General features: G+C 71.7%; 52 protein-coding genes and 1 pseudogene (1 of these 53 cut by a window edge). 25 read left to right on the top strand and 28 right to left on the bottom strand.

The features are described 5' to 3' along the window. Positions 1-117, bottom strand: partial view of a hypothetical protein gene (locus tag ACI2K4_RS16035; RefSeq protein ID WP_404511978.1) — the 5' portion only. 360 nt of this gene lie to the left of the window's left edge; the window shows 117 of its 477 coding nt (coding positions 1-117); the start codon lies at positions 115-117; its stop codon lies off the left edge, out of view. Between the two features lie 883 nt (positions 118-1,000). Between ACI2K4_RS16035 and ACI2K4_RS16030 the strand changes: the two genes are divergently transcribed. The 3 genes from ACI2K4_RS16030 to ACI2K4_RS16020 all read left to right on the top strand — a co-directional run bounded on the left by ACI2K4_RS16030 (position 1,001) and on the right by ACI2K4_RS16020 (position 5,473). Next, positions 1,001-1,504 (top strand): MarR family winged helix-turn-helix transcriptional regulator, encoded by a 504-nt coding sequence (locus ACI2K4_RS16030; protein WP_404511976.1) that lies wholly within the window; start codon positions 1,001-1,003, stop codon positions 1,502-1,504. A gap of 485 nt (positions 1,505-1,989) precedes the next feature. Further along, positions 1,990-5,019, top strand: coding sequence for a glycosyl hydrolase (locus ACI2K4_RS16025; protein WP_404511974.1), 3,030 nt, complete (start codon positions 1,990-1,992; stop codon positions 5,017-5,019). A gap of 121 nt (positions 5,020-5,140) precedes the next feature. Beyond that, positions 5,141-5,473, top strand: a complete 333-nt coding sequence (locus tag ACI2K4_RS16020; protein ID WP_404511972.1) for a YnfA family protein — start codon at positions 5,141-5,143, stop codon at positions 5,471-5,473. 161 nt (positions 5,474-5,634) lie between these two features. Here the strand turns inward: ACI2K4_RS16020 and ACI2K4_RS16015 are convergent, their stop codons facing one another. Together ACI2K4_RS16015 and ACI2K4_RS16010 are read right to left on the bottom strand one after the other, a co-directional pair. Next, on the bottom strand, positions 5,635-6,459 hold the full coding sequence (locus ACI2K4_RS16015) for a GNAT family N-acetyltransferase (RefSeq protein WP_404511970.1): 825 nt from the start codon (positions 6,457-6,459) through the stop codon (positions 5,635-5,637). 142 nt (positions 6,460-6,601) lie between these two features. Then, on the bottom strand, positions 6,602-7,048 hold the full coding sequence (locus tag ACI2K4_RS16010) for an SRPBCC family protein (protein ID WP_404511968.1): 447 nt from the start codon (positions 7,046-7,048) through the stop codon (positions 6,602-6,604). Positions 7,049-7,201: 153 nt separating this feature from the next. On the opposite strand from ACI2K4_RS16010, the gene ACI2K4_RS16005 reads away from it, so the two are divergent. Both ACI2K4_RS16005 and surE read left to right on the top strand, forming a co-directional pair. Further along, on the top strand, positions 7,202-8,179 hold the full coding sequence (locus tag ACI2K4_RS16005) for a 1-phosphofructokinase family hexose kinase (protein ID WP_404511967.1): 978 nt from the start codon (positions 7,202-7,204) through the stop codon (positions 8,177-8,179). Then, positions 8,176-9,003, top strand: a complete 828-nt coding sequence (gene surE / locus ACI2K4_RS16000) for a 5'/3'-nucleotidase SurE (protein ID WP_404511965.1) — start codon at positions 8,176-8,178, stop codon at positions 9,001-9,003. Before ACI2K4_RS16005 ends, surE begins: the two co-directional genes overlap by 4 nt. 200 nt (positions 9,004-9,203) lie before the next feature. On the opposite strand, the gene ACI2K4_RS15995 is transcribed toward surE, so the two are convergent. Then, positions 9,204-9,572, bottom strand: a complete 369-nt coding sequence (locus ACI2K4_RS15995; RefSeq protein WP_404511963.1) for an STAS domain-containing protein — start codon at positions 9,570-9,572, stop codon at positions 9,204-9,206. A 420-nt stretch (positions 9,573-9,992) separates the two neighbouring features. Between ACI2K4_RS15995 and ACI2K4_RS15990 the strand changes: the two genes are divergently transcribed. Next, positions 9,993-10,136, top strand: a complete 144-nt coding sequence (locus ACI2K4_RS15990) for a hypothetical protein (protein ID WP_404511961.1) — start codon at positions 9,993-9,995, stop codon at positions 10,134-10,136. 169 nt (positions 10,137-10,305) lie between these two features. After that, positions 10,306-10,812 (top strand): hypothetical protein, encoded by a 507-nt coding sequence (locus ACI2K4_RS15985; RefSeq protein ID WP_404511959.1) that lies wholly within the window; start codon positions 10,306-10,308, stop codon positions 10,810-10,812. Positions 10,813-10,948: 136 nt separating this feature from the next. Here ACI2K4_RS15985 and ACI2K4_RS15980 read toward each other — a convergent pair whose 3' ends face one another. From ACI2K4_RS15980 to ACI2K4_RS15970, 3 genes are all read right to left on the bottom strand, one after another. Next, positions 10,949-13,687 (bottom strand): cellulose binding domain-containing protein, encoded by a 2,739-nt coding sequence (locus ACI2K4_RS15980; protein WP_404511957.1) that lies wholly within the window; start codon positions 13,685-13,687, stop codon positions 10,949-10,951. A 328-nt stretch (positions 13,688-14,015) separates the two neighbouring features. Further along, positions 14,016-14,420 (bottom strand): hypothetical protein, encoded by a 405-nt coding sequence (locus ACI2K4_RS15975; protein ID WP_404511955.1) that lies wholly within the window; start codon positions 14,418-14,420, stop codon positions 14,016-14,018. Positions 14,421-14,442: 22 nt separating this feature from the next. Continuing rightward, complete coding sequence (locus tag ACI2K4_RS15970) at positions 14,443-16,551, bottom strand: hypothetical protein (protein WP_404511953.1); 2,109 nt, start codon at positions 16,549-16,551, stop codon at positions 14,443-14,445. A gap of 215 nt (positions 16,552-16,766) precedes the next feature. Between ACI2K4_RS15970 and ACI2K4_RS15965 the strand changes: the two genes are divergently transcribed. From ACI2K4_RS15965 to ACI2K4_RS15955, 3 genes are all read left to right on the top strand, one after another. Next, entirely contained in the window at positions 16,767-17,447 is a 681-nt protein-coding gene (locus ACI2K4_RS15965) for a BON domain-containing protein (RefSeq protein WP_404511951.1), read from the top strand. A 91-nt stretch (positions 17,448-17,538) separates the two neighbouring features. After that, positions 17,539-18,030 (top strand): redoxin domain-containing protein, encoded by a 492-nt coding sequence (locus ACI2K4_RS15960; RefSeq protein ID WP_404511949.1) that lies wholly within the window; start codon positions 17,539-17,541, stop codon positions 18,028-18,030. Positions 18,031-18,164: 134 nt separating this feature from the next. Further along, complete coding sequence (locus tag ACI2K4_RS15955) at positions 18,165-18,716, top strand: DsbA family protein (protein WP_404511947.1); 552 nt, start codon at positions 18,165-18,167, stop codon at positions 18,714-18,716. Between the two features lie 18 nt (positions 18,717-18,734). Here ACI2K4_RS15955 and ACI2K4_RS15950 read toward each other — a convergent pair whose 3' ends face one another. The 3 genes from ACI2K4_RS15950 to ACI2K4_RS15940 form a co-directional block, all read right to left on the bottom strand. Next, the gene (locus ACI2K4_RS15950) at positions 18,735-21,623 is read right to left on the bottom strand and encodes a LuxR C-terminal-related transcriptional regulator (RefSeq protein WP_404511945.1); all 2,889 of its coding nucleotides are present in this window, start codon (positions 21,621-21,623) and stop codon (positions 18,735-18,737) included. A gap of 113 nt (positions 21,624-21,736) precedes the next feature. Continuing rightward, a complete protein-coding gene (locus ACI2K4_RS15945) occupies positions 21,737-21,859 on the bottom strand; it encodes a hypothetical protein (RefSeq protein WP_404511943.1) in 123 nt (40 codons plus the stop codon). A 284-nt stretch (positions 21,860-22,143) separates the two neighbouring features. Beyond that, a complete protein-coding gene (locus tag ACI2K4_RS15940; RefSeq protein WP_404511941.1) occupies positions 22,144-22,923 on the bottom strand; it encodes a S1 family peptidase in 780 nt (259 codons plus the stop codon). Between the two features lie 268 nt (positions 22,924-23,191). Between ACI2K4_RS15940 and ACI2K4_RS15935 the strand changes: the two genes are divergently transcribed. Further along, positions 23,192-24,076: a hypothetical protein gene (locus ACI2K4_RS15935; RefSeq protein WP_404511939.1), complete on the top strand. Its 885-nt coding sequence runs from the start codon at positions 23,192-23,194 to the stop codon at positions 24,074-24,076. A 135-nt stretch (positions 24,077-24,211) separates the two neighbouring features. After that, positions 24,212-25,309, top strand: a complete 1,098-nt coding sequence (locus tag ACI2K4_RS15930) for a MerR family transcriptional regulator (protein ID WP_404511937.1) — start codon at positions 24,212-24,214, stop codon at positions 25,307-25,309. Here the strand turns inward: ACI2K4_RS15930 and ACI2K4_RS15925 are convergent. The 3 genes from ACI2K4_RS15925 to ACI2K4_RS15915 all read right to left on the bottom strand — a co-directional run bounded on the left by ACI2K4_RS15925 (position 25,306) and on the right by ACI2K4_RS15915 (position 27,593). After that, positions 25,306-25,899: a hypothetical protein gene (locus ACI2K4_RS15925; RefSeq protein WP_404511935.1), complete on the bottom strand. Its 594-nt coding sequence runs from the start codon at positions 25,897-25,899 to the stop codon at positions 25,306-25,308. The two genes, ACI2K4_RS15930 and ACI2K4_RS15925, sit on opposite strands and share 4 nt — an antisense overlap. A gap of 64 nt (positions 25,900-25,963) precedes the next feature. Beyond that, a complete protein-coding gene (locus tag ACI2K4_RS15920; protein WP_404511933.1) occupies positions 25,964-27,028 on the bottom strand; it encodes a CU044_5270 family protein in 1,065 nt (354 codons plus the stop codon). Beyond that, positions 27,021-27,593, bottom strand: a complete 573-nt coding sequence (locus ACI2K4_RS15915) for an RNA polymerase sigma factor (protein WP_404511931.1) — start codon at positions 27,591-27,593, stop codon at positions 27,021-27,023. Before ACI2K4_RS15915 ends, ACI2K4_RS15920 begins: the two co-directional genes overlap by 8 nt. Before the next feature lie 335 nt (positions 27,594-27,928). Here ACI2K4_RS15915 and ACI2K4_RS15910 point away from each other — a divergent pair, with 335 nt between their 5' ends. Then, positions 27,929-28,465 carry a hypothetical protein gene (locus ACI2K4_RS15910; protein ID WP_404511929.1) on the top strand — a complete coding sequence of 179 codons (537 nt, stop codon included), beginning with the start codon at positions 27,929-27,931 and terminating at the stop codon, positions 28,463-28,465. 65 nt (positions 28,466-28,530) lie between these two features. On the opposite strand, the gene ACI2K4_RS15905 is transcribed toward ACI2K4_RS15910, so the two are convergent. Continuing rightward, on the bottom strand, positions 28,531-29,997 hold the full coding sequence (locus ACI2K4_RS15905) for an NADH-ubiquinone oxidoreductase-F iron-sulfur binding region domain-containing protein (RefSeq protein ID WP_404511927.1): 1,467 nt from the start codon (positions 29,995-29,997) through the stop codon (positions 28,531-28,533). Beyond that, positions 29,994-31,502 (bottom strand): hypothetical protein, encoded by a 1,509-nt coding sequence (locus ACI2K4_RS15900; RefSeq protein WP_404511925.1) that lies wholly within the window; start codon positions 31,500-31,502, stop codon positions 29,994-29,996. The genes ACI2K4_RS15905 and ACI2K4_RS15900 overlap by 4 nt, the downstream gene beginning before the upstream one ends. 318 nt (positions 31,503-31,820) lie before the next feature. Here ACI2K4_RS15900 and ACI2K4_RS15895 point away from each other — a divergent pair, with 318 nt between their 5' ends. Then, on the top strand, positions 31,821-32,729 hold the full coding sequence (locus ACI2K4_RS15895; RefSeq protein ID WP_404511923.1) for a L,D-transpeptidase: 909 nt from the start codon (positions 31,821-31,823) through the stop codon (positions 32,727-32,729). A gap of 6 nt (positions 32,730-32,735) precedes the next feature. Here the strand turns inward: ACI2K4_RS15895 and ACI2K4_RS15890 are convergent, their stop codons facing one another. Further along, positions 32,736-33,248: a hypothetical protein gene (locus ACI2K4_RS15890; protein ID WP_404511921.1), complete on the bottom strand. Its 513-nt coding sequence runs from the start codon at positions 33,246-33,248 to the stop codon at positions 32,736-32,738. Between the two features lie 41 nt (positions 33,249-33,289). Next, positions 33,290-33,613, bottom strand: a complete 324-nt coding sequence (locus ACI2K4_RS15885; protein ID WP_404511919.1) for a hypothetical protein — start codon at positions 33,611-33,613, stop codon at positions 33,290-33,292. A gap of 405 nt (positions 33,614-34,018) precedes the next feature. On the opposite strand from ACI2K4_RS15885, the gene ACI2K4_RS15880 reads away from it, so the two are divergent. Continuing rightward, positions 34,019-34,882, top strand: a complete 864-nt coding sequence (locus ACI2K4_RS15880; protein WP_404511917.1) for a helix-turn-helix domain-containing protein — start codon at positions 34,019-34,021, stop codon at positions 34,880-34,882. Beyond that, the gene (locus tag ACI2K4_RS15875; RefSeq protein ID WP_404511915.1) at positions 34,879-35,091 is read left to right on the top strand and encodes a DUF397 domain-containing protein; all 213 of its coding nucleotides are present in this window, start codon (positions 34,879-34,881) and stop codon (positions 35,089-35,091) included. The genes ACI2K4_RS15880 and ACI2K4_RS15875 overlap by 4 nt, the downstream gene beginning before the upstream one ends. A 78-nt stretch (positions 35,092-35,169) precedes the next feature. On the opposite strand, the gene ACI2K4_RS15870 is transcribed toward ACI2K4_RS15875, so the two are convergent. From ACI2K4_RS15870 to ACI2K4_RS15840, 7 genes and pseudogenes are all read right to left on the bottom strand, one after another. After that, positions 35,170-35,610, bottom strand: a complete 441-nt coding sequence (locus ACI2K4_RS15870) for a hypothetical protein (protein WP_404511913.1) — start codon at positions 35,608-35,610, stop codon at positions 35,170-35,172. Continuing rightward, positions 35,588-35,788, bottom strand: coding sequence for a hypothetical protein (locus ACI2K4_RS15865; RefSeq protein WP_404511911.1), 201 nt, complete (start codon positions 35,786-35,788; stop codon positions 35,588-35,590). Before ACI2K4_RS15865 ends, ACI2K4_RS15870 begins: the two co-directional genes overlap by 23 nt. Positions 35,789-35,925: 137 nt before the next feature. Further along, positions 35,926-36,186, bottom strand: a complete 261-nt coding sequence (locus ACI2K4_RS15860; RefSeq protein WP_404511909.1) for a DUF6244 family protein — start codon at positions 36,184-36,186, stop codon at positions 35,926-35,928. Between the two features lie 105 nt (positions 36,187-36,291). After that, the gene (locus tag ACI2K4_RS15855) at positions 36,292-36,831 is read right to left on the bottom strand and encodes a hypothetical protein (protein WP_404511907.1); all 540 of its coding nucleotides are present in this window, start codon (positions 36,829-36,831) and stop codon (positions 36,292-36,294) included. Positions 36,832-36,969: 138 nt separating this feature from the next. Further along, the gene (locus ACI2K4_RS15850; protein WP_404512948.1) at positions 36,970-37,362 is read right to left on the bottom strand and encodes an ABC transporter permease; all 393 of its coding nucleotides are present in this window, start codon (positions 37,360-37,362) and stop codon (positions 36,970-36,972) included. 1,050 nt (positions 37,363-38,412) lie between these two features. Then, a pseudogene (locus tag ACI2K4_RS15845) lies at positions 38,413-38,754 on the bottom strand (FtsX-like permease family protein); the annotation flags it as partial. A gap of 785 nt (positions 38,755-39,539) precedes the next feature. Continuing rightward, on the bottom strand, positions 39,540-40,316 hold the full coding sequence (locus ACI2K4_RS15840; protein WP_404511905.1) for an ABC transporter ATP-binding protein: 777 nt from the start codon (positions 40,314-40,316) through the stop codon (positions 39,540-39,542). Positions 40,317-40,464: 148 nt separating this feature from the next. Here ACI2K4_RS15840 and ACI2K4_RS15835 point away from each other — a divergent pair, with 148 nt between their 5' ends. The 5 genes from ACI2K4_RS15835 (at position 40,465) to ACI2K4_RS15815 (ending at position 43,746) form a co-directional block, all read left to right on the top strand. Beyond that, positions 40,465-41,664: a sensor histidine kinase gene (locus ACI2K4_RS15835; protein ID WP_404511903.1), complete on the top strand. Its 1,200-nt coding sequence runs from the start codon at positions 40,465-40,467 to the stop codon at positions 41,662-41,664. Beyond that, positions 41,661-42,299 carry a response regulator gene (locus tag ACI2K4_RS15830; protein WP_404511901.1) on the top strand — a complete coding sequence of 213 codons (639 nt, stop codon included), beginning with the start codon at positions 41,661-41,663 and terminating at the stop codon, positions 42,297-42,299. Before ACI2K4_RS15835 ends, ACI2K4_RS15830 begins: the two co-directional genes overlap by 4 nt. 95 nt (positions 42,300-42,394) lie before the next feature. Further along, positions 42,395-42,970, top strand: coding sequence for a hypothetical protein (locus ACI2K4_RS15825; protein WP_404511899.1), 576 nt, complete (start codon positions 42,395-42,397; stop codon positions 42,968-42,970). Next, entirely contained in the window at positions 42,967-43,287 is a 321-nt protein-coding gene (locus tag ACI2K4_RS15820) for a carboxymuconolactone decarboxylase family protein (RefSeq protein WP_404511897.1), read from the top strand. Before ACI2K4_RS15825 ends, ACI2K4_RS15820 begins: the two co-directional genes overlap by 4 nt. Positions 43,288-43,407: 120 nt before the next feature. Continuing rightward, a complete protein-coding gene (locus ACI2K4_RS15815; protein WP_404511895.1) occupies positions 43,408-43,746 on the top strand; it encodes a hypothetical protein in 339 nt (112 codons plus the stop codon). 247 nt (positions 43,747-43,993) lie between these two features. Here ACI2K4_RS15815 and ACI2K4_RS15810 read toward each other — a convergent pair whose 3' ends face one another. From ACI2K4_RS15810 to ACI2K4_RS15795, 4 genes are all read right to left on the bottom strand, one after another. Beyond that, entirely contained in the window at positions 43,994-46,975 is a 2,982-nt protein-coding gene (locus ACI2K4_RS15810) for a glycine--tRNA ligase (RefSeq protein WP_404511894.1), read from the bottom strand. Between the two features lie 61 nt (positions 46,976-47,036). Then, the gene (locus tag ACI2K4_RS15805) at positions 47,037-48,554 is read right to left on the bottom strand and encodes a hypothetical protein (protein WP_404511892.1); all 1,518 of its coding nucleotides are present in this window, start codon (positions 48,552-48,554) and stop codon (positions 47,037-47,039) included. Continuing rightward, a complete protein-coding gene (locus ACI2K4_RS15800; RefSeq protein ID WP_404512947.1) occupies positions 48,551-50,410 on the bottom strand; it encodes a dynamin family protein in 1,860 nt (619 codons plus the stop codon). Before ACI2K4_RS15800 ends, ACI2K4_RS15805 begins: the two co-directional genes overlap by 4 nt. 195 nt (positions 50,411-50,605) lie before the next feature. After that, a complete protein-coding gene (locus tag ACI2K4_RS15795) occupies positions 50,606-51,490 on the bottom strand; it encodes an IniB N-terminal domain-containing protein (protein WP_404511890.1) in 885 nt (294 codons plus the stop codon). A 325-nt stretch (positions 51,491-51,815) separates the two neighbouring features. Here ACI2K4_RS15795 and ACI2K4_RS15790 point away from each other — a divergent pair, with 325 nt between their 5' ends. From ACI2K4_RS15790 to ACI2K4_RS15775, 4 genes are all read left to right on the top strand, one after another. Next, entirely contained in the window at positions 51,816-53,234 is a 1,419-nt protein-coding gene (locus ACI2K4_RS15790; protein WP_404511888.1) for an Hsp70 family protein, read from the top strand. Continuing rightward, the gene (locus ACI2K4_RS15785; protein ID WP_404511886.1) at positions 53,231-55,798 is read left to right on the top strand and encodes a LuxR C-terminal-related transcriptional regulator; all 2,568 of its coding nucleotides are present in this window, start codon (positions 53,231-53,233) and stop codon (positions 55,796-55,798) included. The genes ACI2K4_RS15790 and ACI2K4_RS15785 overlap by 4 nt, the downstream gene beginning before the upstream one ends. Positions 55,799-55,874: 76 nt before the next feature. Then, a complete protein-coding gene (locus ACI2K4_RS15780; RefSeq protein ID WP_404511884.1) occupies positions 55,875-56,291 on the top strand; it encodes a roadblock/LC7 domain-containing protein in 417 nt (138 codons plus the stop codon). A 34-nt stretch (positions 56,292-56,325) separates the two neighbouring features. After that, positions 56,326-57,228, top strand: a complete 903-nt coding sequence (locus ACI2K4_RS15775) for a cellulose binding domain-containing protein (RefSeq protein ID WP_404511882.1) — start codon at positions 56,326-56,328, stop codon at positions 57,226-57,228. Positions 57,229-57,319 lie beyond the last annotated feature (91 nt).

Genomic DNA, 57,319 nt, shown 5'->3' with positions numbered 1-57,319 from the left:
CGCACCGAAGCCCACAACGAGGCAGGTCAGGTGGCAGAAGAGCGCGGCCGTCCGCCAGCCCGGCGAGAGCGTGAGGCTCGGCGCGGCGAGGACCACGACCAGCCATACGACCGTCATCGCCATGATCGAACCGGCGACCGCGTTCCGTCCTGCCGGGCGACGATGACCGCCACGCCAGCCCACCCCGGGGCCGACACCCGGAACGGCCACCTCGGCCGCGCGCGGCGACGAGGTCGGCGCGGTGGTGACGTGAACGGGCACGGGCACAGGCGGACCCGGGGTGGGAAGGGCCGAAGGCCGGGCGGAAGTGGCCGGAGCCAGAGCGAGAGCGGCCGGCCCTGGGGCGGAAGTGACCGCAGCCGGGGCGGAAAGGGTCGAGGGCGGGGCGGGACGGGCCGAGGGCGGGGCGGAAGCGGCCGAAGCTGAGGGCGGTGCGGAGATGGGTGGGGACGGGTGTGGGGCGTGTCCGGCCCCGGCGGATGGCCAGTAGTGGTCGGTGGTGACCGGCGTGATCGAGCGGGCGGCGCGGCCCGCTCGGGTTTCCCGGCGGTTGCCCTCGGCCGACGCACCGTCGACGCTGGCCGGGTCGGCGAAGTCGGCTGGGTCGGCGTAGGACGCACCGTCGACGCTGGCTGGGTCGGCGAAGTCGGTGGGGTACGGACCGCCGGCGTGGCGACCGGTCGTCCGCAGGTCAGACATTCGGCTCGACGAGTCCCGTGCCCGGCATGATGGTTCCTCCGCTCGTCCCGGCCAACGCTGCTGCGGAGTGGGCCGGCGGCCCCTCCTGATCAGGAGACCGCACGAAGGCTCATGGGTAACAGAAACTCACCGCGAAGTTGCTCTCACCTCACCGGACACCCCTTGGCTACCAGCGTGGTGAGGATCGGGCGGAACCGAAACCGGGACCGGAACCCGAGCCCGAGCTCCAGCCGCCTGACCAGCACCAATAGGCGGGTTACCAGAAGATCTGTCTCGGATCGTTCTGGCTATGCTGGGCGGCATGACCGCCATGACACCCGTGCGGACCGAGCCGGACCTCTCCTTCCTGCTGGACCACGCCAGTCACGTGCTGCGGAGCCAGATGGCGGCGGCGCTGGCCGAGATCGGACTCACCCCGCGGATGCACTGCGTGCTGGTGCACGCCCTGGTCGAGGAGCGGACCCAGATCCAACTCGCCGAGATCGGCGACATGGACAAGACGACGATGGTGGTGACGGTCGACGCGCTGGAGAAGGCCGGTCTCGCCGAACGCCGGCCCTCCGCCACCGACCGGCGGGTCCGGATCGTCTCGGTCACGCCGGAGGGGGCCAGGATGGCCGAGCAGAGCCAACGCATCGTCGACCGGGTGCACGAGGAGGCGCTGGGCGCACTGCCGGCCGACGAGCGCCAGCCCTTCCTGCGCACTCTGGGCCACCTGGTCACCGGACACCTGGCCAGCCCGGTCGGACACCCTCAACCCGTACGCCGGGCACGGCAGCACCGCAGCCAGAACTCGGACGGGTAGTCGCCCCCGACACAGCTAACCGCCACGCTCCTCCCAACGCGTACCCGGGTCGCCAGGCAACAGACGGGACGGGCGACGGGCGACGGGCGATCGGATAACGGTTTTCCGTACGCTTTTCCCGGGCAGTTTTTTGCCGTCCGAGAATAGGCGCCACGAATGACGTAAGAGCAGATCGAATGGCGCTCCCCGGACCACCGGAGAACGAATGATCCGTGTGGCACGTCGCAGAGAGCGCTCTTTCGCTAGCTCTCGGTAACCCGGTAGGCGAGGCTCCCCACCTCGCCTACCGGAGTCGTGAGAGCGCTCTCTCAAAGTTAGCCCCCCGTACGGCGCAGTGTCAACAGAGATCCCTCACCGAACCGGCACCGCCGCAAAGAACGCGGCGAGACATTGACAGCAGCCACCATCTCTGATGCTCTGACGCAACGCCCCCTTAATGTGCGCGAAACGTTCGGCGCACCGACCCGTCCCCGACCGGAGGCACCATGAACCTGTCCCTCCGCCACGTCGTACCCGACGACGGCGGCCCACCGGACACCCGGCCGCGACCGGCCCACCCGACCTTCCGCCGCCGCGTGCTGGCGAGCGCCGCGACCGTCGCGCTCGTGGCCGGCGGGCTCACCTTCGCCGTAGCCGGCGGTGCGGGCGCCGACCCGCTCGGCGCCGGCAGCTACGCCACCACCCGGCCCGCCGGGGCCGCTCCGCCCTCCGGCTGCGCCGACCTCTCCACCAACCCCCGCCGGTACGTCACCGCCAACGCCCCGGCCGGCGCGGTGCCGACCAACGACTGGTGGTCCTCGCTGCTGTTCAAGCGCCTCGACTGTGCCTACTCCGAGCCGCTGCACGCGCACCCGGCCTCCTACGACCCGGTTGCCGGCGGGCTCGGCGTCTCCTACACCACCACCGCCGGCATCTCCGGCTCCCCGACCGGGGTCGGCGAGTACCACTACACGTACAGCGCCGACTTCACCCTCGGCGTCACCGGCCTGAACTCCCCTGACGTGAAGGTGGACGGCTGGAGCGACTGGACCGTCACGCCGTACTGGTCGGACGGGGCCAGGACGCTGCGGGCCACCATCGGACACGGCCTGCCCTTCGTCTACGCCCAGGCCACCGGCGGCAACGCCCAGCTCAGCCTGACCAGCGCCCCGACCGTCTGGTCGAACAGCGGGGGCGCGCTCGGATTCACCGTACGGGGACACGACTACGTCGCGTACGCGCCGACCGGGGCGAGTTGGACGGTCAGTGGCAACACCGTCACCTCCACCCTCGCCGGGCGGGGCTACTTCTCCGTCGCCGTCCTGCCGACCACCCCGAGCAGTTCCGCAGCCGAGCGGACCGCACTGCTGACCAGCTACGGCCAGTACGCGCACGCCCACGTCACCGGCACCCGCGTCTCCTGGGGCTTCAACGCCTCGACCAGCATGGTGACCGCCACGTACGCCTTCACCACCACCGCCCGCGAGGGCAGCGCCAGCGGGACCGTGGTCTCGCTCTACCCGCACCAGTGGAAGAACCTGGCCGGCGGCACGCCGATCGGGCAGACGTACGTCTCCCCCCGTGGCCCGATGCGGACCCTGGTCGGGACGCCCTCGTTCAGCACCAACATCCGCTACCAGGGGGTGCTGCCGGAGATCCCCGCCGTCGCCACCTCCAGCGGGGCCGACCTCGCCACCCTCGGCGGTTACCTGGACCAGGTGGCCACCGGCGACCCGCTCGCCGGCTTCGGCAACGACACCTACTGGACCGGCAAGGGCCTCGGCCGGGCCGCCCGGCTCGCCGAGATCGCCGACCAGCTCGGCCGGACCGCCCAGCGGGACCTGCTGCTGAACGCGATCCGGACCCGGCTGACCGACTGGTTCACCGCCAGCCCGGGCAAGACCGCGCGGGTCTTCCACTACGACCGGGCCTGGGGCACGCTGGTCGGCTACCCCGCGTCGTACGGCTCCGACCTGGAGCTGAACGACCACCACTTCCACTACGGCTACTACATCGCCGCCGCCGCGACACTGGCCAAGTTCGACCCGACCTGGGCCACCACCAGCCAGTACGGCGGCATGGTCAACCTGCTGATCCGGGACGCGAACAGCCCCGACCGCAACGACCCGATGTTCCCGTTCCTGCGCGACTTCGACATCTTCGCCGGGCACGACTGGGCCTCCGGGCACGGCTCGTTCATGGCCGGCAACAACCAGGAGTCCTCCTCGGAGGGGATGAACTTCGCCTCCGCCCTGATCCAGTGGGGGCTCGCCACCGGCAACACCGCCGTACGCGACGCCGGGCTGTTCATCTACACCACCCAGGCGCAGGCGATCCAGGAGTACTGGTTCGACTCCGCCGACACGAACTTCCCGGCCGCCTTCGGACACAAGACGGTCGGCATGGTCTGGGGCGACGGCGGCGCGTACGCCACCTGGTTCAGCGGTGAGCCGGAGATGATCCAGGGCATCAACATGCTGCCGATCACCGGTGGCTCGAACTACCTCGGCTACAAGCCCGCGTACGTCACCGCCAACTGGAACGAACTGGTCACCAACAACGGCGGACCACCGACCGTCTGGCAGGACGTACTCTGGTCGTTCCGGGCGATGGCCGAACCCGACGCCGCGCTGGCCAGCTTCCGGTCCAACCCGACGTATGCGATCGAGGAGGGCGAGAGCCGGGCGCACACCTTCCACTGGCTGCGCAACCTCGCCGCCCTCGGCCAGGTCGACACCACCGTCACCGCGAACACCCCGCTCTACGCCGTCTACACCAAGAACGGCGCGCGGACGTACGTCGCGTCGAACATCACCCGCAACCCGATGACGGTGACCTTCTCCGACGGCCGGACGCTGACCGTGGCGGCCGGCAAGACCGCCACCACCGGCGCCCTCACCTGGAGCGGCGGCAACGCCAACGGCGGCATCGGCAACCCCACCGCCACCCCGACCGTCTCACCCACGGCCACTCCGACGGCCACCCCCACCCCGACGCCGACCGTCACGCCGACACCGACGCCGACCGGTCCGGTGGTCCGCTCGAACCTGCTCTACGTCCGCTCCGGCGGGGCGCTCTCCGGTGCCGCCGGCACCGGCGCGGCCACCACCACGGTCAGCGCCGCCAACGGCAACTGGGACGGCACCCCGCACAACCAGGTGGTGCACACCGTGTGCGGGCTGACCGGCACGTACAACTCGGGTGCCACCGCGTTCACCCTGCACGTGGACGCGGGCGGGGCGGTCGGCGCCGGGGTCCAGGCGAGGGTGTCGTACGACTTCACCGGCTCGGGCAACTACAGCCGGGTGGAGACGTACAACTACTTCGCCACCGACCCGGTGACCGGCACCGAGACGTACACCCAGGCCGCCGGAGTCAAGACCGCCACCGGCGGGTTCGCCGCCCTGGCGAACGGCTGCGTCAAGCTGGAGGTCTGGAACGCGATCGGCAACGCGGCGACGACGGTACGGGTCAACGCCACCGCCGCCGAGGGCCGCCAGTCGACCGTCACCGTCCCGTTCACGGTCACCGGCTGATCCGCTTTTCCGGTCCCTGGCTGCCGATCGCCGGGACAGGTGGGGCTCCCCACGAGGCGCTGGTCGCGTCGCGGGGAGCCCCACCGCCGTATCCCGCCCGGTCACGGCAACAATGACGGTCGTGACCGTCGCCCGATCGCTGCTGCTGTTCCTGCTCGCCGCCGTCGCCGAGATCGGTGGCGCCTGGCTGGTCTGGCAGGGCGTACGCGAACACCGTGGCCTGCTCTTCGTCGCCGCGGGAGTGCTGGCACTGGCCGGGTACGGGTTTGTCGCCGCCTTCCAGCCGGACCCGAACTTCGGTCGGGTGCTGGCCGCGTACGGCGGGTTCTTCGTCGCCGGCTCGCTGGCCTGGGGCATCCTCGTCGACAAGTTCCGCCCGGACCGCTACGACCTCACCGGCGCCGCCATCTGCCTCATCGGCGTCGCGATCATCATGTACGCCCCCCGCCCCTAAGGTGTAAGGAAGGGCCCCTTGTTATCGCTTTTTGTATAGGAAGGGCCCCTTCCTAACACCCCTTCTCGGCAGGTGCGCCGCTCGATGAGCGAGGGGTGTCGATGATCCCGAAGAGTTTGGCTCGCCAGGACCGGCCGGAGTCTTCGGGATCATGGGGCCGGTCACGAAGCGTCGGGGACGAGGTAGGTCCAGGTCTCGACGGTACGGAAGCCGAGTGACTCGTACAGGGACTGGGCCTGGGCGCTGGCGTGCAGGAAGGCTACCTGGGCGCCGGAGGCGAACCCGTCGCGCAGCACGGTCTCGCTGACCAGGCGGGCGAAGCCCCGGCGGCGGAACGCCGGCGGCACGGTGATGTTGTAGACGCCAAGATGCTCGCCGAAGCGGGTGCTGAGCCCGGTGCCGGCCGCCACGCCGTCCCACTCGACCAGGTAACCGGTGATGCCGGGGGCCTCCAGCACGGGTGCGGAGGCGAACTCGCCGATCACCGGCCGGGGCAGCCCCAGGGCGGTGGCGATCAGGTTGGCGTAGACCGGACCGTCCGCGCCGGTTGCCGGGCGTACCCGTGCGGTGTCCGACCCGGCGGCACCGACGGCGTCGCCGGCCCGGGTCGGGGCCGGCACCCGGGGCGCCGACCGGCTCATCAGCGGGCTCGGCACCCGGGCGGTCAGGCCGTAGCCGGCGGCGAGTCGGACGAGTTCGGCGTCCGGCTCGCCCCGGACCTGGATCGACCAGGGCAATCCCCTGCCGACCATCTTGTCGGCGAGTGCCGCGACCCGTTGAGGGTCGGGGTTGGTCGCGGTGGTGAAGACACCGTTGCCGGTCGGCATCAGCACACCGGTGACGACCAGGTGGACGCCGTCGCTTCCCCGCTCGAACCGCGCGTCGGGTGTCGCGTCGATCTTCGCCGACAGTGCCACGAACCAGGCTTCGGCCAGCGCTTCGGCGCTGCCCGGATCCCGGCCGGAGCCGGCGTACAAGCTGCTCACACTCCTCATGGTGCGGGTCGCGACGGCAACCGCCGGCCAGCCGCCGCCGGCTGTGCCGCAGCTCACCCCCGAACCCGCCGGCACCGCTCAGGTGTAAGGAAGGGCCCCTTATTAACGCTATGCGTTAATAAGGGGCCCTTCCTTACGTGCGGTCGAGGTGGTCGCGGATGCGGGCGGCCAGGGCCAGGTGTGCGGTACGGGCCTGCCGGAACGCGTACGCAAAAAGTGGCTCCGGCGCGGCCAGGGTGATCTGTACGTCGATGGTGGTCACCCCGTCCGCGTCGGATCGCAGCCGAGCGTGATTGCGGACGGTGGTGTTCGGCCACTGCCGGGCGACCGTCACCACCTCGTCCTCGCTCGCGCTCAGCACGTCCGCCTGGTAGCTCGTGCGGAGCCGGAACGGACCCCAGGCGAGCCGATCCGAGATGGTGAAGCTGTGCAACGCGCCCGCTCGCGGCGGTCGGGGCCGGACCCGGACGATCAGCGGGTGCAGGTCCGCCTGCGCACTCAGGTCGGTGAGCAGCCGTACCGCCTCGTCCCGGCCGCACCTGGCCTGGACCGTGTACTGGAAGACATCCTGCTTCGTCACCGAGTCTCCTCTATGGGCGTCGATGTCTGCCGGACAGTGGAACACGCGAGCGACGCTCGCGACAGCCCACACCGCGGGACCGATTGCCGAACGAATCGAGCGATGTACGCGAATCGGCCACCTGTTGTTCACCGGTTGGGGAAAGTAGAGGTCATGGATGCCCACGTCATGGTCTTCGCGCCCGCTCCACAACTGACGGTGACAATCGATCAGACCGGCGACGAGCCGGAGATCCACCTGCATCCCGGCGGTCAGGGGGTGTGGCAGGCGCGCATGATCACCTGCCTGGGCACCTCCGTGGTGCTCTGCGCCAGCCTCGGCGGTGAGATCGGACAGGTGCTCGAACCGCTGATGGCGAGCGAGGGGGTCGAGCTGAAGGTGGTACGCCGGGACTCCAGCAGCGGTGGCTTTGTCCACGACCACCGGGACGGCCGGCAGGAGGAGGTGGTTGACGTGCCCGGCCACCCGCTCAACCGGCACGAGTTGGACGACCTCTACAACCTGACCCTCGGCGAGGGGTTGCGCTCGGCGGTGAGCGTGCTCAGCGGACCGGGTGACCCGACGCTGGTGCCGTCGGACGTCTACCGCCGGCTCGCCGCCGACCTGGGCGGCAACGGCAGCCGGGTGGTGGCGGACCTGTCCGGCGACTATCTGCGGGCGGTGCTCGACGGCGGCGTCTCCTTCCTCAAGGTCAGCCACGAGGAGCTGCTCCGCGACGGCCTGGCCGGAGAGGACAGCGACGAGGAGTTCACCCGGGTGCTGCACGAGTTGCACGCGAGCGGTGCCGAGTCGGTGGTGGTCAGCCGGGCCGACGAACCGGCACTCGCCCTGGTCGACGGCGAGGTGTACGAGGTGCACATGCCCCGGTTGCGGGCCGCCGACCCGCGCGGTGCCGGCGACTCGATGACCGCCGGGGTGGCTGCCGTACTGGCCGGTGGCGGGGACCTGCGGTTGGCGATCCGTACCGGGGCGGCGGCCGGCGCGCTGAACGTGACCCGGCACGGGCTCGGGACGGGGCGGCCGGACTCGATCGCCGGGCTGGTCGAGCGGGTCCGACTGGTCCCGGTCGGGTCGGAGCGGCAGGACCGGACGACCCCGGACGACCTGGCCGACCGGGCGACCACGGCATGACGGTCCGGGTGCTGGTCACGAACGACGACGGGATCGCCGCGCCGGGCATCCGGTGGCTCGCGCGGGCGGTCGCCGACCGGGGTTACGACGTGGTGGTGGCGGCACCGCAGGAGGAGGCGAGCGGCACCAGCGCGGCGATGATCGCGGTCGAGCGGGAGGGCCGGGTGCTGGTCGAGGAGCACTCGCTGGAGCGGATCGAGGAAATTCCGGCGTACGGGGTGGCCGGCTCACCGGGCTTCATCGCGCTGATCGCGATCCACGGTGCGTTCGGGCCGCCGCCGACGGTGGTCCTCTCCGGGGTGAACCGGGGCGCGAACGTGGGGCGGGCGGTGCTGCACTCTGGCACCGTCGGTGCGGCCTTCACCGCCGCCGCGAACGGGTGCCACGCGCTCGCCGTCTCACTCGACGTGCTCTCCGCGCACGAGGGCACCTCGGCCAGCGGCGGTGCGGCGATCTCCTCGGTCGGGCACCGGGACGAGGAACGGCACTGGGCGACCGCAGCCGCGCTGGCGGTCGAGCTGGTGCCCCGGCTGACCTCGGGTCCGCAGACGACCGTACTGAACGTGAATTCGCCGGACCTGCCGTACGAGCGGCTGCGTGGCGTACGCGTGGGATCGCTGGCCGGGTTCGGTCAGGTGCAGATGACGGTGGCCGAGTCCGGGCGGGGTTTTGTCCGGACCGCGCTGGAGGAATCCGGTGAGCCGGTGCTGCCCGGCACGGACGTGGCCTGGCTCGCGGCCGGCTACGCCTCGGTCAGCGCGGTGCGGGCGATCAGCGAGGTGGATGGGTTGGACCTCTCCGACCTGGGCGGGTCGGGAGCCTAACCGCGTCCGGCGGGCTGGGCGGGTCGGGAGCCTAACCGCGTCCGGCGGGCTGGGCGGGTCGGGAGCCTAACCGCGTCCGGCGGGCTGGGCGGGTCGGGAGCGTAACCGCGTCCGGCGGGCTGGGCGCTCGTGGGTCCGGAAATGATTCCGTCACCGGCCGCGCGTGGTCCCACCACGGCCGGTGACGGAGGGTCTGGCGCTCAGGCGCCGGGAAGCTGTGCTTCCGGCGTTGGCGCCGTCGGGGAGAAGTACGGTTCGGGCGCACCGAAGAGGCCGAGCAGCCCGGTGACCCAGAGTTGCCGGTGTACAAACCGGCTCGGTTCGGTGACGACCAGCTTCACACCACTCACCTCGGCGGTCTGGAAACCGGCGACCATCGCGCTGATTCCGACCGAGTCGATGAAGCTGACCAGACGCATGTTGAGCTCGATCCGAGGCGGACGCCCCTTCGCGAGCAGGCCGACAACAGCTTCGCGCACCTCGTACGCGGTGTCGACGTCGATCTCACCACGCGGGGCGATCTCAACGACTCCACCAGGCAGGATCGACTTGGCGATCGACAGGCTCACGCGAGCACCTCCACTCGCCCAGATCCGGGCGCTTCATCAGTACGCGGGCCGCGACCGAGAGTATTCCTCGGATGGCCTCGGTCGCCACCCCTCAGGCTCGGCAATCTATGCGGCTGGTCCGACAAAACAGTCCTTATCCGGTCATTCGTCAGCATATGTTCTCACAATTCAGGATGCCAGCCGCAGCACCGTCCGGCCATCAGGGTATCCCCCGATCCGGCAGGCGTTGACCCCGCGCGCCCCTCGCGCCGGGTGACTTCTGCCCCAGTGTTCTGTTTCCGGCCCGGCCCCGGCTTCCAGCAGGCGCGACACCTCCTGAAGCAGAACCGGTCGTTCGTTGCCGGGTGTGGTGGACGGCGACACCTAGACTCGGGGCCTCGATTGGCACGCCCCTCGTGCGGCACCAAGAGAGGACTGATCATGCTGAAGCGGTTGCTCGGCCTGGCGGGCGTCGGCGCCCTGCTCGCCCTCGTCCTGGCCTGCGGATTCGGGTCCGGAGACGACGATGACGACGATGACGACGACAATTTCGCCCGTGGTGCGGCAATTGTCCTGATCCGCTAGCCTCCCCTGGGCCGGATTCCGCCACCATGCGGTCTCCGGCCCACTTCGGTCGGTGCTCGCGGGTTTGCCGCCGAACATGTCCGGGCACCTCGGAAGCACAACGGAAACCGCGCCGAACAGATGGCTCTGTCCGAAGTGCCCGCTGCTTTCGGCATCCGAGGAGGTACCAATGTTCGGAACCAACCTGATGGCGCGTCGGAGCAGAACCGAACAGATCGCCGACCAGGCGTGGGAGCACCTACAGTCCGCGTTCGGCTCGGCCGGTGACACCGTCCGACACAGCGTGCGCTCGGCCGGTGACACCGTCCGGGACGCCACCCGGCACACCGTGCACTCGGCCGGTGACACCGTCCGGGACGCCACCCGGCACACCGTGCACTCGGCCCGGCGGGGCACCAGCCACCTGGCCGGGGAGGCCGGTGACCGGGTCGGCGCGATGCGCGACGAGGCGTGGCGGCGGGCTACCGCCGCCTCCGCCGCACTGGCCGGGCGCCGCCCCGGGCTGCCCTGGCTCTGGATCATCGGCGCCGCCGGTGTCGGCGCCGCCCTCGGCTGGGCCGCCGGGTCGGCCGCCCGCGCCATGATCGCCCGCCAGGGCGAGGACCCGGCTACGGCCGAAGCGGTGGAGTTCGTCGAGCTGACTCCCCCGCCGAACACCGTACGGCTGAACAACTGAACCACCGCCCGGTCGAGGCGACCGGGCACCCGATGACCGTGCCGGCGTCGCCCACCAGTACACCTGGTGGGCGACGCCGGCACGATCGGGTCGGGACGAGCGTCAGGAAGACGTCGAGGAAGAGGCCGAGGAAGATTCAGCTCCGGAGACAGCCGACCGGGCTGGGCACCCCGTTGGTGCCGGTGTGGCTGCCCAGGAACCCGAAGGTCGTGGTCGCGTTCGGAGCGAGTACGCCGTTGTAGCCGACGTTGCGGACGGTCACGTTCGCACCGGTCTGGGTGTGCGTACCGCCCCAGATCTGGGTGAGTGTCTGGCCATTCGGGAAGGCCCAGTTCACCGTCCAGCCGGTGGTCGGCGTACCGCCGGTGTTGCGTACCGTCACCTCGCCCTGGAAGCCGCCCTGCCACGAGCCGGTCACCCAGTAGCTGGCCGAGCAGCCGCCGGCCGGTGGGGTGGTCGGCGGAGTGGTCGGCGGGCGGGTGGTGGGCGGAGTGGTGGGCGGGGTGGTCGGCGGACGGGTGGTCGGTGGGGTGGTCGGCGGGTTCGTGGGACCGCCGAGCCGGTCCGCGACCAGGATGCCCCGACCGTTGGTGCCGAGGTAGACCCGGCCGTACACCCGGGGGTCGCCGGTGATCGCCTCGCCCGCGTTGCCGTACTGGTGCTGGTCGTCGTTGATCCGCACCCAGACTCCCCCGGCGTTGTCCGAGCGGTACACGCCGGACTTGCCGTCCAGGGTCGCGAACGCGAACAGCGCCGGGTACGTCTGCCCCGGCGCCGCCCGGCCGAAGCCGACGTTCACCGCCCCGGTGACGTTGGTGAGCTTGGTGAAGCTGGCCCCGGAGTTGGTCGAGTGCCAGATCCCGGTGCCGCCGGTGCTGTCCCCACCGGCCAGCCAGATGTCGCCCTCGACTCCGGGCACCGCCTTGAAGTGCACGTTGCCGCTGCTCGGCAGGCCGGTCGCGGCGGTGGCGGTGAAGCTGGCCCCGCCGTTGACGCTGACGTGGAACCGGCCACCCGCGAAGGCGTAGAACTTGTTCGGGTTGACCCGGTCGGACTCGACCTTCGCGTTCGCCGGTACGCCGCTCGACGCGGTCCACGAGTTGCCGTACCCGACCGAGTAGACCACCTGCTGGCCCGGGTCACCGGGAGCCCAGACGAACCGGCTGCCGTTGGCCGCTGCGGCGACCGTACCGCCGCTGTTGATCCCGCCCGGCTCCTGGGCCTGGAACCAGTTCGCCCCGCCGTCGGTGGAGAAGGCGACATGGCTGTCGTTCGGGCGCTCGGAGTCGGTGAAGTTGCCGGCCCTGACCATGATCGACGGGTTCGACTCGGCGTAGTCGAGGCTGGTGGTGCTGGTCATGGTCGGCTGGGTGAACATCATCGGCGGGACGGCGTCGAGGTTGGTGTGCCGGAAGCCGCCGATGTCGCCGAGCGCGCTCACCAGCGGGGCCCCGGTCGGCGGGCTGACCAGGTCGAGCACGGCGGTCTCCTCCAGCCCCCGGACCATCGGGCGGATGGTGAGCTGGCCGCCGGTGTCCCAGTTCCTGAGGTTGGTGGTGCCGTAGATGGTGGCGCCGGTGCCGTACATCATCCGGTTGCCGTCGAACGGGTCGATCTCCAGCGACTCGTTCATCCAGCCGAGCTTCGGCGACTCCTCCGGCGGCGCCGGGTTGGCGCCGAAGGTCAGCCAGGGGACCGAGCTGATGTCCATGGTGTAGCGCTTGGTCCGGTTGGGATAACTGCCGAAGTCCCAGATCCGGGTCCAGGTCGCGCCCCCGTCGGTGCTCCGCCAGAAGATCGCGTCCGGCCACCAGGAGATCTGGGTGGCGACCATCAGGGTGTTCGGGTTCTGCCGGTCGATGGTCAGTCCGCTGTAACCGAAGTACGCGTCGGCGCTGCTGGAGGGCACCGGACTGATCTGCGTCCAGGCCCCGGTCGCCCGGTTGAACTTCCACACGTCGCCCTTGCCGCCGTCGTACGGGCCACCGGTGTCGCTGGTGGCGATGTAGAGGAACCCGCCGACGTGGTCGACCACGCCCTTGTGCGCCAGGTAACCGGTGGGCTGCCCGGCGATCCGCTCCCACGAGGTCCCGCCGTTGGTGCTGCGGTAGACCGGGTTCTGCTTGTCCGCGACGCCGACGTAGATGGTCTGGGTGGCGTTGCCGGCGGTGCCCGTACTCCGGTCGAAGCTGACCCAGGTGACGCCCTGGTTGCCGTTGAGGTACCCGTTGGGATCGTTCGGGTCCTGGGCGTAGTTGCCGGGGTTCGGGAAGTTGGTCACCCTGGCCCAGGTGGCGCCGTAGTCGGTGCTGCGCCAGAGGCCGTTGCCGCCCTCGGCGCCGTAGTAGAGGGTGCTGTTGCGGTTCGGGTCGACCGCCAGCCGCTCCCCCTGCCCCCGGCCGGGCATGTTGCCGCCGACCTTGAACGGCAGCACGCTCGCCTGCCAGGTCGCGCCCTTGTCGGTGGAGCGGAGGATGGCACCCGGGTTCGGGTCCCAACTGTTGGTGTACATGCCGACGGCGGCGTAGACCCGGTTGGTCTGCACCGGGTCGGTGGCGATGCTGAGCACGCCGTTCCAGCCCCAGCGGTCCCAGCCCACCCAGTCCAGCAGCGGGGTCCAGGACTGGCTGCCCTGCTCCCACCGGTAGGCGCCGCCGATGTCGGTCCGGGCGTAGATCAGGTTACGTTCGGTGGGGTTGAAGACGATGCCAGGAACAAAACCACCGCCGTCGATCCGAACGTTCCTCCAGGAGTACGGCTCCGACGCGGCGGCGACGGCCGGCGAGGCGGACGGGCTGACGGCGACCTGGGCCACCACGGCCACCGCGCTGGCGACGACAACCGCCGCGAGCGCACTGGCGAGACTTCTACGCATGTACGGCTCCCTCTGAGCGCTGACGCTGTACCTGGGGACGGACACGCACCATGCACGTCGGTGGGGGGCGGGAACGGGTCGACGGGCACGAGGCGGAGCGCGTCGATCGCCGCGCCGGGGCGCGTGCACGAGCGAGGACTCACTGGGTGCGGGGCTGCCCTGACTCCCGCACCGGGCACGATCTGGCTCCCGTACCGGTCTCGTGCAGACACTCACACACGACGCCCGACGCTGTCAATAGTTGTGTATTTAAACTAAAGAATGTTCGGGGTGACGATCGGACCAGCTCACCGGGGAGCGGGCGGCAGGAGGCGTGGGCGTACCCGGGTCAGAGGGGTTGACCGGGGGTCGGCTCCGGACTGGGCGTGACCGGCGGCGGCGTGGTCGGGGCCGACGTGGTGGCCGGGGGCGTGGTCGTCGGCGGTGGCGGCACCACCGAACCCGAGGAGGTCGGCGTCGGTACGCCGGACTGGCCGGAGCCGGCCTCGGTACGACTCGGCAGGCGGTTCGGACCGGCCGGCGGCAGCAGTGTCGCGGCCGACGGGTCGGGGGTCGGCAGTTCCGACGGGGAGGTCGCGCTCGGGCTGGAATCCGGGCTCGGCTCGACCGATCCGGTCGGGGTCGGACCCGGCGGGATCGGTTCGGGGCGGAGCAACGTGCCGCCCAACCAGACCGCCGGACCGAGCCCGACCGCGATGATGACGCCGAACAGCGCGGCCACTCGCCGGTCCATCCGTGCTACCTCCCCGGGCCGGTCAACCAAGCCGGAACACCACCGATCCGGCTGTTTCCTCGCGGCTGATCCCGAGCCCCTGCACGTCCCGGTTGAGCACATCCTGCCACGGTGTGCCGTTCAGGTAGTCGGGCAGGACGACAACTGTCCGGATGCCGATCTGCCGCAGGTACGCCACGCTCGCCTGGTCCGGAAAACTCGGCGTGACCGCCCGGATCTGTTGCTGCGTAGGCGGTACGAACGATGCCAGGCCGTTCGCGATCCGTGGGAAGCCGTCGGTGGACCAGAGCATGATGGTGAATTCGAACGTGCCGTCGCTGGGCAGCACCAAGAGCGGGCCGTCGATCCCGCGCAGCGCCGCCGGTTGCGGCGTAACCGGCACGTGCGGGGTGGTGTTGACGCCTTCGAGCACCACCAGCGCGAGTGGCACCAGCGTGAGCAACCGGACCAGCCAACCGGCCGGCGCCACCTCCGCCCGCGCGGTGGCCGTACGCGCGGGCCGGCTCGGCCGGACGGGAGCGCGCGTCGGCCCCTGCTCCGGTACGGCGGAACGGAGCACAGCCGACCGGAGCACCGCACCGGCGACCGCCGGGACCGGCTTGCCGGCACCGTCGCGGGCCGGGACCGTGCCGGTGCCGTCCGTCTCCGCGTCGCCGCCCGGGTCGCCTACCGGGTCACCGGTCGCGTTGCCTTCGACGTCACCGGTCGCGTTGCCTTCGGTGACACCGGTCGCGTTGCCTTCGGGGTCACCGGCCGGCTCGCCTTCGGGATCGGCGGCCGGGGTCGGCTCGCCACGGCCGACCATGCTCAGTGCGCCGGCCGCGAGGATACCGAGCAGCAGCGTGGTCCAGAGCACCAGTCGACCGGAGGTGCGGATGCCGTCCCAGCCCGGCAGGTGCAACACGAGGGTGGCGTAGCCGGGGTCGCCGTCGCCACCGAACCGGGTGCCGGCGGCGAGCGCGACGCTGACCAGCACACCGGCGGCGAGCAGCAGCCGGTGACGTACCCGCCAGGCGGAGAAGAAGAGACCGGCGAAGGCGAGACCGATCAGCACCACGCCCGGCAGCAGGGTCATCTCACCGGCGAACGGCAGCAGTTCCCGGGCGGCGGCGTGCCGGTCGCCCCAGAGCCAGGACTCCGGCGGGGCGGTGAAGAAGCCGCGCAGCGGTGGCGAGAACTGCTCGACGTGGGCGAGCGTACGGCGACCGTCCGGGTTGCGGCTCACCACCTCGAGGTAGGGCAACGCCATCATCAGGGTGACCGAGGCGAAGATCAGACCACCGGCCAGATCGGCGGCGAGCAGCCGGCCACCGAAGACCGGCCGGACCGAGCGGCGCCACCAGGACCAGAGGTAGCAGATACCGACCGCGACGCAGGTCAGCGCCAGTACGTACCCGAACGGCAGGCCGATGCCGAAGCCGAGCGTCATCTGCCAGGCGGCGACCAGCCAGCCGGCCAGGGCCCAGCCGGGACGGCGCCGGTCCGGGCGGTAGCCGTACCGCAACGACCAGCCGTGGCCGCGCGCCAGCATCGCCAGCGCGAGCGCGATCCCGCCGATCGAGAGCACGTGCAGGTGACCGGCCTGGGCCAGCTTCCAGGGTGCGTACCCGAAGGCGACGCCGGCCACAGCCGCGCCGACCCGGTTCGCACCGAGCTGACGGACCAGGGCGTACGCCCCGACGAAGGCGAGCGCGTGCACCAGGACGTACAGAATGTTGTAGCGGACGATCGCCGCGACCGGCCCCTCGCCGATCATGCCGAGGGGTGCGTAACCGAGCAGGGTGTCCGAGTAGGCGTAGGTGTAGCGCTCCGGGAAGAAGGTGTTGGAGTGCCAGACCTGCAACGGGTCGGTGAGCACCGCGTGCCCGCCCCAGGCGATCTGCCACGCCTGCAACACCGGGTCACCGGTGTCCTGCGGGATGGTGGTGGTGATGTCCCGCACCGTCGGCCAGGTGAGCAGGACGGCCAGCAGCAGGCCGCCGAGCGAGGCGAGGGTCCACTCGTGCCGCAGCAGGCGCACCAGGCGCGGCACCAACGCGCGGCCCGGCGGCGGCCCGACCGGCCCGGCGGGCGCCGACGCCGGGGCGGGGACCTCGGTCCGGTCCCCGGCAGTCACCTCGTCGGTTGTCATCCGCTCTCCTCCAGCCCGCTGACCACGGTCATTCGATCGACAGTCGATGATTCCCTACCCGTCCCGGACTGTCACGCGCCGGTCCGGCCGGGCCTCATCATTCCCGGGTGATGGGAAGTCACCCCGGCACGCCGCAGCATCGGCCGTGACAGTGCGGCACGGCGGCCAGCGCCGGCCGGTCGCCGTGCGCAATCTATCCGGTGGGAGGAACGACCATGACCTCGGCGACCACGATCACCCGTACCGACGAGGAGATCCAGCGGGACGTCCTCGACGAGCTGGAGTGGGAGCCCCGGCTCCAGCCCAACGAGATCGGCGTGGCCGTGCAGGAGGGCGTGGTGACGCTCACCGGCTGGGTGGACAACTACGCGAAGAAGTGGGCCGCCGAACGGTCCGCGCACCGGATCAACCGGGTCCGCGCGGTCGCCAACGACATCGAGGTCCGGCTCTCCGGCAGCGCCCAACGGACCGACCCCGACGTTGCCCTGGCGGCCACCCGGGCGCTGGAGTGGGACGCGTTCGTGCCGGTCGACCGTCTGGAGGTGACCGTCTCCAACGGCTGGGTGGTGCTCCGTGGCGCGGTCGAGTGGGAGTACCAGAAGCGCGCGGCCGAGCGTACGATCCGACGCCTTGCCGGGGTGCGCGGGGTGACCAACGGGATCGACGTACGGCCGACCGGCCAGCCGACCACCGACGAGTTGGAGCGGCTCGTGGTGAACGCGCTGGTCCGCAGTGCCGAGACCGACGTCGACCGGATCACGATCGAGGTGCAGGGCGACCTGATCCTGCTCACCGGCAGCGTCGGCTCGTGGCAGGAGCGGGAGGAGGCCGAGCGGGTCGCCTGGTCCGCGCCAGGCGTCGCGGCCGTGGACAACCACATCGCCGTACGTCGGTGACCGTCGCGACGGTCCGCCCACCGGCACCGTCGCGGGAACCACCCGGACCGGGTGAGTCGGGCTCACCCGGTCGACGAAGAGGATGGTTGACATGACTGATCCCCACGGCGCGCTCCGGCCGGGACAGCCGGCGCCGGAGTTCACCCTGCCGGCCGGACCGGACTGGCAGGTCAGCCTCGGCGACTACCGGGGACGACCGACCGTGCTGGCGTTCTACCCGGCGGACTGGAGCCCGGTCTGCGGCGACCAGATGGCCCTCTACCAGGCGGTCAGCTCGGAGTTCGACCGGTACGGCGCGATGGTGCTGGGCATCTCGGTGGACAGCATCTGGTCCCACCGCGCCTTCGCCGAGCAGGAGGGGATCAAGTTTCCCCTGCTCTCCGACTTCGAGCCGAAGGGCGAGGTGGCCCGGCGCTACGGCGTGTACCGCCCCGACGGTTGCACCGAACGGGCCCTCTTCGTGCTCGACGCCGAGGGCAGGGTGGCGTGGAGCCACGTCTCGCCGATGGAGGTGAACCCCGGCGCCGACGGCATTCTCGACGCGCTCGACGAACTCGACAGCCAGCACCGGGTGCACGCATGACCGGACGGGCAGGCGCCGGGCCCGACGGGAACGTCGGACCGGCAGGCGCCTGAGCCGACGGGAACGTCGGACGGGCGGAGCGCGTCGGGCAAGCGGAGAGCCGGAAGCGACACCGAGCACGACAGGGAGGCCGGATGACGACGCCGATGCAGGTCACGTCGAGCAAGCTGCGGGTGCCGGTCGGCGAGGACGACCACATCCGCGGACCGGCCGAGGCGCCGGTGACGCTGGTGGAGTACGGCGACCTCCAGTGCCCGTACTGTGGCCAGGCGTACCACCGGCTGCACGAACTGCTGCGCCAACGGCCGGAGACGGTACGGCTGGTCTTCCGGCACTTCCCGCTGACCAACGTGCACCCGTACGCCGAACTGGCCGCCGAGACGACCGAGGCGGCAGCCGAGCGGGACGAGTTCTGGCCGATGCACGACTGGATCTTCGAGCACCAGGACCAGCTCGACCCGGTGCACCTGTCGATGGGCAGCCAGCAACTCGGGCTGCCGGAGGACACGGTGGCCGAGGAGTCCGAGCGGCACGTACACCTCGACCGGGTCCGGCGGGACTTTGTCGGCGGCATCCGCAGCGGGGTCAACGGCACCCCGACGTTCTTCATCAACGGCGTACGGCACGACGGGTCGTTCGAACTGTCCGAACTGCTGGCCGCCGTCGACCAGGCCGCGAAGGGCTGACACGACCGCCGTACTCACTCAGATCAGGTGCAGCTCGCGGGCGCGCCGGACGGCCTCGCGGCGGCGGGTGGCGTCGAGCTTGCGGTAGATGTTGCGCACGTGCGTCTTGACCGTGTTGACCGAGACCGACAGCTCGCTCGCGATTTCCACGTTGGACAGAATGCTCTGTAGGTAGCGCAGGACGGTGAGTTCCCGGTCGGTCAACGGCTCGCCCAGACCCGGCACCCCGGCGGTGAGCCGCCCCGGCCGTTCCCGCCGCTCGCCGTCCCGGCCGGCAAACGGTTGGCCGGAGCCGGTGCGGCCGAACGGTTGTCCGGAGCCGTTGCGGCCGGCGAACGGTTGGCCGGAGCCGTTGCCGCTTGGCTGGTCCGCGCCGATCGAGACCAGCTCCCGGACCAGCGGCCAGTATGCGGTGCCCGAGTCGAGGTGCGCGGCGAGCAGGTCCCGGGCCGAGGGTTGGGACCGGGTGAAGATCCGGCGGAAGCCCTCCGGCTCGGCGAGGGCGAGCACCTGTTCCAACGTACGGGCCGCCCGGCGGTGGTCGCCGGCCGCGCGTGCGGTCAACGCGTCGAGCAGCCCGGCCTCCAGCCGTAGCGGCAGCAACCACGGCTCGCCCGCCGGCTCGCTCCAGGCCGGCAACGTACGGCTGGCCGAGCCGATGTCCCCGGCGTGCAGATAGGCCCGGGCCAGGGCCACCGCGAGCGGTTCGGCCGCTCCGCTGGCAGCGTCCAGCGGCCCCAGCAGCAGCTCACGGCTGCGGGCCAGGTCGCCGTGCGCGGTGCAGAGGTCCGCCTCGGCGGCGAGCAGCCAGTGCGCGAGCTGGTGGGCCCGGGGCTGGTCGGCCAGGTGCGCCCGACCGGCGAGCAGGAGTTGGTAGCTGCCGGGCAGGTCGCCCCGGTCCCGGGTGAGCTGGGCCCGGACCAGCGCGGCCAGGGCGGCGACCGCCGGTTCACCGGCCTGGTCCACCCGGCTGCCGGCGAGGGTCAGGTTCGCCTCCGCCTCGGACGACCGGTCGCGGTGCAGGGCCACCAGCGCCAACGCCAGGTACGCGTGTCCGTGCTCGGCCGGTGCCGGTGACGCCGGATCGACGGTGGCGACGGCCGAGCGGGCGTCCCGTTCGGCCGCGACCAGGTGTCCGCGTACGGCCCGGACCAGTGCCAGCCGCCCGGTGCAGGCGAGCACCGTACGGGCCAGACCGGCCCGCTGCGCGTCGGCGAGCGCCCCGACCAGCTCGGTCTCGGCCGCGCTCAGGTCCCCCGCGCCGAGTTGGGCCGCCCCGACGGCGGTTCGCGCGATCGCCCGTGCCGCCAGGTCCACCGGCGGACGCCCGGCCGCACCGCCCGGCGGTTGGGCGAGCGCGCGCAACCGGCCCGCCTCGGCGAGCACGTCGGCCGGCTCCCCGGCGACCTGCGCCCGGGCGAGCCGCAGCGCGGCGGCGATCAGGGTGAACCTGTCCCGGCGTGGTCCGGTGAGCGACTGCTGGTGGCGCTCGGCGAGGCGGAGGAAGTCGGCGGCGCCGGCCGGGTCGGTCCGGTCCAGCCGGTCCAGCGCATAGGCGAGGGCGAGCGCCGGGTCGGCGTGGACCGCCTCCGGTGGTGGCGGTGCCGGTGCCGGTACGCCCGGCCGCCCCGGCGCGTACGGCACCAGGTCCGCCCAGCGTTCCGCGAGCACCTCGGTCGCCCGGCTCCAGTCACCGGCGGCGAGGAGGTGCCGCAGTGCCTCGGCCGGTAGGTCCTGTGCCGTGGCCCAGGCCGACGCCCGTCGGTGCAGGTCGACCAGTTCGTCGGTCGGACGTCGGAGTTGCTCGGCCCGGAGCAGGTCGGCGAGGAGTCGGTGACAGCGGTAGGCGGGCGGCCGGGTGCCGAGGGCGAAGACAAATCCGGTGTCCCGTTCCAGCCGGGCCAGGAGCAGGTCACCGTCGGTCCGGCCGGTCAGCGCGTCGACCAGCCCGCCGCGGAGCCGGTCGGCCACCGAGGTCCGCCGCAGCGCGTCCCGCACCTCGTCGTCCAGCCCGGCCAGCACCTCCTCCGACAGGTAGTCGGCGATGTCCTGGTCGTCACCGGCGAACCCGGCGACGTACCGGGCGGGATCGGCCTGCTGCGGCAGGCTCAGCGCGGCCAGCCGCAGGCCCGCCGGCCAGCCCTCGGTGCGTGACCACAGCTCGTCCGCCTGCTCCGCCGGCAGGTTGAGCCCGTGCGCGGCCAGCAACTCGGCGGACTCCTCGGCGGTGAAGGCGAGGTCGGCGGCGCGGATCTCGGTCAGTTCGCCGCTCAGGCGCCACCGGTGCAGCGCCAGCGCCGGGTCGGTCCGCCCGCCGACCACGAGCCGCAACCGGTCGCCGGTGTGCCGCAGCAGGAAGTCCAGCCCGGCCGCCACGTCCGGGTCCTCGACCCGGTGGAAGTCGTCGATCACCAGCGTCACCGGATCCGCCCGCCGGGCGAGTACGGCGGCGAGCCGGTCGAGGTGGTCCCGGTCGCCCGGACCGGCGCGCTCCGCCTCCGCACCGTCGGCGTGCACGGCCGCCCGCAGGTACGCCCAGAGCCGCTCCCCGCCGTCCCCGGGCTCCAGCGTCAGCCAGGCCCGGGACCGGTCCTCGGCCATCGCCCGGTACCAGGAGCTGAGCAGCGTGGTCTTGCCCCAGCCGGCGGGCGCCGAGACCAGGGTGACCGGGCCGGCCGCACCGGTTTCGAGCAGTTCGTGCAGCCGGGGACGGACGATCACCGCATCGGGCAACGGCGCGACCGACAGCTTCGCGGTCAGCAGCGGCGGTACGCCGGTACGGCCGTCACCCCGCCCGTCGGTACGACCACGCGAGACGGCAACGTCAACGGCTGGGACGTCGACGGCTGGGACGGCGACGCCGGCTGGTGGGACGGCGACGCCGGCTGCGATCCGGTTGTCCGGCATTCGTATCCACCCCCGCAGCGGCACGAAGGAGTCACTCGTGTGCCCGGACTCCGGTCCGGGTCCGCCCCGGTTACCCGGCCCACCCCGGTTCACCCCTGGCGGAGGAGCCGGTTTCACCCGGGCGGACCGCCGCCGGCCCCGTCCGCGGCCAGTGCGATCACGATGACCACGAGGACGGCGAGGAGCAGCCCGACCGCGATCCAGACGAGGGCTCTCGTCGACGGGCGTGACGCCATCTCCACCACCTCGGCGACCGGCTACCCGGCACGACGACGAACATGCGTACCCCGCTGTCCGGGTACGGTGCCGTCCGGGGCGACCGACGCGGTCCGTACCGCATCATCCGGTTCGTCCGAGCGCTCCCACCAGTGGGGACAGGCGATTTCGGCGGTGGCGCGGGCGGGGCCGCCCCGCCCCTCCCGACGACGGCCACGAACACCTCGGTCCGGCGTGCCGGGACCACCTTCCACCTGGTGATCAGGCCGGCGGGCCGCCGGCCTGATCACCTTCGGCGCGGGGATCAGGCCGGCAGGCCGCCGACCTGGGTGTTGATCCAGGAACGGATGGCCGGCAGGTCGCCGTAGATCGACGGGCCGGTGGCACAGGTCGGGTTGTTGTTGCCGGCGCGACTGGTGGCGCCGATCAGGTTCCACCGCCCGCCGATGCTGCGTACCTGCGGGCCGCCCGAGTCGCCGTAGCACGCGCCGGCGTTGCCGTTGGTGTTGTTGGTGCAGATCTCCAGCGAGCCGTTGATGCCGCTGCACCGGCTGTCGGCGACGATCGAGGTGTCCAGCTCGTTGGCGACCAGGGGCGCGGAACCGCAGCCACGGACCGGGCAGGTCTGGCCCCAGCCGATGATCCGGGTCGCCGTACCGACCGCGCCGGAGGTGGTCGGGATCGGCGCCGGGGCGTGGCTGACCGAGCTGGCCAGTTGCAGCAGCTTCACGTCGGCGCTGGGGTGGTTGACCCCACGGGTCACGGCCACCACGGTGCCGCCGCTGCTGCGGTTGACGCTGCCGACCCGTACCGAACTCGGGGTCGGGCAGTGCTTCGCGGTGACCGCCCAGTTGGCCTTGATCAACGAGCCGGTGCAGCCGGAGACGTACACCATGAACGAGTAGTTTTCGCTGGCCGGGCGGCCGTTGACCACCTGGACGCCGACCCCGTCCGGGTCGGCGGAGGCGGTGCCGGCGGAGTACGTGGGGTTGACCGAGGCGGCGGCGACGCCGGGGGTGGTCAGGCCGGCCGTGACGAGGCCGGCGACAAGCAGCGCGCGGGTCAGCAGAACCGAAGCTCTCATGGTTGCCTGGTCCATTTCTCTCGGGGGTCAGAGATGGGATCCCAGGCCGACCTTATCGTTCGTTAAATCGAAGTCAATAAATGCTGATGATAGCTCTTGCCCACCTAACGCGGGATGATGGCCGGCTCGACAACTGGTGCGACCGAACGTCGAAGGGCCTTGTCCACAAAGACGAACTCACTCACGTGGCTGAAAGCCGTTGCCCGTGCCATGCTCGGTGCGTTGTAGTCGTGCCACTACATTTGCCCAGCCCGGCGGAGGGGTGCGCGTGACCCAGCTCGACCTCTCCGACCTGACGGCGCTCAACCCCGAACCCCAACCGGCCGCCCCCGAACCCTGGGCGTCCGGACCGGAGCACCGACCCGTCGCCGAGCCTCTCACCCGGTTGCGCCTGCTGGTCACCGTGAAGACCGCCCCGCACCCGACCGACCGGCACGAACAGACCGTCTACGCCGCCGGGATCAGCGCCGACCCGTTCCGCCCCGGCTGGATCCGGCTCACCTCGATCCCGATCCGCGAGCTCGGTCCCGACGCCGCCTTCGGCACGTACGACATCATCAGCGTCGACGCCCGGCCGGCGGACGGCGACCCGCGCCGGCAGAGCTGGCGACCACTGCCGCACACCCTGGTCCGCGAGCACCACCTGAAGCGGTGGCAGTGGCGCCAGCCGTGGCTCGACCCGCATCTCGGGGAGTCGGTGTGTCCACCACGTCGGGACCACCTGGGGCAACCGGACCTGCCCACGCTGGCCCTGGTCCGACCCCGCCGGGTCGACGGGCTCCTGCTCACCCCCCACCCCGGTTGGACCACCGAGCAGAGCCGACGGCTGGAGGCGTACGCCGACCGGTTCGACCCGGACGGCCGGCAGAACCGGGGAGCGCTACGCCCACCCCGGTTCATCGGGGCGTACGCCTATCTCTGCACCACGCGCGACTGCCCGGGACACCGGCAGACGATCCTCGACTGGGAGTTCGTGGCGCTCCAGCACCGGCTGGCCGGGCTGCCCGACGACCGGCTCCGGACCGCGTTGCGCACCGCCTACCTGGACCGGCTCTGCGGTCCGGACCGGGACCCGGCGTTCTACCTGGGCCGCTCGACCAGCCGGCCGGAAGTGTACGACGTGCTCGGGGTCTACTGGCCGCCACGGCGCTGACCCGGCTGGCTGGCCTGGCCGACGTCGCCGCCGACCGAGGACCGACCGCCGACCGGGCTGACCTGGCCCGGGATAGGTTCACCCGGTTGACCCTCGACCTGGTCGAGCCCTCAGGATCAGGACGTGGAGAGCGACATGCGCAGCATCGGGGAGATGGCCCGGGCCAGTGGGCTGACCGTGAGCGCACTCCGGTTCTACGACGGTGCCGGCATCCTGGTGCCGGCCGTCGTCGACCCGGAGACCGGCTACCGCTGGTACGCCCAGGAGCAACTCGAACCCGCCCGCCTGGTGGCCCGGCTGCGTCGGGTCAACCTGCCGCTGGCCGAGATCAGCCTGGTGCTCCGGCACTGGTCCGAGCCGGAACTCGTACGCCGGCTGCTCGACACGCACCTGCGCCGGCTGGCGGCGGGTCTCGACGACGCCCGCCGCGAACTCGCCCGGGTGCACGCCCTGCTCGACCGCGAGGCGAACCCGATGGCCGGCGACACCCACCTGACGCTGTCCGGGGCCGACCTCGCCGCCGGGCTGGAGACGGTACGGTTCGCCGTCGGCCACGACCCCGAACTGCCCGTACTCGGCTCGGTGTTGTTCGAGGTCGAGGAGTCGGTGCTGCGCCTGGTGGCCACGGATCGCTACCGGCTGGCGGCCGCGGCCGCCACGCCGGTCCGGGTCGACGGACCCGCGCGCCGGGTGCTCGCCCCGGTCAACTTCGTCGACCAGGCCCGTACCCTGCTGGCCGGCGGCTCGTCCGACCCGGTCACCGTGGTGCTCGGCGCCGCCGAGGTCGGCCTGCTGACCGACGAGCTGAGCGTACGGGGCCGACCGCTGGAGCACGACTTCCCCGATTACCGGCGGCTGCTCGGCGAGCGGCTCGGTGGCGCCACCGGGGGCGTACGGGTGACCGTGGACGTCGCCGCACTGCGCGCCGCCCTCGCCACCGCTACCACCACCACCGTCGTACGCGAGCAGGACGGCGTCGCCTGCGAGGTGGCGGTGCTGGCGGTCGCCCCGGACGGTGGCCTGACCGTGCTGGACGCGGACCGGAGCCACCAAGCCACGGCGGACGGGTTCGCCGGGCCGGTCGGGGTCAACCGGGAGTTCCTGCTGGAGGCACTGGACGCCGGTGGACGGGGGCAGCTCGTGTTGGACCTGGACGGGCCGATCAAACCGCTGATGGTGCGCCTGCCGGACGACGACCGGACGTTCTCGGTCCTGATGCCGATCCGTTGTTAGGAAGGGTCCCGCTCGGCGGAGGAAGGGCCCTCGCGCCGGAGTCCCCGGTAGCCGCGTAACCGACGGTGGTGCCGCTGGTACGCGACGGCGAGGACGACGTAGATCGGGATCGTCACCACGCCGGGGACGATGTCCTCCGCCTCCCAGTCGCCGAGCAGGAGCCGCACCAGCGACAGCAGCGCCAACCCACCGAGCAGGTACGGCACCCAGGCGTGCCGGGGCGTGTGCTCGATCAGGTCCCGGGCCAGCAGGTCAACCCTCGGGTTGTCGGTCTGACCGTCCCGGAGCGCCTGGCGCACCGCCCGACGGGTGGCGCTGTCGGCGCCGGTCACCAGCGGCGGGTCGACGTGGCGCTGGTGGACCATCCAGGCGGCGGCGAGCAGGCCGGCGGCGACCAACGCCCCGCCGGCACCGATCATCATCCAGTTGACCAACGCCGCGTCCGGTGACCCGAGCAGGCCGGCGAGGATGATCACGAGGGCGGAGAGCGGGACGACGACCAGGAGGCTGACCAGCATCCTGCGCCGTGACCGGCGCCTGGCCTCCTGTCGGAGTTCCGTCCGTCCGGCACCGGAAGACGTCTCCACCACCGCACCCACCTCCCGCCGATATTCGTGGATACCCGTCTATGCGATTTTCCAATCGGGCCGACCCTCAGCCGATCTGCTCGGTACGCCCGTGGGCCAGGTACAGCACGTACGAGATCACCGCCGGTGCGCGCACGGCCGAGCGTGGCGGGCTGATCAGGGCCACCTGCTCGTAGCTGAGCAGCACACCGGTCTCCGGGTCGAGCACGGCCAGGTCACGGGTGGCTCCCGCGGCACTGTCCACACTGACCGCGACCCCGGTCCGACCGGCCCGGTCGACAACCTGCCCCCGGTACACCAGCCCGTCGGTGTCGCCCAGCACCCGGAGCACGGCGGCACGCAGGGCGGGCGTCATCTCGTGGTACCGGTACATCGAGGCCACCGCCCGGGTCACGGCCTGGGGGCCGTTGCTGAAGGGTTCGTGCGCGGAGAGTTGTGCCGCCAGCAGCGCCGGGTCGGTCGCCGGGGATTCCACCACCACGGCGAGTTCGCCAGGGCGGTAGTCGGTCTCCCACCGCTCGGGAGCCTCGGCCGGAGGACCGTCGAGCCAGCCGGCCAGCGCGGTGTCCGCCGGCTGCGGTGGCAGGGCGGTGATCTCCTCGCGGCCGGAGCGGTCGGCCGCCCACCACAGCCGCTCGTCCCGGGCGACCACCTCGTTCGCGGTCTTCGGGTCGGTGGCGGTGGTCTGCGCCGACCAGCTCTGCACGTGCAGGTAGAGGTAGCGGCCGGAGCCGGCCGGCTCGTCCAGCCGGGCGATCCGTAGGGCCAGTTCGCGCAACCACGGCCCGGCCGGCTCGGCCTCCCCGGGGAACTGCACGGTCAGCGCGGCCGGGGCGGCCATCATCGCGACCGGGGCCGGCGCGCGACCGCCGACCCCCGACGGCAGCACGTTCACCAGGACCAGGGCCCCGATCACGAGTGCCAGCGCACCGGCCGGTACGGCCAGCGGCATCCGTACGCCGATCCGGTTCGCTCCCGGCCAGCGCCCGTTGGCCCGGCGCTGGTCGGCGAGCTGCCGCAGCTCCGCGGCGCTGCGCCGGGGCGCGGCGATCTGCTTGCCGCGCATCGGGTCGTTCGCCTCGACCAGCCGGCGGAGCAGCCGCTCGGTCTGTTCGTCCTGGTTCTCAGCCATTACCGCTCTCCCCCGCGCCTCTCCGACCCATTCCGCTCAGCACCGGATCACCGGCGCCGGCCACCATCCAGCCGCGCAGCTTGCCCAGCGCCCGGGAGCGCCGCTTGCGCACGGTGGCCTGCCAGAGGCCGAGCACGTGGGCGATCTCGGCGGTGTCCAGCCCGTCGAGGTAGGCCAACCGGAGCACCTCCTGCTCGGCCGGCTTGAGCTGCCCCCAGACCCGGCCGAGGTCCAGCCGGTCGCAGACGACCGTGCTCTCCTCGCCCTCGGTCGCGCCCGCCACGACCTCCATCACGTCCATCTCGATCAGCGCCAGCGGGTGTCGACGACTCCACCGCCGGTGGTTGCGCAGGTGGTTGTTGGCGGTCGCGAAGAGCCAGGCCCTCGGCTCGTCCGGCACGTGTGTCCGTCGATCCCACGCGGTCATGAAGGTCTGCTGTGCCAGATCCTCCGCCTCACCCTCGTTGCCCCCCAGGGCACGCCCCAGCATCCGAACCACGTCCGGCCAGAATCGCCGATGCAGTGCGTCGTGCCACGCCTCGTCCCGGCTGCCGTTGCCGCCCACCGACTTCTCCTCGTGGGATCGATGCCTCTCGTCACCGGCATCGAGCGGCACCGGCGGCGATCTTTGTCGTTCCTCCCACCATGAATATGTCCGCCAGCGGTGGGATGTGACCAAGCAGCTACCGTCAGACCGGCACAAAACACACCCACGGAACCGTCGGCTATCCGACAAAAAATCGTTCTCGACCAAAAAAAGCGGCTACGACCTGCACAAACATGAGAATGAATCGTGACACGTCATTCACGGTCATCTTTGCCACAATGTGACCACGGTCGGGCGCGGGCTCCGACCGGTCTTCCGGCACCCCACGGACCCCACGCACCGAGGAGGCTGCAATGGCACCCACCCCCCGCCGCTGGAGCAGATCCGCCATCGTCCTGACCGCGATCGTGGCCGCCGTCGCCGCGCTCACACCAGCCACCGCCGCGCCACCGGACAGCGCCCCGCCCACCCCGGTACAACGCGAGATCGACAAGCACCTGGCCGCGTACCCGGGCGGGGAGCAGACCGGACCGGCCGAGATCAGTTACGCCGGCGGCGCGTTCCGCATCACCTTCGAGCCGCCCAACGGGATCATGGGCACCCCCAACTGCGACCTCGGCTGGTTCTGCTTCTACGACGGCGTCAACTACACCTACCCACGCGGTCAGCTCTCCGACTGCGGCTGGCAGGACCTGGCCGCCTGGGGGTGGCACGACCGAACCGAGTCGGTGCACTTCAACGCCAGTTCCGGCTCGGTGGCGTACCTCAACCACAGCGGCGCCGGGCACGCCGGTGACGCGCACCTCTTCTCGAGCAGCACGGCGAACCGGACCGACAACGACGTGTCGCCCTGGCGCAACCAGGCCGACCACGTGAACCGCTACTGCTGATCCTCGGCGGGCACAGGGGTGCCGGTACGGGTTGCCGCCCGTACCGGCACCGCCGGCGGCCGGACCTACTTCGGACCGGTCAGCCGCAGCGCCAGGGCTGGGCACATCCGTACCGCCTTGCGGGCCCCCGCCTCCAGCCAGGGCGGCACGGGGGTGGGCGGGAACGCCGGGAAGCCGTTGCCGTCGAGCCGGATGAACTCCGGTACGACGTGCGCGCAGAGCCCGTGCCCGTCGCACCGGGACCAGTCGACGGTGAGCCGGCTGGAGACCGTCTCCGGGCTGGTCGGCAGCCCCAGCACGCCCTTGACCCGGCGGCCACAGCCGTCCCGGGTGGCGTGCGCGACCATGTCCTCGGTGAACACCTCCAGCGCGGAGGTGGCGAACCGGGAGGTGCCGTCCGGGTGGCTGCACGCGCCGCGTCCGCGTACCTCCCCGACGGCGGCGCGCACCACCTCGGCCGGGGCGGTGCCGGCCACGATCAGGTCCATCGACCGGGCCATGTTGGGCAGCCCCATCCGGCACGGTCCACACTGGCCGGCGGACTCGCCGGCCAGGTACTGCACCACCTGCGCCACCTCGCCGAGCGGGCAGGTGTCCTCGCCGAGCGGGATCATGATCCCGGCACCGAGCGTGCCGTTGACCGCCTCGAACCCCTTGCGGGAGATCAACACCTTGGCCGCCGCCTCGGCGCTGATCCAGCGCCCGTGGTAACCGCCGGTCAGCACACCCGGGCCGTCCGGCACCTCGCAGAGCCGCAGGATGTCGGCGAGCGGCGTGCCGGCCGCACACTCCACCACCGCGGGACGCTTGGCCGCGCCGCTGACGGTGAGCAACACGGTGCCGGGTTCGTCCTCGGTGCCGACCTCGGCATACTCGTACGGGCCGAGCCGGGCGCCGATCGCGAGCTGCGCGTACGTCTCCGCGTTCGACAGCAGGGTGGGCATGCCGGCGACACCGGAGTCACTGGCCCGTTTCTTCACGCCCGGCGGGATGTGCGCCTCGCCGTTGATCCCCTTGACCAGCGCCCCGCCCTCACCGGAGATGAACCGGTGCGGCACCGTGACGATTCCGGTCGGCACCGGCATCTGCCGCTCGGCCAGCGCGGCGGCGAGCGACGCCTCGCCGACCCCGTCGTCGGCCACCCCGATCACGATCTCGTCCGCGTCCAGCGCGTACGCGACCATCGCGGCGCCGTCCAGGATCAGGTGCGGGGCGCGGGTGAGCAGCACCTTGTCCTTCCAGCTCGCCGGCTCCCCCTCGGTGGCGTTGACCACCACCACCGGAGCCAGCGCCTGCTTGCGGGCCGAGTCGAGGACCGCCTTGACCTTGCGGGCGAACGGGAAGCCGGCGCCGCCCTTCCCCTTGAGCTTCATCCCCTCGGCGAGCTCGATCAGCCCGTCGATCGACAACCAGTCGACCTCGCCGTGCACCTCCTCGTGGGCGAGCAGGTCGAGCCGGCCGAACTCGCTGAACCCGGCGGTCAGCCGGGGCGGGCCGAAGGTCGCGACCGGAGGGACCGTGGAACGAATCACTTCGCCTCGCCCCGCAGTTCACGCCAGTACGCCTCGTCCACGCTGTCTCCCGATGCCTTCTTGCCCCGCCGACCGGTCCGGCCGGTCGGCGTACTGCTCTCGCTCGCCTTGTTGCGCAGGGCCCGCCGGAGGTCGAGATTGACCAGGGTGGGGGTGTCGTCCAGCACCGGCTGCTCCGGCTCGGCGCCCCGACGCGAGCGGTAGTCCCGCTCGTCCTCGTCGTCCGCGCGCCGCCTCGGCCGGTAGTCGAGTTCCTCCTCGTCCTCGGCCTGTCGGCGGGGACGGTAGTCCAGGTCCGCCTCGTCGTCGGCCCGTCGGCGCGGGCGGTAGTCCTGCTCGTACTCCACCTCGGAGGCGCCCCGGCGCGGCCGGTAGTCCGGCTCGACCTCGGCGTCCACGCTCCGGCGGGGCCGGTACTCACGCTCGGTCACGCGCTCGTCGTCGAGCTGGTCGCGCTCGGTCCGCGACCGGCGGCCGGTCTCCCGCTCGGGGACGCCGCTGTCGAGGTAGTCGCGCTCGTCGTCGAGGTCGTCGCGGCGCCGGGTGGTCGGCGCGGTACTGGTGTCGGTACGCGCGGACCAACGCCGACCGTACCGGGGACCGTCGGTGGCCTCGTCGCCGATCGTGCCGGGCTGCGGTACCTCGGGCACGACAAATCCGCGCGCCCGGCGCCCGGACGACGACTCCTCCACCCGGGCCGCGCGATCGGTCCGACCACGCCGACCGCTGCCCGGTCCGGTCCCACCCACGCGCAGCTCACCGGCGGGTGCCGGCTCGGCCCAACTGATCCGTACGTCGCTGCTCGGCGCGGCACCGCCGAACCCGGTACGCGACTCGGCACCGTCACGTGCGGTCCGGCCGATCGGCTTGATCGTGCCGGTGGTCTGCGCGTTGTCCTTGCTCTTGCGGCCGATGCTGACCGAGAGCCGGACCAGCAGCGCGACGATCACCAGGAAGCAGCAGAGCAGGTAGCTCAGGGTCACCCAGGCGGCCGGCGCGCGTCCGGCGTTCAGCCCGTGGGTCAGCGCGACCGGCCAGGACGCGTACGCGGTGCTGTGCAGGGCGCGCCACATCCAGGGCTTGCCCCGTCCGACGAACCGGGCCCGGATCAGGCCGGTCCAGAGGGTGGCGGTCATCAGGTACGCGGCGATGGTGCCGAGCCCGATGTAGAGCCCACGCTGGGACAGGAACGGGATGAAGGGGTCGGTCACCGCCGCCCGGCCACCCGAGACCTTGGTCAGGATGTGCAGACCGAGCATGCTCACCGCGATGATTCCGGTGGTCCGGTGGGTCGACTGGAGCAGCACCCGGTGCCGGGCCAGCAGCACCAGCCGGTCGGTGGAGAGCACGCCGGCCATCACGGTGATGCTGAGCGAGACCAGGGCCACCACCCCGGCGTAGAACTCCAGGTAGACGTAGCTGTAGACGTAGAAGACCTGCCCAGCGGTGGTCAGCATGGCCAGGGCCCAGAAGGCGGCCAGCGCGGAGGCGCCGAGAACGGCCATCGCGCCCTTCGACCGCGTCGGGCCGCCCCGACTGGTGATTGTCCTGGCAATGGCGGGTTGCTGGATCTGCTGTGTCCGAGCCATATGCTCCTCGATCTCCCACCCAAGCTCTTCCGCCACGTTGTACGTAGGAACGGCGCGTGCGGATGAGTGGCTGACACGATTTTTTCTCATGATCGATGTCGGCGGTCTCCGAGCCGGAGCACCGTTCACCGAACGACGAGAATTACCTAATGCGGCGACTTCACCACGTACAGTGGATGTGTGCCTTTTGTCCCTTCGGAACCGCCGGCTCCGCGACGGACGCGCAGGCGTCTGTTGCTCACCGGCGGCCTCCTCGCGCTTCTCGGCGGCGCGGTCGCGTTGACCCTGGTGATCACCTCGGCCGCCGGACCCGACCAGGCCGGTCCGCTCATGGCAACACCGACCTCGACGCCGACGCCGACCGTGACCAGCCCAGCCAACCCGGCGGACACGGCGCCGGCGACCGTCGAGCCATCGATACCCGCGATACCGCCGCCGGCTAACTTACCAGTGGTTAACTACGACGCGGCACCCGGCGGTTTCCCCGCCGATCCGGATCCGATGTCGACGGTGCGGTTGCGCGAAGGGCTGCACCCCACCGCCAAGGTCGGCGCGTACGACGCACCCGGTGGCCGCCCGCGCGCATTCCTGGCGCCGACCCTCGCCGGGGTCCCGCTCACCGTGCCGATCGTGGAGCGGAAGTCCGGCTGGGCGGCCGTGCTGCTCCCATCGGCGAACCGGACCGTAGCCTGGGTTCCACCCGGAAACTGGAAGACCGTTCCGCTACGGGACCAACTCGTGGTGGAGCGGAAGACCTTCCGGCTGACCTGGTTGCGCGACGACAAACCGGTGCAGACCTGGCGGACCACCCTGGGCACCCGGGCGACCCCGACCCCGCTCGGTCGCACCTTCGTCCTCGGCCGATCCGACCTCGGCGACAACGTCTACGCCGACACCGACGTGTTCGCCCTCGGCGCGGTCCCGGACGACCCGGACGCGGTGCCGTCCGGGCTGCGCGGCGCGCACATCGGACTGCACACCTGGTACAACGACGACACGCTCGGCAAGAACGTCACCGACGGCTGCATCCGGATCACCAAGAGCGGCCAGCGCAAACTGCTTGAGGAGATCATCCCCGGCACCAGCCTGGTCGTGGTCGACAAACTCCCCGCACCGACACCGGGTCCACTCACCGCAGGCTGACCCGGGCTACCGGTGGCCGGCTTCGATCCGGCGCTCGACCCGGTCCAGGTAGTTGTGCCACCGCTCGTCGGCGCAGCGGTGGACGGAGAGCAGGTAACCCGCCACGACAAACGCCATCAGGATGGTGTCCTCCGGTGGCAGCGTCCGCATGCCGTAGGGCACCTCGGCGGTGGTCTCGGTGAGGAAGGTGAGAACCTGGTCCGGGTCGAGTCGTGCCCAGGTTTCCACCCCGGCGACGTCGTGGGCGAGTATCCGCAGCTCGGGTTCGTTCGGCTCGCCCCGGTGTACGTCCCAGAGCACCCGGACGACAACCCGGAACGCGATGTCGACGGCCTTGCTCGCCTTCTTCTCGTCAAGCAGCGCCGCCAGCGCCGTGGTCAACATCGCCGGATCACGCACGACCGCCGCGTGAATGGTGTTCCGGACCAGCGGCTCGATCGTCCGCCCGATCCGCACCCCGTTTCGTCGCCGTCGTCGCCGAGCCTCCATCCACTGCTGGAACGTCAGGACGCTCAGCACGCACAAGGCCACCTTCACGGCCGCGTCGATCACCACCAGGATCACCACTCGACACCAGCCGAGTCGCAGGGTCCGTGGTGGTCGGCCCGGCGTCCGCAGCGCTGGCGACCGGGCAGAATCATGTTGCAGAAGACCCAGTGCCGTACGTTCTGGTTGTCCTCCTGGGAAACATGGGTGGAACCAACGTCGAGTTGGGGAAGGAAGGCGAGCGACCTGGCCACCGCGCAGGCCATGTCGAGCGCCCCGGTCAGGTCCGGCACAGCCACCGACAGATGGATCACATAAAGATCGAATTCGTGCGCCGGACCGGCGACCGCCTCGACGGCCTTCCGGGGAAGCGGCGCGAACACGGCCCTATCGATCACTTGCCACCGCTGCTCGGGTGGTTGGTTGCCCATACGAGGGCCCCTCTCGCCATCATCGCTCGTTGCTCGTCACACCCTGATCGGCGATCTGCCGGAAACAGATTCGCGTTCGAGGGTCGCGATCATCACCGCGCCCGTGATAGACATTCAGGCAAGTCGGTTAAGGACTCATCACTCCTTCAGAGGCCCGCCGAGGGTCGGTAGGCGACTGCCCATCGCAAAGCCCACCCTCGTCACCTTCTCGGCTCGTGGCACAGCCGCGGTCACCGGTAACAGACGTGCACCCGTTGGGAAAAGCAGCGGACCGGTAACCACCGTCACCTCCTCCGGCGCCCAGATTTCCAGCGCCGTCGAGGGGGGAGCAATGGTTCCCGCCCCCGCTTCTTCAGAGAGGTGCGATCGCCCATGTCCCACAAGCCCTTTATCCGAACCCTGCGCGCCCAGTGGTTGGGCGTACAACTCCGCGAGCTGCGCGAGACACGCGGGATGACCCTGGATCTGGTCGCCCGCCACCTCAATCGAGACCGATCGGCACTGGGCCGCTACGAGCGGGCCGAGTGGCCGATCCAGCGCAGCGACGTCTTGGCCTTACTCGATCTCTACGGCTTCCACCGTGCGAGCGACCGCGCCCAGTTGCTCAGCCTGGCCGAAGAGGTCTGGCGCACCGATCACTGGAGCGACAGCTACGGCGATGTCGTGGACGCCTCGTTCATCGACTTCCCCTGGTTGGAGTCCCGCGCCGAGACCGTCTGCTCCTACCACGCCGCCGTGGTGCCCGGACTGTTCCAACTGCCTGCGTACGCCGAGCTGGTCATTCGCTGCACGGAGGGCCCAAAGGTCAGCGAGGAGAAGATTCGGCGCGGCATCGCGCTTCGCATGGACCGGCAGTTGGTACTCAAGGAGCCACGACAGATCAGGTTCGAAGTAATCATCGACGAGGCCGCGCTGCGACGGCAGATCGGCGGCCCGAGCCTCTTGCAGGCGCAGCTTGCCCACCTTGCCAAGATTGCCAGACTCCCACAGGTCGACCTCCGCGTCCTGCCCGAAACGGTTCCGCTACACCCAGGCGTCGAAGGGTCGTTCTGGCTGTTCCGAATGCCTCCGCCTTACCCGGAGGTCGGCTATTTGGAGAGTATGGCCGGGCAGATGTATTTCGAACTGCCGAAGTCTGAGCGGTTCCGGCACGCGTACGATCACATGAAGGAAGTCGCACTCGACCCGGTCACGTCGTCACGACTGATCAAACACATCGAGAAGGGACTGTCATGACAGAGAACCTGCCAGTCGTCGGCTGGCACATCAGCACCTACAGCGCCGACACAAACGCTAGCTGCGTGGAAGCCGGCCCGCTCGGCGACGGATCTGGCCGGGTTGCCGTTCGCCACAGCAGAAACCCGGACGGAGGGACCATTGTCTACACGCGCGAGGAGTGGGATGCCTTCGTAGCCGGCGTCAAGGACAGTGAGTTCGACTTCTGATCATGCTCTGAGACGCACTGCGGGCCGGGCATCAAAACTGGCCCGGAGTGCGTGCTTCTGCCGAACCTGAGTAGCCGCCTAGGCCGCCTCAATGGCCGCCTCCACTCGGTCAAGGTAGTCCCACCACTCCTCATCGTCCCGGCGGCAAGACGACAAAAGATTGGCCGCCACGACGAACGCAAGGATGATGACATTCTCGCCCGGCACAGCGGGTGCGAGTTGTTCCCGATTCATCAACCGAACGAGAAACTCGGTTACCTCATCCCGGCTTGACCGCGCCCACACCTCTGTCCGAGCAATCTCGGTAGCCACTCCCGCGACCTCGGTCTCACTCGGCCGTCCCGCATGGATATCCACCATAAGGAAGTAGACCAGCGCCAGAGTCAGTTCAACGGCAGCCCGGACCGCTTTGTCGTCAGGAAACTTCTGAAGCCGATCTTCCAGCAGGGCAAAGTCGCGCACCACCGCAGCGTGAATCGCATTCCGTACCAGTGGCTCAATTCTCTTTTCCACCCTCATCTCCGCTCCTTTCTGTTCCGGCACGCTTGTTGAGCCAGGACTTTCCGGCACTGATCGCACCCGCCGCCGCCAGCAACGTCCCGGCCAGGATCTTCGGCAACAGAGGCACGAATTCAGAGAACGCCACCCAGACTGTCGAGACGGTGGCTGCCGAAAATCCAATCGCCTCAGCGGTCACGCGCTCCGACGGTAGCTTCCGCTTGCCCGAATCCTCCACGCGCCGATCTCGGGACTCGGGTGTCGCGTTGGGCGCCGAACTTGACTCCACAACTTCCGCAGCGGGTGGCTGGCTTGTTGTGCTGCCACCACCCTCGTCTAGTTTCCCAGAGCTTGCGCCTTGGCGATCGTCGCCTGCACCTGCTCCTTGGTCACGCCTGACACGCTCGACACCTGACCAAGTGCCTCACGAATCCGGTCGAACATCGCGACCAACTGCCCCGAGCCGCCTTCCAACGCGCTCGACACCAGGCCCTGTGCCGCGTTCGTCTCCTCGACTGCGGCGCGTACCTTCTGTTCCACCTCATCGAGCTTCTGTGACGCGGCGCTCAACTGCGCGACGATCTGTGCCGTACTCATGAACCCTCCCCGGTCCACTGTGGCCCACGAGCAGGGCCGGACACGTTCAGTGGGCAGGAGCTTACGCAAACGCAGTGAGGGACGCATGCCCCCGGATCGATTGGATCACTGACGCGGTCCCCACCACGACAGGAGTGGCGGCAGGTCTCCGAGGGACTCCGCCGGTGGCTTCGGCGGTTCTGACCGGCCGTCGTCGCCGTTCCAGCGCCGTCCGTACTGGTCGGGTAGATCGCCCCAGCCACGGTAGGGCAGTGGCGCGCCCGGGACGATTCCGAGCGTGTCGAGCGGGTCGATCCGCTGGTCGTCCACGGTGCAGAGGTGCGCCCAGTCGTCACCGAGGTCGAACACGTAGGCGAATTGCTCGCCCGGCTTCAATCCGCCCAGCTTGGCGACCTGGTCGTTCAGGGTGCCCTCCGGCTCGTCGCCGTCCCAGTGCCGCGTGGTGGCGAGTTGTACCCCGCCGTCCAGCGTGAACAGGTGCAGGTGGGCCCGGTCCCACCGGGAGAACGCGGTGTCGATGGCGTCGGCCAACTGGGCGAAGGTGTGCGAGCGGGCGGCGGCGAAGATTCGCCCCGGCCGTGGCCAGAAGTCGTCCCCGCGCCCGGAGACCAACTCCACTCGGATCGACAACCATGTCCGTGCCACGTCCAACAGCCCCCTAGCATCCTCGTCCCCGCACTACAGCGCTCAACGCTAGAGGATCCTCGGGCAACGATCGTCCGAGCGTGCCGGCACTTCCCTGTCGGAGGTGCCGGCACGCTTCGAACGGAACGGTGACGGCGGTCAGGCGTCGACGGCGAGGGCGGTGACCGGGCTGACCCTGGACGCGCGGCGGGCCGGCAGCACCCCGGCGACGGCGGTCAGCGCGACCAGCGCCACGAAGAGCACGACCAGCGGCAGCCCCGGCAGGGCCAGCGGGGCGTTGGCGCCGAGCGCCTCGACCGAGAGCCAGGCGTACGGGATGCCGAGCAGCAGACCGAGGGTGGCGCCGATCACGCCGTACAGGCCCGCCTCGGCGGTGAGCATGATCCGCAGGCCGCCCCTGGACAGGCCGACCGCGCGTAGCAGGCCGGACTCGCGTACCCGTTCCACCACGGAGAGCGCGGTGGTGGTGCCGACACCGACCACCGCGATCAGCACGGTCAGCCCGACCAGGCCGACCGCGACCCCGAGCATGGCGTCGACCATCCCGTTGACCTCGTCCCGCTGGTCCGCGAGCACGACCAGGCCGATGCCGTCGACGCCCCCGGTCACCTGGCGCAGCGCCTTCTGCGCCGCGTTGCGCCCGTCCTCGCCGGCACCGGCCGCGTCGACGAGCAGTCCGGAGTAGGTGGCCGGGGCGCCGAGCCGGTCCAGGTCGGCCGGGTCCATCAGGAGGTCGGACTTGAGCGGCGTCTCGGCGGGCAGGATCGCGGCGACCCGTACCTCGACCTTGCGCTCTTCCCGGCCGAGCACGAGCTGGTCGCCGACCTTGATACCGCTGTCCCAGGTGAGGAAGCCGGCCAGCACGACCCGTCCCGGTCCGAGGTCGTCCAGCCCGCCCGAACGTACGTCGAGCTTGCCCAACTCCGGCAACGCCTTGATGTTGAGGTCGTTGGCGCCGTAGGTCCAGGCGGGGTCACCAACGGGGGCGCCGCCCCGGGTCATGGTCAGCTCGTTCAGCCGACGGTACGGCGTTGCGTGGGCCAGTTCGCCGCGCCCACGCGCAGCGTCGACCATCGCCGCCGGCACGGTCGCGCCGTCGCCCGCCGCCAGCTCGAAGTCGGCGGGTGCGCTGAGCGCCAGCTCCCGTTCGGCGACCACCCGCATCGACGCGCCACCGACCAGCACCCCGGCCACCAGGGTCACGCCGAGGGCAACCACCACGGAGACCGCGGCGGCCCGCCGGGGTGCGCCGCCGATCCCGCCGACCGCGAGCCGCCCGACCGGACCGAGTTGACGCAGCGGCCAGCCCACCGCGCCCAGCACCGGGCGTACCAGCACCGGTCCCAGGGTCACCAGGGCGAAGAAGGCGAGCGCGCCGGAGAGCACCACCAGGAGCAGGACCGGCATCGGGTCGTAGTTCTTGGGTTCCGGACCCGGGAGCCGGTTGACCACGACAAACGCGACCAGCCCGGCGAGCGCGGCGAGCAGCAGGCCGAACACCAGCCGGACCAGCCCGATGTCGCGCCGACCCGAGGTGACACTCGCCGCCCGCAGCGCCTCCAGCGGGGCGACCCGCGCGGCGGAGAACGCCGGTGCGAGCACCGCCAGCAGGGTGATCAGGGTCGCGCCGGCCAGCACCGCGAGCGCGGGCAGCAGCGGGAATCCGGGCGAGGCGACGGTCAGGCCGAACGCCCGCAGCACCAACGGCAGGGCGTGCCCGAAGCCGAGCGCGACGGCGACGCCGACGGTCCCGGCGACCAGCCCGGTCAGCGCCCCCTCGGTGGCGAGCGCCCGGCTCAGCCCACCCCGACCGGCACCGATCGCGCGCAGCAGCGCGAGCTGCCGCATCCGCTGGGCGAAGACGATCCGGAAGGTCGAGGTCGCGACCAGCGCGGCGGCGGCCACCGCGATCGCGACGAACATGCCGACCAGGGCGAAGACCACCTTGAGCTGGTCGACCGCCCGCTGGGCCTCGGCCCTCCGGACCTCCGCACCGGTACGCACCTTCGGGGGCTCGGCGGGCCCGTTGGCGGCCGGCGCGGCGGCCGCGACCAGGCCCTCCACCTGCTGACGTACGGCCGACAGGCTCGCGCCGTCGGCCAGGCGCAAATCGAGTTGGGGCACGAAGTCCGTCTTGGCGAACGCGGAGACAAACGTGTCGGGCGCGTACGCGTCCCGTCCCCAGTCGCGGTCGCCCTCGACCAGACCGGTGACGGTCAGCTTGACCGGCGCGGCCTCGGAATCGACCCGTCCGCTGGTGACCGAGCCGACGGCCAGACCCATCCGCTGGGCGGTACGGGTGCTCACCGCGATCTCGTCCGCCGCGTCCGGGTAGCTGCCGGCGGTCAGCGTGACCAGGGAGAGCGGGCCGGTGCCCGGGTCGCCGTACAGGCCGAGCCAGTCGCCGTTCGACTCGCCGATCATCACCCCGCTCTCGATCCGGTTGACCGCCTCGGCGACCCCGGGCAGCTCGCGTACCTGGCGGAGCACCGCCGTGGTGGTGCCCTGCCCGGCGTCGGCGTCACCCACCACCAGGTCCGTCGCCTCCGGGGTGGTGGCGGCGGTGGCGAGCACGGTCCGGGCCACGATCTGCTGGGTCAGCACCCCGGCGAAGACGACAAACGACGCGACCAGGATGGCCAGGCCGGTCAGGAGCAACCGGCTGGGCCGGCGGGCCACCCCACCCAACTGGGTGCGCAGCAGTGCCCTCATCGGGCCACCGCCAGCTCGCGCAGGGCCTCGGTCACCGAGCCGTGGTCGGGGTGGGCGAGGTCGCCGGCGATCCGGCCGTCGGCGAGCAGCACCGCCCGGTCGGCGTACGCGGCGGCCGTCGGGTCGTGGGTCACCATGACGATGGTCTGGCCGAGGTCGCGTACCGAGTCGCGCAGGAAGGCGAGCACCTCGGCACCGGAACGGGAGTCGAGGTTGCCGGTCGGCTCGTCGGCGAAGACCACCTCGGGGCGGGAGACCAGGGCGCGGGCGAGCGCCACCCGCTGCTGCTGCCCGCCGGAGAGTTCACTCGGCCGGTGCGCGAGCCGGTCCCCGATGCCGAGCACCCCGACCAGGTGTCCGAGGAGTTCCCGGTCCGGCCGTTGCCCGGCCAGGTCCAGCGGCAGGGTGATGTTCTGCGCGGCGGTGAGCTGCGGCAACAGGTTGAACGACTGGAAGACGAACCCGATCCGCTCCCGCCGTACGGTGGTGAGGGCCCGGTCCGACTGCCGGGTCAGGTCGGTGCCGCCGAGCAGCACCTGTCCCGAGGTGGCGGTGTCCAGACCGGCGAGGCAGTGCATCAGGGTGGACTTGCCCGAACCGGAGGGCCCCATGATGGCGGTGAACTCGGCCCGGCCGAACCCCACGGTCACGCCGTCCAGCGCCCGTACGGCGGTGTCGCCGGTGCCGTACACCTTGACCAGGTCGACCGCGGCCACGGCGGCCTGGGACTGGTCCACCGACGCGGGTGCGGCGGGGTGGTTTCGCGAACTCATCGATCCTCCAGCGGATACTCAACAACTCCGCAGGAAGCTTCGTCGTCCGGTGCCCACTGGCACATCGGTCCACGGCCGGGTTCCCGCCGCCCCGCCTCTGACTTTCGGCCGATCTGGCACCGCCGCGCACTGGCTACGCTGGGTCACGATGACGACCCCCCGATTCCCCCACCTGTGGTTCCGCCTGGGCCAGCTTGCCGCGCTCGGCGTGATGGCCCTGCTCGGGCTCTTCGACCTGACCGTCGGCATGGGCCAGGGGTCGTCGAACACCGGCCTGCTGACCCTGGTCCGGGTGGCGATGGCGGTGGCCACCGTCGTCGTCTGGCTGCCCGCCCACCCGCAGGGCTCGAAACGCCTGCCGAGGGCGGCGCTGGTGCTCGCCGCCGTGTCGACCCTGCTGACGTTGGCGACCAGGGCCGTTCCCCTGCCCGAGTTCGGCGCCGCGAGTTGGGGCTTCGCCGAGACCTGCGGCCTGCTCGGGGTGATCTTCGTGGTCTCCCGCCGGGGGGCGGCCGGCTGGGCGCTGGCCGGGGTGCTCGGCACCGGCCTGGCGCTGGTCCTGCTGCCGCTGCGCAGTACCACCGGCAACGCCTTTGTCATCGCCGGCCTCTTCCTCGCCCTCTGCGGTGCCGCCGCGACCGCCGCCGGGACGTACCTGCGGCTGCTGGCCAACGGACGGGAGCGGGCGGTGGCCACCGTACGGGCCGAGCAGCGCGCCGAGTTCGCCCGTGACCTGCACGATTTCATCGCACACCACGTGACCGGGATCGTGGTGCAGGCGCAGGGTGCCCGGTTTGTCGCGGAGCAGGACCCGCAGCGGACGCTGCTCGCGCTGGAGCAGATCGAGCGGGCCGGCGCCGAGACGATGACCGCCATGCGGCGGATGGTGGGCATCCTGCGCGACCCGCAGGCCGCGCCGGACGCCCCGCTGGCCCCGCTGGCCGGGGTGGCGGACCTGACCCCGCTGCTGGCCCGGTTCAACGACTCGGCGACGCCGACCGCCCGGCTGTTCGTGGACGGGCCGCTGGACGGCATACCGGTCGAGGTGTCGACCTCCGGCTACCGGGTGGTGATGGAGGCGCTGACGAACGTACGGCAGCACGCGTCCGGTGCCCGGCTGGTGGACGTGTCGGTCCGGCGTACGCCGGACTGGCTGGTGGTCCGGGTGACCGACGACGGTGAGGCGCCGCGCCACACCGGGCCGCGCGGACACCACGGGTACGGTCTGGTCGGCCTGACCGAACGGATCCGGGCCGTCGGCGGGCAGTTCTCCGCCGGCCCGGGAGTCGACGGCGGCTGGATCGTCGACGCGGTGCTACCGCTGCGGCAGGAGGTGACGGCCCGGTGATCCGGGTGATGATCGCGGACGACCAGGCGATGGTCCGAACGGGTTTTGGCATGATCATCGGCGCTCAGCCGGACATGGAACTCGTCGGCGAGGCCGCCGACGGGGTGGCGGCGGTGGCACTGGCCCGGCAGGTACGCCCCGACGTGGCCCTGCTGGACATCCGGATGCCCCGGATGGACGGCTTGGAGGCGCTGCGACTGCTGGCCGGGCCGGGCGTGGTCGACCCGATCCGGGTGGTCGTGGTGACCACCTTCGACCTGGACGAGTACGTGCACACGGCGCTGCGCAACGGCGCCTGTGGTTTCCTCCTCAAGGACTCCGGCCCGGCGCTGCTGGTGGAGGCGGTCCGGGCGGCCGTCTCCGGGGACGCGCTGATCAGCCCGTCGATCACCGTACGGCTGCTGGAACACCTCAGCCCCCCGGCACCCGCCCGGGACGACGCCGGGCTGTCACCCCGGGAACTCGACGTGGTGAAGCTCGCCGCCCGGGGCCTGACCAACGCCGAGATCGCGGCCCGGCTCTACATCGCGATCGGCACGGTCAAGACGCACCTCGGCAGCGTGCAGGCGAAGCTCGGCGCCCGCAACCGGGTCGAGATCGCGGCCTGGGCCTGGGAGCGCCGCCTGCTCGACTGAACCGGCCGATCCGGCCCGCCGGGTCGGCTCGGGCTGCCATCATCCGAGGGACGGCTGGGTTTGTCCGCCCAGCCCATCACGGCGAGGAGGGTGCGGTGCCCGACGAACAGAAACTGTCCGAATCCACCTACCACGCCGTGATCAACGCCCCGATGGAGAGGGTTGACATCGCGGGCTGGCTGTTCAACCTGCCCGAGGCGGAATACCAGCGCTGCGCCCCGCCGGACCACATCGCCGCCGGCTACACCACCACGGACGACGGGCGACCGATGTCGATCAACGTGGAGCAGATCGGGGACGGGCTCGTCGTCCAGCACTATGTCGGCGAGGTCGTCGGACCGCACCACTGCCGGATGGTGTCGCTCTCCGACGTCTACACGCCGCAGGGGCGTACCAAGGTCAGGGTCATCTGGGAGCTCAGCGTCAAACCGATCGACGAGGGCCGCTGCGAGTACACCAACAGCGTGGTCGCCCTGACCACCGCCGAGTTCCTCGACTTCATCGACCTGCACAGCATCACCCTGCAACAGGCCGCCGCCACCCGCCAGGTCGCCTCGGCCGACCACAACAGCCGGGAGACCCCGCTCTTCGCCCAGAGCATCGAACGCCGCGCGCTGGCCGGCGTGACCACCCCGGTCGCCGCCGTCCAGGCCGTCGCGGGAGGATCATGATGGGTACGCCCAACCCGCCGCCGTTCGAGCCGGCGCACGCCTTCACGCCCCGGCTGATGGAACTCGTCGGTGACCCGCTCTACTCCGAGGTCTGGACGGATCCGGCGCTGAGCCCGCGTGACCGCAGCATCGCCACGGTCGCCGTACTGGCGGCGCTGTACCGGCCGGACGAGTTGCCCGAGCACCTGCACCGGGCGATCGACAACGGGGTGACCCGGGACGAGATCGCCGCGCTGCTCACCCACGTCGCCTTCTACGCCGGCTTTCCGGCCGCCATCTCCGCCTCGGCGATCGCCGCCCGAACCCTGCCCGACTGAGCCGTGCCGCAGCGGGTGGGTTGAGTCGGCCAGCGGACAGTTCAAACTGACGATCTGTCGCGAACCATAAACTCACGGTGATTACCCAACTACCCATCGAATGTTTCGGTTGGGAGTGAGATGCACGAGTTGGCGGACAAGAACAAGTACGTCGCGTTCCTGTTCATGAAGATCAGCCCCGAGTACTTCGCCCTCGGTCGCGAGGGCATCCACGAGGTCTCCGCCGGGCACGCCCAGGAGATGGGGAAGTACGCCAAACAACTGACCCACGTGGTGTGCAGCGGCGTCGACGCCCGCTACGACCAGGTCACCATGGTGGAGGCGGACACCCTGGAGGAGATCCACGCGGCGGCCACCGATTTCCGGATGGGCGCCAAGGCCCGGTACATCCAGATCGTCGACATCGTGGTCGGGATGAAGGCCCCGCCGCGCGGCCTGGCCAAGCGCGCCGCGCGGTAACACCAGCCGACTCTTGCGGGCGACAGGACCGGCAGCCGCGCCGGGGCGGCCAGCCGGTACCCGTACCGGCGACCGGGCGATCGAACGGTCGCCGGTACGGGACACCACGAGGTCGGCGCTGCCGCGACGGTGTGATGCGCGAAATCCGTACATGGAATTTCGTGTGGCTACATGAAATTCCATGTACGTCCTGAACGCGATACGCCATTCACCACGGTCACCACGGGTGACGAGTCGTGACGACCCGTCACATCCGCAGGTGTTCCCAGTCGAGCAGGTCGGCACCGAGGTCACGTACGGTCGCCAGCAGGCCGAGTCGGGCGGCGCGCAGGTCGAGGTCGTCGGTCATCACGAACACGTCGTCGAAGAACGTGTTCACCGGGTCGACGATCCCCCCGGCCACCTCGCCGAAGCGCTCCAGGTCGGGCGCACCGTCCCACTGACCACGCACCTCGGTCAGCACCTCGTGCAGCCGCAGCTCCGCCGGCTCGACCAGCGCACCCGGCCGGTAGTCGGCCTCGGTGCCGGCGGGCACGATCCGGCGGGGACGCTGGATCGCCTCGGCCAACGCCCGGAACCGTTCGTCCTTGACCAGGGTGTCGAGCTGCCCGAGCAGCTTGTCGGCCAGTCCCGGCCGGTCGGCGTGCGGCAGCACCGCGCGTACCCGGTCGACCGGCTGTCCCTCCTCGGTGAGCAACTGCTCCAGGCGTCGGGTCAGGAACTCGGCCGCGCCGGCCAGCACCGCCTGGTCGACCGGCACCGGCTGCCGCCGGGCCGCCGCCGCCAGGGCCTCGGTCAGGCTGAGGCCGTGCAGCTCCGGGTGGGCCCGGTGTACGGCGAGCAGGCCCAGGAAGGCCCGGCGTACGGCAAACGGGTCGCTGCTGCCGGTGGGCAGCCCGACCGTGGCGGCAAGCCCGGCGACCAGGTCGAGCCGGTCGGCGAGGGAGAGCAGCGCCCCGGCCGGCGACTGCGGCAACGCGTCACCGGCGGCGCGCGGCAACTCGGCCTCGTAGACGGCCTGCGCCACCGCCTCGGACTCGCCCGCGTGCAGCGCGTAGTCGCGCGCCATCACCCCGGCCAGGCTGGTCATCTCGGTGACGAGCTGCGCGCCGAGGTCGAACTTCACCAGCGCGGCGGCCCGGTGCAGGGTGGCCACCTCGGCCGGGTCCAGATCCAGTGCGGCGGCCAGCACGCGGGCGAGTTCGGCGATGCGGTCGGCCCGATCGGCCATCGAGCCGAGCTTGTCGGTGAAAGTCAGCCGGGCGAGCTTCTCCCGCATCTCGACCAGCGGCACGCGCAGGTCGGCCCGGTAGAAGAAGGCGGCGTCCTCGTACCGGGCGCGGAGCACCGCCTCGTTGCCGGCCCGGACCAGGTCGGGATCGACGGCCCCGTTGGCGACCGCGACGAAGTACGGCATCAGTTTGCCGTCGGCGTCGCGCACCGGCAGGTAGCGCTGGTGCTTGCGCATCACGTTGACCAGGATCGCCTCCGGCAGCCGGAGGTAGCTCTCGTCGAACCGGCCGAGCAGCGGCGTCGGCTGTTCCACCAGGTAGAGGATCTGGTCGATCAACGACCGTTCGGCGTCGGTGTCGAGCCGGCCACCGACCTCGGCGGCGAGTCGCTCGGCCCCGTCGACGATCAGCCGGCGGCGCTCGTCCGGGTCGACCACGATGCCGGCGTCGGCCAGGATGCCCAGGTGGGACTCGGCCGAGGCGACCGGGATGGTCGGCGCGGGCGCGTTGCGGTGCACCCGGGTCTGCCGGTCGGCGACCAGCGACGACACCGCCACCGGCACCACCTGGTCGCCCCAGAGCGCGAGCAGCCAGCGGACCGGGCGGGTGAAGGCCAGCGTCGGGTCGTTCCAGCGCATGTTCTTCGCCGAGCGCAGCGCGGTCACCACCTTGGCGAGCACGTCGCCGAGCACGTCGGTGGCGTCGCGTCCGGCCTCGGGGCGCAGCACGGCGAGATGCTCCACGCCGTTGAAGTCGACCCGCTCCAGCGCGTCGACCTCGACCTTCTGCGAGCGGGCGAAGCCGAGCAGGGCGGGGGTGGGCTGCCCGTCGGCGGTGAACGCGGCGGCGGCCTTGGGGCCCTTGACCGTACGGACGTGGTCCGGCTCGCGGGCGGCCACCTCGTCGACCACGGCCACCAGCCGGCGCGGGTTGGCCAGCACCCGGATCGACCCGTACGTCAGCCGGGTGCCGGCCAGCCGCTCGGTCAGCTCCCGCCGGACCTGCTCCCGGGCGGCGCGCGCCTCGGCCGGCGGCATCTCCTCGGTGCCGATCTCGAACACGAGCTGCCGGGCGCCGGTCCCCTCGGTCGGGGTGGCGGCCGGGGCGGTGGCGACCGGGGCCGATCCGGCGACACCGAGCGGGTGCCCCAACTCCTCCCGACGGGCGGCCCAGAGCCGGGCGACCTCACCGGCCATCCGGCGCATCCGGGCGAACTCGGCGGCCCGCTCGGAGGTGGAGACCGCGCCCCGGGAGTCGAGCACGTTGAACGCGTGCGAGCACTTGAGCACGTACGTGTGCGCGGGCACCGGCAGGCCGGCGTCGATCATCCGCTGCGCCTCGGTCGCGTACAGCTCCAGGAGCTGGCGGTTGGCGGCCACGTCGGCGTCGTCGAGGTAGTAGCGGGACATCTCGTACTCGGCCTGGCCGAAGACCTCGCCGTAGCTCACGCCCGGGGCGTAGGTGATGTCCTTGAAGTGGCGTACGTTCTGCAACGCCATGATGATCCGCTCGATGCCGTACGTGATCTCCACGGCGGGCGGGTCCAGGTTGACCCCGCCGGCCTGCTGGAAGTACGTGAACTGGGTGATCTCCAGGCCGTCGAGCCAGACCTCCCAGCCCAGCCCCCACGCGCCGAGCGCCGGGGCGGTCCAGTTGTCCTCGACGAACCGCACGTCGTGCGCGGTCACGTCGATGCCGAGCACGGCCAGGCTGCCCAGGTAGAGCTCCTGCGCGTTGCCCGGCTCCGGCTTCAGGATCACCTGGAGCTGGGTGTGCGTCTGGAGCCGGTTCGGGTTCTCGCCGTACCGCGAGTCGTCCGGGCGGACGGAGGGCTCGACGTACACCGTGCGCCACGGCTCCGGGCCGAGGACCCGCAGGAAGGTCGCCGGGTTGAGGGTCCCTGCGCCGACCTCCGTGTTCATCGGTTGGACCGTCAGGCAGCCCTGCTCCGACCAGTACGCCGTCAGGCGGGCCAGGGCATCTTGCATGGTCAGCATGGAGAACTCCGTCCGAGGCGACCCCTGGCAGGCGGGCAACGGCGGCGGCGCCAGGGCTCGCTCAGTGTAGTGACCAGCCCGCGCGCAGTTCGGCGAGCATCCCCTCGACGCTGCGCCGCACCACCCGGGCGACCTGCCGCTGGTCCGGCCGCAGCAGCGGGTCCTCGGCCTGCGCCTGCCAGCGGTAGAGCGCGTCGACACCCCGCTCCCAGAGCTGCCCGGCGTCGGCGTCCTGCTCCAGCTCCAGTCGTACCGCCAGGCTGGTGCCGTTCCCACCGACCAGCCGGTACGCCTCGGCGGCCAGCTCCGCGTCGAGTTTAGTTCTCGGGTCGCGCAGGGTGGCCAGCAGCCGCAGCTCGCGGAAGTCGTGCGCCGAGGCGAGCACCTGCTCGATCCGGGTGTGCAGGTCGGCCGCCCCGGGTCGGGGGTCGGTACGCAGCACCCGTTCCAGCGCGGCCAGCGCCGAGCGGGCCTTGAGCACCTCGCGGCGGTCGGTGAAGTACCGGGCGATCGACTCGCGCAGATCGGTCAGCCCGCTGCGCCGGACCAGTTCGGCGGCGAGACCGGCCCGGGTGGTGGCACCCGTGCGGATCAGCGTGGTCGCCAGCCGCAGCCCGAACAGGCCGAACCGTTCCAGCAGCGCCCGCCGCAGCGCCGCGTCCGGCACCGGTGCGTGGTCGACGGCGGCGTGCGACCCGCCCGTGCCCCGGCCGGTGGTGAACCGGGTCTCGACGAACCGGTCGGCCGAGAGCAGCGCCGTGGCCAACTCGTCCTTGGGCAGTTCGGCCAGCCGGAGCAGCGCGGCGAACTCGGTCTCGCCGAGCACCCGGCCGGCGAGCGCGACCAGTCCGGCCACCGGCACGGTGCCCATGCAGAGCGGTCGCACCCCCGGGTCCTGGGCCTGCCGGCGGGCCAACTGCTTCGCCGTGACCAGGGCGTCGACCCGGCCGCCGCCCAACTCGTCGGCGCGGGCCAGCACCAGCAGGGTGTTGACCGGCGCGGACCGGCCGACCACCCCCTCGCGCAGCGCCCGGAGGAACCGCAGGTCGGTGTCGCGCCCGTCCCGGGTCAGGTAGAGCACCGCGTCCGCGTCCCGGACCACCTTGGTCGCGGTCGGCGAGTCGCCCTCCTCGGCCGGCGACACGGCCGGCATCTCCATCAGCGTGGTGTGTCGCAGCACCCGGGTCGGCCAGCGCACCACCACCTCGCTGACCTGGGTGGATCGCCAGCCGCCAAGCTCCACCCGGAGCGCCCCGGTGGAGCGGACCACCGGCAGTTCCCAGGCGGACCCCTCGGCCGAGTACGCGGTCGCGCCCGGTTCCGGGCCGTCCTCGTACCAGGTGTGCAGCGGCCCGCCGTCGGCCGGCTCGACCGGCGCCACCTCCTCCCCCAGGATGGCGTTGAGCAGTGTCGACTTGCCCGACCGCCAGGGGCCGGCGATGGCGATCCGCAGCGGTTCGTCGAACCGGTCCAGGTAGTGCCGCAGCCGTTCGGTGGCGCGCGGGTTGTCCCAGTAGAGCGTCAGTGCCTCGTGCAGCAGCGCCGGTACGGATTCGTGCAGCCGGGCGGAACCGGTCACGGCTGCCCGCCCAGCGGGGACGCCCCGGCCGGGCTCCGGCCCGAGGCGAGTTGCTGGGCCTGTTCGTAGAGGACCGCCAGCCGGCGCATCTCCTGCTCGATCTGGCGGTGCCGCTGGTCGCGTACGGCGGCGTCGGCGTCGGCGGACTGCTTCGCCGTACGCAGCGACGCGACGATCGCCTCCTGGAGGTCCTCGGTCAGCCCGGCGAAGTGGTCGCGCAGCATCCGCTGGACCCGTCGGGCGGTGTCCCGGCAGTCCTTGTTCAGCCGCAGGAAGAAGTCGTCGACGTGCCGTTGGGCGACCACCCGTACCGCCTGCTGGCGGCGCTTGAGCAGGGACTTGCTCTCGTCCCGGATGCTCTTGCCGCCGAACAGCGCGCCGGCCCCGAGCGAGACGAAGTTGATCAGCGGCATGCCGGCCAGGCTGGTGGCGAGGCCGAACATCAACACCCCGCCGTACGAGCCGCGCAGTGCGGTGACCACCTTCTGGGTCGGGGTGAACCGCTCGATCGGCGGCTGTTCCAGCACCGGCAGCCGTTCTGCCAGGTCGGCCGGGACCTGCACCGACCAGTCCGGCAGCGCGTCCTGGCCGTACCGGGTGAACTGGGCGGCGACCTCTCCGGCGATCCAGTCGCAGCGCTGGGCCAGCCAGACGAAGTTCGCTTCGGCCGCCTCGACCAGGTTCTCCTCCAGCCACCGCTGGAACGGTTCCCAGCCGGTCTGCGGGTCGGCCGTCTCGAACGCCTCGTCCACCTGGCGCAGGATCTTGCGGGTCCGGTCGCGCAGGTCGTACTCGATGTCGGAGAGCAGGTCGGCCATCTCGTCGTTGAGCGTGTTCTGCCACCGGGTGTTGCACCGGCGCAACTCGTCGACCTCCCGCTGGGCGGCCTTCAGCCGACCCATCGCGGCGGTGTTGTCACCGGAGGGGGCGGAGGTCAGCTCGGCCCGCAGCGGCGCGGCGAGCTGTTCGATCACCGTACGGCTGAGCAGCGCGACCGCCGACCGGGCCAGCACCTCGGACTTGCTGTTCTGGTCCCGCAGCAGCCGACCGATCAGCTCGGGGAACCGGGACTCGGCGTTGACCACCTTGTCGTCGGTCTTCGCCGCCGCCAGGCGCAACGCGGCCGAGACCGGGATCAGCGCCGCCGGGATGCCCGCGCTGGCCAGGTGCTGCCGGTTGCGCTCGGCCACGGTACGCCAGTCCGGCACCAGATCGATCTTGGTCTGCACCACGATCACGTTCGGGTGCGAGTGGGCGAGTTGGAGCAGCAGGTTCACCTCGGCGACGGAGAGTTCCCGGGTCGCGTCCGAGACCAGCAGCACCGCGTCCGGGCGGGCCAGGGCCGCGTACGCGTTGGTCGCCCCGGCCTGGTCCGGTCCGTCGGCGCCGGGGGTGTCGACCAGGGTGAGACCGTTCGCGAGCAGGCCGCGCGGCACTCCTATCTCGACGTGGGTGCCGCTGGCGGCGGAGCCGGGGGCGACCGCGGTGCTGATCCGGGCGGCGGCCTGTTCGATCGGCAGCGGCAGCCGTTGCGCCGGGACGGCCGCCTCGGCGGCCGGTCGTCCGGCCGCCGGCACGGCGGTCTGGACCAGGGTCGCGGTCGGTTGCGGGGAGTGCCGGACCACCGTCGGGACCACGGTGGTCCGGCCGTCACCCACCGGGCAGACCGGCGCGTTGATCAGTGCGTTGATGAGCTGGCTCTTGCCCTGCTTCGGCTCACCGATGACCAGCACCCGGAGCCCCGGGTCGAGCAACTGCACCCGCTTGCGACGTACCGAGTCGACCAGGTCGGTACGGCCGTGCGCCGCGCAGAGCCGGCTGGTCTCGTCGAGCACGTCAAGCCAAATCGGCGTCATCACGCACCAAGTGTGCCGATTTCGACGCGATTATCAAAGGGGCGTCCCACCGGCACCGCGGGCGACCACACCCGGTGAAAGGTGTGGCCACCCGCGGTATCGGGGAGGGGCCGGAGGCCGGACCCACCGCAGCGGGGCCCGGACTCCGGCCCGGTCGCCGCGCCGCGCCCACCCCCGGGCCGCGGCGCAGCCGGATCAGAGCAGGCCGTCGGTGAGGCCGCCGAGCAGGCCGCCGCCGTGGGCGTCGGTGGTGGCGTGCGCGCCGGCGCCCAGGCCCAGGTCACCGGTGAGGCCGACACCGTCCAGGGTGTTGCCGACGGTCGAGGTGACCGAGCCGACCGCGCCGTGCGGGTCAACCACGTCGCCGACCACCGGCACGTCGCCGAGGCCGCTGGTGAGCCCGCCGGTGAGGCCGTTGGTCAGGCCACCGACGTCGAGCGAGTCGGCCACCCCGAGGGAGTGGGTGAGGCCGGTCACCGTGTTGACCGCGAAGTCGGCGGTGCCGAGCAGGCCGTCGGTGGCGGTGCCGTCGAGGACCGCGCCGGTCGGGTCGTTGGTGACGCTCTCCACCGTGCCGACCACGCCGGTCACGCCGGAGGTGTTGACCACGCCCAGGTCCAGGCTGTCGGCGACGTCGTTGACCCCGGAGAGGTCGGTGGCGATGCCGGCCGGGCTGACCGCGGCACCGATGCCGGGCACCACCGAGGCAGCCGCGCCGAGGCCGGTCGGGTCGACCGTGATCGCGCCGAGCACCGAGGCGTTGACGTCGATGGTGTTGCTGTAGCCGGCCGAGGTGAGCTGGTCCGCGACCGAGGTGAGCTGGCCGACGACGCCGAGCGCGCCGGTGTCGAGCGCGCCGAGGCCGATCTCCCCGACACCGGCCGGGGCCAGCGCGGTGATGCCCTGCAGCGGCACGGTGTCCACCACGAACGGGATGACGTCCTGCACGTCGGCCGGGGTGAGGTCACCGAGTCCGGCCTCGGCCAGGGTGGCCTCGGGGTCCAGCTCGAAGGCCGACCGCGCGTCGACGTCGGTGAGCAGGTTCAGTACGAAGTCGTGCAGGTTCTGGGTGGCGTCCATGGTGGAGAGTTCTCCTCGATCGGGCGGGGGGCCGGACGGTCCGGCGAACGGGGGCGCCGGACCTGACAACGACAGTAGGGTCCGGGTGACGTACCGGACATCGGGGACGGATCCCCGTCCTGCGGGGAGCCCGACTAGGGCAGAACTCACCCCGACGGTTAGGGGCATAGGGAGTCCGTCCCGTCAGATTTAGGGTCCCATTGGTGGAGGGATCTCTGGTACGAAAGGAGGAGTCCGTACGGGGCCCCCTCGGGGGGCGATCGGTAGCGGCCCCCAAGGGCCGGGCAGGGCCCTGCGGGGCAATCGGGTGAAGGAATAAGGTGCGATGGCGTACGTCCTCGGAATCGATATCGGCGGCACCCGCGCCACCGCCGCCGTCGCCCGACTCTGGGACAACACCTGGAGCCCGGCCGAGGTCGCCTGGCTCACCCCGCACTCCCCCACCGTGCCGCCGGTGCTGCACCTGGCGGCGAACGGGGCCCTCACTGTCGGCGACCCGATCGAGGCCGGCGGTCAGGTCGACCCCGGCCACATCGCCCGCGACTTCGTCGCCCGGGTCGGCGACCCGGTGCCGCTGCTGGTCGGCGGGGAGAGTTACGCCGCCCCGGCGCTGACCGCCGCGCTCGCCGGCTGGATGGTCGAGCAGGTGGTGACCCGCGAGGGCGGGCCACCGGACCGGATCGTGCTGAGCCACCCCGCCGGCTGGGGCGGGCACCGACGCGGACTGCTGCACGCGGCGCTCTGGGAACTCGGTTTGGGCGACGTCACCCTGCTCTCCGAGGCGATCACCTCGGCGGAGAGTCACGTCGCCACCGGCTTCACCGGACGCACCCTGGCCGTGCACTCGCTGACCGAGCGGGGCTGCACCACCAGCGTGGTCGGCCGGGCCCGCGCCGGCGGCTTCACCGTGCTCGCCTCGGCCGGCGAGGGCGACGCGTACGGCGGCCCGGAGCTCGACCTCGACGCCGCGCTCGGCGACCACGTACGGGCCGAACTCGGCCGGCAACTCGGCCCACGACAGCTCGACGACCCACGGGTACGCGTCGCGCTGCTCGGGCTGCCCAAGGAGTGCGCGCGGGCCCGGGAACGGCTGGCCGTGGCGACCGACACCGACGTACGCCTGCACCTGCCGCACGGGCCGATCCGGGTGCCGGTCACCCGGGACCGGTTCACCGAACTCGTCCGCCCCGCCGTGCAACTGACCGTGCAGACCCTGGTCGAGACGGTACGGGCCAGCGGACTGCCGGCGGGGCAGCTCGACGGCGTGCTGCTGGTCGGCGACTGGGCCCGTACGCCGCTCGTCGCGGAGCTGGTCGAGACCCACTTCCCCGGCCTGGTCACGGTCGGCGCCGACCCGGAGACCAGCGCGGCGGCCGGGGCCGCAGTCGCCGCCGGACAGATCCTGCTGCCGACCCACCCGGCGCCCCGCCCGCCGGAGCACCGCCCCACCGACCCGCACCCGGGCGCCACCGGGCCGGGCCGACCCGGCCCCGCCCCGGCCCACCCCGATCCGGAGTGGACCCGCTCCGGCCCGACCACGCCCCGGCCACCCGCCGGCGACCTGGTACGCGCCGACGCCCGCACCGAACCGCCGCCCCGCCCCCCGATCCGGATCACCCCGCTGAACCTGCCGAAACCCCGTGGTACGGGGCTGCGCACCACCGGACGCACCGAGTCGTCCGGCACCGGACGCGACCTGGCCGACCAGCGCCCCGGTCGTAGTTCCTCGAGAGGACACCGTTGAGTCCGCACACCGCCATCCGTACCGAACTCGAGCTGGACGGACCCTGTTCAGCGCTGCTGGACGCGGTCGACGCGGATCCCCACGCCCCGCTGGCGCTCGCCGTCGCCGGCCCCGGCGGCCACGGCAAGACCGCCCTGTTGCACGAGCTGGCCGGCGCGTACCGGCGGGCCGGGCACCCGGTGGCCGAGGGCTGGCCGGAGCACGGCCCCGCCCCCGAACCCGGTGCCGTACTGCTCGTCGACGACGCGCACCTGCTCGACGCCGACCGGCTGGGGCAACTACGCCAGCGGCTCGGCGGCGTACCGGCCCGGACCGTGGTCGCCTACCGGCCGTGGCCCCGACCGGCCGCCCTGGTGGAGCTGACCGAACTGCTCTCCCGGGACCGGCAGCCCCTGCTGCTCGCCCCGTACGACGAGCGGCGCACCGCCGCCCGGCTGGCCGCCGTGTACGGTCGGGCGCCCGAACCGGCTCTGGTGAGCTTCGTGCACGGGCAGACCGGCGGCGTACCCCGATCCGTGGAACGCCTGGTCGCGGCGGTGCGCCCGGATCCGGACGGGGCCACGGGCGGCTACCGGCTGCCCCGGTCGGCGGTGCTGACGTTCGGCACCGAGGTCACCGACCTGCCGGTCGACGTACGGCGGCTGCTGCTGGCCGTCGCGACCGGGGTGCCGCTCCCGGTCGACCTGCTCGGCGCCCTGCTCGACCGGGACCCGGACGGGGTGGACGAGACGCTGGCGGCGGCACGCGCCACCGGCCTGCTCGGCCCGGACGACCGGCTGCCACCGATCGTCGAACGGGCGGTCACCACGCTCGGCCCGGCCAGCCAGCGGATCGCGGTCTGGCAACGACTGGCGGACCTGCAACGCGGGCGCGGCGGGCCGGTGCTGCCGCTGGTCCGCGCGCTGCTCACGCCGGGTGTCGGCGGCGAGTGCGACCCCGCCACGATCGAGGCCGCCGCCGAGGAGGCGCTACCCGAACAACCGTCGCTCGCCGCCGACCTGTTCGCCGCGGCGGCAGCCGCCGGCCGTCCCACCACCGGCCGGCAGGCGTACGCCGCCGCGCTCGCCGGTGACCTCGACTCGGCCCTGCGGCTGGCCGACCGGCTGGTCGGTGCCGACCACGCCGACGACCGGCGCGACGGAGCCACGGTGGCCGCCACGGCGCTGGTGCACCGGGGGCAGCTCGGCCGGGGCGCGGAGCTCTACCGCTGGTCGGACGCCCCGTCGGCACCCGCCTTCGCGGCGATCGGCGCGATCGGCACCGGAGCGCCCGCCGAACCGGACGCGCCGGCCGTCCGGCCGTCGACGGACGGCCCGCCGACCCTGCTCACCGGCGCCGCGCTGCTGACCGCCCGGGGCGTACGCGAGACCCTGGACGGGCCGCCGACGACGGCACTGTCCACTCTGGTGCAGGCCGCCGCGCTGCTGGAGCCGGCCGGTCGTACGGTACTGCTGCCGGACAGCCCGGCGGCGCTCGCGGCGCTGGTGGCACTGCACTGCGGCGAACTGGAGATCGGCGAGCGGGTGCTCGACCGGGCGATCGCCGCCGACCTCGGCGGTGCGCTGATGTCCCGCCGGCACCGGTTGCTCCAAGCCTGGATCATGATGGTCCGGGGCCGGACCGCGATGGCGAGCGAGGCGCTGCACCGGATCTCCGGCCCGCTCGAGCCCCGGGACCTGCTCTTCGCCAGCGCGTTGGAGATGGGCATCGCCCGGCGTGACAGCGACCTGCCGGCGGTGCAACGCGCCTGGGGGCAGGCGCGCGAGGCACTGGTCCGGCACCCGGTGGACCTGTTCAGCTTCCTCCCGCTCGGCGAGATCACCATCGCGGCGGCCCGGCTGGGCGAGCTGGGTCGGCTCGACGAGCACCTGCGCGAGGCGTACGCGTTGCTCGACCGGCTCGGCAACCCGGCGCTCTGGGCGACGCCCCTGCGGTGGAACGGGTTGCACGCCGCGATCATCGCCGAACTTCCTACGATCGCCGATGAACACGTCGCCGCGTTGGCCGCCAATTCGAGCCACAGCCGTTACTCTTCCGTGATGGCAGCCGCTTCCGAAAGCTGGGTGGAGGTGCTCCGTGGGACGGTCGACCCGGTCCGGGTCGAGGCCGCCGCGCGCGGTCTGCACGACGCCGGGCTCGGTTGGGACGGCGCTCGCCTGGCCGGTCAGGCGGCGATCCGGACAGCGGACCGGCGGGCGATGACGGCCCTGCTCGACTGCGCCCGGATGTTGCAGGGCCGACCGGCCGGCCCCAAGGGAGCGGCCCCGGCTGCCGGCTCGTCGACCGCACCGGTCGCGGACGCCGTCGGCGCCCCGACCGAGAGCCGGCTCAGCGACCGGGAGCAGGAAGTGGCCGACCTCGTGTTGGCCGGACTGACCTACAAACAGATCGGTGACCGGCTCTTCATCTCGGCCAAGACGGTCGAACACCACGTGGCCCGGATGCGCCAGCGGCTCAACTGCGCCAACCGCAGTGAACTGCTCAACCGGCTCCGGATGCTGGCCGCCGAACGGGCCGGCAACGGATCGGCGACCACCCCCTGGCCGAAACGACCATTGTCGTGAGTGCCCCGACGTACGGATGACAGACAACTGATGCCGGGTGACGGCAGTGAGAGGACAACGACGAGTGGTTTCCCCGATGGTCGCGACCGACAACCTGACCCGGCTCCTGGACGACCTGGTCAACCGGGTCGACGGGGCGGACCTGGCGATGGTGCTCTCCCCCGACGGCCTACCGCTGGCCGCCTCCGGCCAGCTCGACGACGAGCTCGCCGACCAGGTCGCGAGCGTGACGGCCGGACTGCACGCGCTGGCCGTGGCAACCGGACGGCAGACCGAGACCGGCAGCGTACGGCAGGTGATCGTGCAGATGCGGCGGGCGTACCTGTTCATCGCCACGACTCGCGGCGGCGCGGTGCTGACCGTACGGTTCGATGGTGACGTGGAGGTCGGTGACGTCGCGTACGAGGTGGCGCTCTTCGCCGGACAGGCACACCACCACCTACCGGTCTACCTGGAACCCGCGTCGGCGGTCCAGCAGACCACGAACGAGTGAACGGGTCGACGAGCATCGAGATGGGGTACGGAGCGTGAATCCGGACGAGCAGACCGGGGACCTTCGACTCGGGTCACCGGACCGTCCACCGGAAGACGACGACCGGCCGTCGGGTAACGACGACCAGGCGTCACAGGCCGAACCACCGCAGCCGGTTCGGAACAATCCACCTCGGACCCTGGCGGTACGGATCCTCGACACCGTGCTCGACTCGGCCACGGCCGTACGGAACCTGTTCGCCCCGGCGGCGAGCCGCTCGGCCGGCAACCGGCCGGACGGGCGGCACCCCGACCGGTCCCCACGCGTGGGCTGGCCGGTCGGGGTCGGTTTTGTCGCCGGGGCGGCGGCGGTGCTCGGCGCCCTCGTCCTGCTCCTCGCGCTCGTCCTGCGTACGCCCGAACGGGAGACGCCGTTGCAGGTCGCACCCCCGGCCGAGCAGGGCATCGACGGCAGCCCCGCGCCCGGCACCCCGGGTAACGGGGCGAGTCCGCCCGCCGTACGCACCGGGCAGCCCGGCGCGGAGGCTGCCCCGCCGGCCGTACCCCCGGCGGGGACGGGGACCACGAGGGGTCCGGGTACGTCGCCGGGGGCACCGCCGCCCGCGCCGCCGACCGTCCCGCTGACCGCGAGTTACACCGTCGAGGAGCCGTCGCTGCTCGGCTACCGGGCGACCGTGACGATCGACAACCCGAACCGGGCCCCGGTCGACCGCTGGACCGTCTCGATCACCCTGCCCCGGGCCGGGATGACGGTCCGCGACGTGGTGGGCGCACAGTCCACACAGGAGGGCACCACCTGGACCTTCGTGCCGGCCACCGACACCGCGCCGGCCCCGGCCGGCGGCTCGGTGAGCTTCCGGTTCCGGGTCGACGGCGTCGGCGTAAACTCCGCCCCCACCGCCTGCACCATCAACACCCACCCCTGCACCACCCCCTAACTCGAAAATCGAACCGCAGGCAGACGCGCGGCAGCATCCCGCGTAGCGAAGCGGAGCGGGATGGGTGCTTGCCGGGTGGGCGGCTGTTATG

This window comes from Micromonospora sp. NPDC050397, from assembly GCF_044901685.1.
In the GTDB taxonomy this organism is placed as follows: domain Bacteria; phylum Actinomycetota; class Actinomycetes; order Mycobacteriales; family Micromonosporaceae; genus Micromonospora_G.
The sequence above is the reverse complement of the archived record's forward strand: the minus strand, read 5'-3'. Positions and strand labels throughout refer to the sequence as shown.

Coding starts and splice junctions, on each gene's coding strand:
- ACI2K4_RS15810 (WP_404511894.1), bottom strand. CDS start 46,975: ATGCTGACCATGCAAGATGCCCTGGCCCGCCTGACGGCGTACTGGTCG.
- ACI2K4_RS15975 (WP_404511955.1), bottom strand. CDS start 14,420: ATGGACCGGCGAGTGGCCGCGCTGTTCGGCGTCATCATCGCGGTCGGG.
- ACI2K4_RS16025 (WP_404511974.1), top strand. CDS start 1,990: ATGAACCTGTCCCTCCGCCACGTCGTACCCGACGACGGCGGCCCACCG.
- ACI2K4_RS15880 (WP_404511917.1), top strand. CDS start 34,019: ATGTCCCACAAGCCCTTTATCCGAACCCTGCGCGCCCAGTGGTTGGGC.
- surE (WP_404511965.1), top strand. CDS start 8,176: ATGACGGTCCGGGTGCTGGTCACGAACGACGACGGGATCGCCGCGCCG.
- ACI2K4_RS15820 (WP_404511897.1), top strand. CDS start 42,967: ATGATGGGTACGCCCAACCCGCCGCCGTTCGAGCCGGCGCACGCCTTC.
- ACI2K4_RS15795 (WP_404511890.1), bottom strand. CDS start 51,490: ATGGACGCCACCCAGAACCTGCACGACTTCGTACTGAACCTGCTCACC.
- ACI2K4_RS15835 (WP_404511903.1), top strand. CDS start 40,465: ATGACGACCCCCCGATTCCCCCACCTGTGGTTCCGCCTGGGCCAGCTT.
- ACI2K4_RS15800 (WP_404512947.1), bottom strand. CDS start 50,410: ATGACGCCGATTTGGCTTGACGTGCTCGACGAGACCAGCCGGCTCTGC.
- ACI2K4_RS15870 (WP_404511913.1), bottom strand. CDS start 35,610: ATGAGGGTGGAAAAGAGAATTGAGCCACTGGTACGGAATGCGATTCAC.
- ACI2K4_RS15920 (WP_404511933.1), bottom strand. CDS start 27,028: ATGGCTGAGAACCAGGACGAACAGACCGAGCGGCTGCTCCGCCGGCTG.
- ACI2K4_RS15945 (WP_404511943.1), bottom strand. CDS start 21,859: ATGGCGTCACGCCCGTCGACGAGAGCCCTCGTCTGGATCGCGGTCGGG.
- ACI2K4_RS15985 (WP_404511959.1), top strand. CDS start 10,306: ATGTTCGGAACCAACCTGATGGCGCGTCGGAGCAGAACCGAACAGATC.
- ACI2K4_RS15955 (WP_404511947.1), top strand. CDS start 18,165: ATGACGACGCCGATGCAGGTCACGTCGAGCAAGCTGCGGGTGCCGGTC.
- ACI2K4_RS15840 (WP_404511905.1), bottom strand. CDS start 40,316: ATGAGTTCGCGAAACCACCCCGCCGCACCCGCGTCGGTGGACCAGTCC.
- ACI2K4_RS16030 (WP_404511976.1), top strand. CDS start 1,001: ATGACCGCCATGACACCCGTGCGGACCGAGCCGGACCTCTCCTTCCTG.
- ACI2K4_RS15950 (WP_404511945.1), bottom strand. CDS start 21,623: ATGCCGGACAACCGGATCGCAGCCGGCGTCGCCGTCCCACCAGCCGGC.
- ACI2K4_RS15900 (WP_404511925.1), bottom strand. CDS start 31,502: ATGGCCGTTCTCGGCGCCTCCGCGCTGGCCGCCTTCTGGGCCCTGGCC.
- ACI2K4_RS15980 (WP_404511957.1), bottom strand. CDS start 13,687: ATGCGTAGAAGTCTCGCCAGTGCGCTCGCGGCGGTTGTCGTCGCCAGC.
- ACI2K4_RS15960 (WP_404511949.1), top strand. CDS start 17,539: ATGACTGATCCCCACGGCGCGCTCCGGCCGGGACAGCCGGCGCCGGAG.
- ACI2K4_RS16005 (WP_404511967.1), top strand. CDS start 7,202: ATGGATGCCCACGTCATGGTCTTCGCGCCCGCTCCACAACTGACGGTG.
- ACI2K4_RS15790 (WP_404511888.1), top strand. CDS start 51,816: ATGGCGTACGTCCTCGGAATCGATATCGGCGGCACCCGCGCCACCGCC.
- ACI2K4_RS15850 (WP_404512948.1), bottom strand. CDS start 37,362: ATGCTCGGGGTCGCGGTCGGCCTGGTCGGGCTGACCGTGCTGATCGCG.
- ACI2K4_RS15940 (WP_404511941.1), bottom strand. CDS start 22,923: ATGAGAGCTTCGGTTCTGCTGACCCGCGCGCTGCTTGTCGCCGGCCTC.
- ACI2K4_RS15970 (WP_404511953.1), bottom strand. CDS start 16,551: ATGACAACCGACGAGGTGACTGCCGGGGACCGGACCGAGGTCCCCGCC.
- ACI2K4_RS15990 (WP_404511961.1), top strand. CDS start 9,993: ATGCTGAAGCGGTTGCTCGGCCTGGCGGGCGTCGGCGCCCTGCTCGCC.
- ACI2K4_RS15780 (WP_404511884.1), top strand. CDS start 55,875: ATGGTCGCGACCGACAACCTGACCCGGCTCCTGGACGACCTGGTCAAC.
- ACI2K4_RS15965 (WP_404511951.1), top strand. CDS start 16,767: ATGACCTCGGCGACCACGATCACCCGTACCGACGAGGAGATCCAGCGG.
- ACI2K4_RS15910 (WP_404511929.1), top strand. CDS start 27,929: ATGGCACCCACCCCCCGCCGCTGGAGCAGATCCGCCATCGTCCTGACC.
- ACI2K4_RS15815 (WP_404511895.1), top strand. CDS start 43,408: ATGCACGAGTTGGCGGACAAGAACAAGTACGTCGCGTTCCTGTTCATG.
- ACI2K4_RS15930 (WP_404511937.1), top strand. CDS start 24,212: ATGCGCAGCATCGGGGAGATGGCCCGGGCCAGTGGGCTGACCGTGAGC.
- ACI2K4_RS15860 (WP_404511909.1), bottom strand. CDS start 36,186: ATGAGTACGGCACAGATCGTCGCGCAGTTGAGCGCCGCGTCACAGAAG.
- ACI2K4_RS15875 (WP_404511915.1), top strand. CDS start 34,879: ATGACAGAGAACCTGCCAGTCGTCGGCTGGCACATCAGCACCTACAGC.